Annotated in this window: 35 protein-coding genes, 1 tRNA gene and 1 pseudogene; 22 read left to right on the forward strand and 15 right to left on the reverse strand. The window is 61.1% G+C overall.

Annotated features, from left to right (window positions below):
* Positions 1-277: 277 nt before the first annotated feature.
* Both GGQ90_RS21675 and GGQ90_RS21680 read right to left on the reverse strand, forming a co-directional pair.
* Positions 278-469 (reverse strand): helix-turn-helix domain-containing protein, encoded by a 192-nt coding sequence (locus tag GGQ90_RS21675; RefSeq protein WP_188083959.1) that lies wholly within the window; start codon positions 467-469, stop codon positions 278-280.
* Positions 466-675: a helix-turn-helix transcriptional regulator gene (locus GGQ90_RS21680; RefSeq protein WP_010338119.1), complete on the reverse strand. Its 210-nt coding sequence runs from the start codon at positions 673-675 to the stop codon at positions 466-468. The genes GGQ90_RS21675 and GGQ90_RS21680 overlap by 4 nt, the downstream gene beginning before the upstream one ends.
* A 291-nt stretch (positions 676-966) precedes the next feature.
* Here GGQ90_RS21680 and GGQ90_RS21685 point away from each other — a divergent pair, with 291 nt between their 5' ends.
* Genes GGQ90_RS21685 through GGQ90_RS21695 form a run of 3 tightly spaced genes read left to right on the forward strand, consistent with a single transcriptional unit; the run spans position 967 to position 3,521 of the window.
* Positions 967-1,326, forward strand: coding sequence for a hypothetical protein (locus GGQ90_RS21685; RefSeq protein ID WP_188083960.1), 360 nt, complete (start codon positions 967-969; stop codon positions 1,324-1,326).
* A 51-nt stretch (positions 1,327-1,377) separates the two neighbouring features.
* On the forward strand, positions 1,378-2,013 hold the full coding sequence (locus tag GGQ90_RS21690; RefSeq protein ID WP_188083961.1) for a hypothetical protein: 636 nt from the start codon (positions 1,378-1,380) through the stop codon (positions 2,011-2,013).
* Complete coding sequence (locus tag GGQ90_RS21695) at positions 2,010-3,521, forward strand: HEPN domain-containing protein (protein WP_188083962.1); 1,512 nt, start codon at positions 2,010-2,012, stop codon at positions 3,519-3,521. Before GGQ90_RS21690 ends, GGQ90_RS21695 begins: the two co-directional genes overlap by 4 nt.
* Here GGQ90_RS21695 and GGQ90_RS21700 read toward each other — a convergent pair.
* Both GGQ90_RS21700 and GGQ90_RS21705 read right to left on the reverse strand, forming a co-directional pair.
* Positions 3,506-3,742 carry a conjugal transfer protein TraD gene (locus GGQ90_RS21700; protein ID WP_188083963.1) on the reverse strand — a complete coding sequence of 79 codons (237 nt, stop codon included), beginning with the start codon at positions 3,740-3,742 and terminating at the stop codon, positions 3,506-3,508. The genes GGQ90_RS21695 and GGQ90_RS21700 overlap by 16 nt on opposite strands.
* A gap of 22 nt (positions 3,743-3,764) precedes the next feature.
* A complete protein-coding gene (locus GGQ90_RS21705; protein ID WP_188083964.1) occupies positions 3,765-4,070 on the reverse strand; it encodes a conjugal transfer protein TraD in 306 nt (101 codons plus the stop codon).
* A gap of 173 nt (positions 4,071-4,243) precedes the next feature.
* Between GGQ90_RS21705 and traA the strand changes: the two genes are divergently transcribed.
* From traA to GGQ90_RS21730, 5 genes are all read left to right on the forward strand, one after another.
* Positions 4,244-7,258 (forward strand): Ti-type conjugative transfer relaxase TraA, encoded by a 3,015-nt coding sequence (gene traA, locus GGQ90_RS21710; RefSeq protein ID WP_188083965.1) that lies wholly within the window; start codon positions 4,244-4,246, stop codon positions 7,256-7,258.
* Between the two features lie 17 nt (positions 7,259-7,275).
* The gene (locus GGQ90_RS21715) at positions 7,276-8,088 is read left to right on the forward strand and encodes a DUF6118 family protein (protein ID WP_223178392.1); all 813 of its coding nucleotides are present in this window, start codon (positions 7,276-7,278) and stop codon (positions 8,086-8,088) included.
* Between the two features lie 376 nt (positions 8,089-8,464).
* On the forward strand, positions 8,465-8,812 hold the full coding sequence (locus GGQ90_RS21720) for a hypothetical protein (protein WP_188083966.1): 348 nt from the start codon (positions 8,465-8,467) through the stop codon (positions 8,810-8,812).
* 41 nt (positions 8,813-8,853) lie between these two features.
* Positions 8,854-9,153, forward strand: a complete 300-nt coding sequence (locus GGQ90_RS21725; RefSeq protein WP_188083967.1) for a hypothetical protein — start codon at positions 8,854-8,856, stop codon at positions 9,151-9,153.
* A complete protein-coding gene (locus GGQ90_RS21730; RefSeq protein ID WP_188083968.1) occupies positions 9,150-13,589 on the forward strand; it encodes an RHS repeat domain-containing protein in 4,440 nt (1,479 codons plus the stop codon). Before GGQ90_RS21725 ends, GGQ90_RS21730 begins: the two co-directional genes overlap by 4 nt.
* Before the next feature lie 752 nt (positions 13,590-14,341).
* On the opposite strand, the gene GGQ90_RS21735 is transcribed toward GGQ90_RS21730, so the two are convergent.
* Complete coding sequence (locus GGQ90_RS21735; protein WP_223178393.1) at positions 14,342-14,791, reverse strand: helix-turn-helix domain-containing protein; 450 nt, start codon at positions 14,789-14,791, stop codon at positions 14,342-14,344.
* 112 nt (positions 14,792-14,903) lie between these two features.
* Here GGQ90_RS21735 and GGQ90_RS21740 point away from each other — a divergent pair, with 112 nt between their 5' ends.
* Together GGQ90_RS21740 and xerC (GGQ90_RS21745) are read left to right on the forward strand one after the other, a co-directional pair.
* Complete coding sequence (locus tag GGQ90_RS21740; protein ID WP_188083969.1) at positions 14,904-17,999, forward strand: CHC2 zinc finger domain-containing protein; 3,096 nt, start codon at positions 14,904-14,906, stop codon at positions 17,997-17,999.
* Positions 18,000-18,011: 12 nt separating this feature from the next.
* Complete coding sequence (gene xerC, locus GGQ90_RS21745) at positions 18,012-19,082, forward strand: site-specific tyrosine recombinase XerC (RefSeq protein WP_188083970.1); 1,071 nt, start codon at positions 18,012-18,014, stop codon at positions 19,080-19,082.
* 1,619 nt (positions 19,083-20,701) lie between these two features.
* Here xerC (GGQ90_RS21745) and GGQ90_RS21750 read toward each other — a convergent pair.
* Complete coding sequence (locus GGQ90_RS21750; protein WP_223178393.1) at positions 20,702-21,151, reverse strand: helix-turn-helix domain-containing protein; 450 nt, start codon at positions 21,149-21,151, stop codon at positions 20,702-20,704.
* 112 nt (positions 21,152-21,263) lie between these two features.
* Here GGQ90_RS21750 and GGQ90_RS21755 point away from each other — a divergent pair, with 112 nt between their 5' ends.
* The 3 genes from GGQ90_RS21755 to GGQ90_RS21765 all read left to right on the forward strand — a co-directional run bounded on the left by GGQ90_RS21755 (position 21,264) and on the right by GGQ90_RS21765 (position 26,662).
* Entirely contained in the window at positions 21,264-24,359 is a 3,096-nt protein-coding gene (locus GGQ90_RS21755) for a CHC2 zinc finger domain-containing protein (protein ID WP_188083969.1), read from the forward strand.
* Between the two features lie 12 nt (positions 24,360-24,371).
* Positions 24,372-25,442, forward strand: a complete 1,071-nt coding sequence (gene xerC / locus GGQ90_RS21760; protein ID WP_188083970.1) for a site-specific tyrosine recombinase XerC — start codon at positions 24,372-24,374, stop codon at positions 25,440-25,442.
* Between the two features lie 875 nt (positions 25,443-26,317).
* Positions 26,318-26,662: a hypothetical protein gene (locus tag GGQ90_RS21765; protein WP_188083971.1), complete on the forward strand. Its 345-nt coding sequence runs from the start codon at positions 26,318-26,320 to the stop codon at positions 26,660-26,662.
* A gap of 2,095 nt (positions 26,663-28,757) precedes the next feature.
* Here the strand turns inward: GGQ90_RS21765 and GGQ90_RS21770 are convergent.
* From GGQ90_RS21770 to GGQ90_RS21780, 3 genes are all read right to left on the reverse strand, one after another.
* Positions 28,758-28,832, reverse strand: a tRNA-Glu gene (locus GGQ90_RS21770).
* A 310-nt stretch (positions 28,833-29,142) separates the two neighbouring features.
* On the reverse strand, positions 29,143-29,931 hold the full coding sequence (locus tag GGQ90_RS21775; RefSeq protein ID WP_188083972.1) for a SapC family protein: 789 nt from the start codon (positions 29,929-29,931) through the stop codon (positions 29,143-29,145).
* A 116-nt stretch (positions 29,932-30,047) separates the two neighbouring features.
* Positions 30,048-31,502, reverse strand: a complete 1,455-nt coding sequence (locus GGQ90_RS21780) for an FAD-binding oxidoreductase (protein WP_188083973.1) — start codon at positions 31,500-31,502, stop codon at positions 30,048-30,050.
* Between the two features lie 77 nt (positions 31,503-31,579).
* On the opposite strand from GGQ90_RS21780, the gene GGQ90_RS21785 reads away from it, so the two are divergent.
* From GGQ90_RS21785 to GGQ90_RS21795, 3 genes are all read left to right on the forward strand, one after another.
* Positions 31,580-32,011: a hypothetical protein gene (locus tag GGQ90_RS21785; protein WP_188083974.1), complete on the forward strand. Its 432-nt coding sequence runs from the start codon at positions 31,580-31,582 to the stop codon at positions 32,009-32,011.
* A 135-nt stretch (positions 32,012-32,146) separates the two neighbouring features.
* Positions 32,147-33,538, forward strand: a complete 1,392-nt coding sequence (locus GGQ90_RS21790) for a DEAD/DEAH box helicase (protein WP_188083975.1) — start codon at positions 32,147-32,149, stop codon at positions 33,536-33,538.
* A gap of 99 nt (positions 33,539-33,637) precedes the next feature.
* Positions 33,638-34,018, forward strand: coding sequence for a VOC family protein (locus GGQ90_RS21795; protein ID WP_188083976.1), 381 nt, complete (start codon positions 33,638-33,640; stop codon positions 34,016-34,018).
* A 2-nt stretch (positions 34,019-34,020) separates the two neighbouring features.
* Here the strand turns inward: GGQ90_RS21795 and GGQ90_RS21800 are convergent.
* The 6 genes and pseudogenes from GGQ90_RS21800 to GGQ90_RS21825 all read right to left on the reverse strand — a co-directional run.
* Positions 34,021-34,185: pseudogene (locus GGQ90_RS21800) on the reverse strand (JAB domain-containing protein); the annotation flags it as partial.
* A 103-nt stretch (positions 34,186-34,288) separates the two neighbouring features.
* Complete coding sequence (locus GGQ90_RS21805; RefSeq protein ID WP_069611992.1) at positions 34,289-34,519, reverse strand: helix-turn-helix transcriptional regulator; 231 nt, start codon at positions 34,517-34,519, stop codon at positions 34,289-34,291.
* 958 nt (positions 34,520-35,477) lie between these two features.
* A complete protein-coding gene (hisI, locus tag GGQ90_RS21810) occupies positions 35,478-35,870 on the reverse strand; it encodes a phosphoribosyl-AMP cyclohydrolase (RefSeq protein ID WP_141720047.1) in 393 nt (130 codons plus the stop codon).
* A 144-nt stretch (positions 35,871-36,014) separates the two neighbouring features.
* Positions 36,015-36,329: a hypothetical protein gene (locus GGQ90_RS21815; protein WP_069611995.1), complete on the reverse strand. Its 315-nt coding sequence runs from the start codon at positions 36,327-36,329 to the stop codon at positions 36,015-36,017.
* 306 nt (positions 36,330-36,635) lie between these two features.
* The gene (locus tag GGQ90_RS21820; RefSeq protein WP_069611996.1) at positions 36,636-37,982 is read right to left on the reverse strand and encodes a dihydrolipoyl dehydrogenase family protein; all 1,347 of its coding nucleotides are present in this window, start codon (positions 37,980-37,982) and stop codon (positions 36,636-36,638) included.
* 52 nt (positions 37,983-38,034) lie between these two features.
* Complete coding sequence (locus GGQ90_RS21825) at positions 38,035-38,505, reverse strand: MerR family transcriptional regulator (protein ID WP_069611997.1); 471 nt, start codon at positions 38,503-38,505, stop codon at positions 38,035-38,037.
* A gap of 91 nt (positions 38,506-38,596) precedes the next feature.
* Here GGQ90_RS21825 and GGQ90_RS21830 point away from each other — a divergent pair, with 91 nt between their 5' ends.
* The 6 genes from GGQ90_RS21830 to GGQ90_RS21855 all read left to right on the forward strand — a co-directional run bounded on the left by GGQ90_RS21830 (position 38,597) and on the right by GGQ90_RS21855 (position 42,909).
* Positions 38,597-38,893, forward strand: coding sequence for a mercuric transporter MerT family protein (locus GGQ90_RS21830; RefSeq protein ID WP_245300419.1), 297 nt, complete (start codon positions 38,597-38,599; stop codon positions 38,891-38,893).
* A 139-nt stretch (positions 38,894-39,032) separates the two neighbouring features.
* On the forward strand, positions 39,033-39,854 hold the full coding sequence (locus GGQ90_RS21835) for a hypothetical protein (RefSeq protein ID WP_069611999.1): 822 nt from the start codon (positions 39,033-39,035) through the stop codon (positions 39,852-39,854).
* Positions 39,851-40,417: a sigma-70 family RNA polymerase sigma factor gene (locus tag GGQ90_RS21840; RefSeq protein ID WP_069612000.1), complete on the forward strand. Its 567-nt coding sequence runs from the start codon at positions 39,851-39,853 to the stop codon at positions 40,415-40,417. Before GGQ90_RS21835 ends, GGQ90_RS21840 begins: the two co-directional genes overlap by 4 nt.
* Positions 40,404-41,045: an NrsF family protein gene (locus GGQ90_RS21845; protein WP_069612001.1), complete on the forward strand. Its 642-nt coding sequence runs from the start codon at positions 40,404-40,406 to the stop codon at positions 41,043-41,045. The genes GGQ90_RS21840 and GGQ90_RS21845 overlap by 14 nt, the downstream gene beginning before the upstream one ends.
* A 145-nt stretch (positions 41,046-41,190) precedes the next feature.
* Complete coding sequence (locus GGQ90_RS21850) at positions 41,191-41,865, forward strand: tRNA-dependent cyclodipeptide synthase (protein WP_069612002.1); 675 nt, start codon at positions 41,191-41,193, stop codon at positions 41,863-41,865.
* 345 nt (positions 41,866-42,210) lie between these two features.
* Complete coding sequence (locus GGQ90_RS21855; protein ID WP_069612003.1) at positions 42,211-42,909, forward strand: hypothetical protein; 699 nt, start codon at positions 42,211-42,213, stop codon at positions 42,907-42,909.
* Positions 42,910-43,073: the final 164 nt, after the last annotated feature.

A 43,073-nucleotide genomic window follows, 5' to 3' on the forward strand; every position in this document is an offset into this window, starting at 1 on the left:
GCATGTCCGGTTCGATGAGCAGGGAGTGGAAACGGACCGTCTGGCAAGCCCCACAGGCGCGCCGCACGACACCGCGCCACTTCCTGACTCTACCGGCAGCCGACTCCGCGTGAGGGTCCGCTATCCCCGCCACCCGGCTCCGATCCGGACATTCGCCTAACGGCCAGTGCGCGACAGGGAGGGTTAGCGGAAAGCGTCTCCTTCTTCGGCAAATCGGAGAGGGAGACGCTCCATAGCCTTACTGAGTTGGAAATGCCTGGCGGAAGATAGCGCCGGTTCACGTGGCTCTTCGTCGCTCGATCAGTTCGTACAGGCTAGCTGTCGTGATGCGGGTAGCCTTGCCCAACCTTACGGTGTCGATCTCTCCGGCCGCAATTAGCGCATAGAGCTTGGTGCGCCCAACACCGATCATCCGCGCCGCGTCATTGACGCGCACGCAGATGGGATCAGGGGAAGGAGGATTGCTCATTTCGGATCACCCACCGACGCTCGGTAGGTGACGGGATCGGCAAGCCAATGATTGATTGCAGACTCCCGCCATCCCGCACCATGCACACTGATTTTGATCTGGGCGGGAAAGGTGCCGTCCGCAATCTTGCGATAGAGGGTCGAACGAGAAAGCCCAGTGCGGGCGAGAACGGTTTTCATTCGAATGATACGATCGGAACTGTTCATGGGGCAGTGTCCTCATTTCATGACGTTGCATACGCCCCCTCCGATCAACATCAGACGGCCGGAGCCGCCCTGCAAGAGGGTGGGACTAGGCGTCACGGACCGAAAAGCGCGCAAAGCGTGGACGTCTGGAGACTTCTGAAAACAATTGGGAACGGCTGTGGATGATGGCGTAGCCAAGTAAAGGCTTGGCGATCAGCGCAGATTTTTTCCCATATCGTCCCAATGGATGAGCATCCGGACGTTACGGATCGCCAAATTGGCGATCTACATTCGATTTAGGTCGAGTCGTTCATGGCGATCTCCAACAAAATGGAGGTCTGCCCGCCATCAACGAGCATGCTGGAATTGTTCTCCGGATACAACAGGCAGGGGCTCCGTCTTTCAGGCCTTACCCTGTTCCTTTTCCATCCGCTCGACTTCGCGTTCGAGAACCTCGCGAATGAAGCCTGCCCGCCGCTTGGTTCCAACCAGCTTATCAATCCGCTCGCCCAATCCTTCGGGCAAACGCACATTGGTCGATCTGAGGTTAAGCGGCGGTCTTCCCATGCTTTCGTCGTAACTGCCCGCGAACCCCATTCAACAGGAAGAAGAATAAGCGGCACCGCTTATTGCAATATTGTGCGTTTTGCCGTTATAAGCGATGCCGGTTAATCCGTCTGCGAGACTGAACCGACCTCCAGACGGCTGAATGGAGTGAATGCGATGAGCATCAACGACATGTTCGCCAACGAATCAGTGGGCCGCACGTCTCGGCGTGAGCTCCTGCGAAGTTTCGCAATTGCAGGAGCGGGGAGCGCGATCGTTATTGCTCCTTGGAGTGAAGCGTTGACTGCACTGCAGAGGCAATATGCAGACGCGCCGGTGACCTTGCGCCGCAGCCGCGAAAGCCGGGACCTGAGCCGAGACCGTTTTCAGAGCGCCGAGATCGCCTTTGCCGGGACCGAGGCCGGCTTTTTCAGGCGGCATGTCCGCACGACGCTTCATCAGGCCGGCGCGGTCGCAAAACTGGCGCTGTGCGCATATCTGCTCGACGTCGGCTTCTCCGACGCGTGGAATGCCGAGCATATCCGCCAGGATATTGCCAAGGCGCTGGCCTATGCCAACGCGACCGGTTTTGGTCTTGATTGCCCCGACATGGCGCGGCTGGCGGTCATTCTCACGCCTTATTGGAAATGGGGCTATCCCCATTTGATCGGCGATCCGCCGATGGATGATGGCGGCTTTTCCCCCGACCAAGTTTGCCTGCTGATCCGTGCCTTGCTGGATCGCGTGCATGACGTCACCGGTCATGCCCGTCTCGCGACGGCAGACCAGCGGAACACGACGATAGCATCATGACGCTGCGCACCGACTTCGGCCATCTTCCAGCCTCGATCCAGCATGAGCTTGAGCAGGTGACATGGATGGTCTTCGAGACCTTCGCGGAATGCTGCAAAGGCAGGCTGTCGCAGCAGTATCGCGAGGGGCGTATCCTGGCAGTCATTCTGCACGGCCCGCACGCTGAGCAGGCATGGGAGGACGTTCCGCCGGGCGCGGCGTTCCGGCTGATGCTGATCGTTAACCATGTGCGCCTAGCGCGCAGCGATCAGGATTGGCGATTAATGCGAGAGCGATTGCGCCGCGCATGGGAGCATGGCGAGATCGCCCGGCCGGTCCGGATGTCAGTGGAAAGCCTGGACCGGATCAACAGTGCTCTTGTCGATGCCGTGCCCCATTTCGTCACGATCGCGGAACAGGGGGTAGCGCTGTATCAGGCGGAAGGATTGCGCCTCAAAGCGCCGCGCCATTTGCCCGAGGAAGAGAGAGCCAGAAGGGCCGGAGCAGAATTCGCGCGCTGGCATAAAAATGGCTGCGACTTTCTGGCTGGTGCAGCCTTTTATCGCGACAGGGGGAATATGCGGATGGCCGCATTGCTTCTGCACCAGTCCTGCGAGCATCTCTATCAGAGCATATTATGGTCCTTCACGCTCCATGGACCACGCACCCATGCACTGGATGAATTGCGCGAAGCGGCCGAGGCGCTGGCGCCCGATCTCCGCGCCGCGTGGCCGCGCGAAGATCGGCACCAGCGACGCGCCTTCGGATGCATTCGCAGAGCCTATGTGGAGGCCCGTTATGAACGGTCCTATCGCATCACGCCGGCCGAACTGGTCTGGGCGCTGGAACGAGGCGAGGCGCTCAAGCAATTGGCAGCACAATGTTGGCGCGAGCATGACGCATCGCTTGCCAATCAGCATCAACTGACAGCATCGGAGCCTCCTCCACCTCCGCCATCGCTGATCCTGGCGCAGAATTCTCGCCGACTGCCGCCGCTGTTACCCGCAGCCGTAGGTGCGCGCCGATACCGGTCGCCCTTGGTTCGGCTGCGCGGCCTTTTACATGCCGCAGGACGCAGCAATGCCATCAGGCGCTGGGTAAAGCGAACCTCTCTGTTTTCCGCTGGCCTCTGCCTGTTCTTCGCCGGGGCTGAGGCGATGCATTGGCGTTTGCGCGCAGGTCCAGTTATTCCATCTGAGCCGGCCAAGCTGACCGCCATTCTCGATTTCGATATTCACGCCGAAACCGTGTTGCAGGCGGTTGGCGCAGTCGCCAATCGAGCCGGCTATCGGATCGCAGCCAATGAGGACATCTGGACCGTCCGCTGGACCGGAACCTATCGCGCCAAGGCGACGACCTTCGACGCGCTTGCCGACATTCTCTACGGCTCAGGGCTTTGCCCGACCATCAGGGATGATCTGATCACCATACGCTTCTGCGATCCATCCGGCCGCTTTGTCATCGCCAGCACGGACGAAATCGTGCGGCCAGGCGAGCGGGCAAGCACGACAATCTATCGCTCGCGCTGATCGCTTTCAGCCTCGAACGCACGCTTGCCCTTGCGTTGCCATAGTGCCAGCGCCTGTTGCCGATCCTCTCCGCGCAGCCTGTCCGCGACGGCAAGAAAGGCGCCATAGAGGGTGGCACGATCGTCATCGGCCAAATCGACCAGGCCGGCCTTGATGACGAGGCCACCCAATTCGATCAGATGACGGGTGCGTTCCCGGCGTTTGACGGCCCAGTCTCGCATGTCGGTTCTTGCCTTCTGTGCCTCAAGCCGATGCCGAGCCACCGTCGAGCGGGAGAGTGCCGCTCTGGAGGCGATCAGGTCCGCCCGCAGGCTGGCGCTTGTCGCCGCGAAAGAAGGCGGCGCCCGCCTTGCGCCACGCCTCCTTGGCTGTCGCATCCTTGCTGCGCGCTGCATGAAGGAGCACACCGGCCAGCATATCGGCGTCGAGCCCATCCGCGCCGGTTGCCGCGACCAGTTCGCCCAACTGGCGTACGCGCCGTTCCTTCAGCTGCTTTGCCTTGTCAGCCAGCGCCTTCAGTTCCGAATCAAAATCGCGGGGTTTGCGCATGATCAAGTCTCCGTTGAATGATGATGCGCTCATGATAGAAGAAGGGTCTGTGGCATGCAGTAGAGTCGCCGGGACCGCCTGACACCGCCTAGTTCCTTCCAGGAAAAATTCGAGAAGGGCGCGCTTATACGTCGTTCCGACGTGCGGCTCAGCATAGTAAATGGATAATCGTTATGGCGATCTTCCATTTTTCCGTTCAGGTCATCAGTCGCGCAGTGGGTCGCTCTGCCGTATCGGCTGCTGCCTATCGTGCAGGCGAGCGACTGCATGATGAGCGCCTGGATCGCGACCATGACTTCACGAGCAAGGCAGGCGTCGTCCATTCGGAAATCCTCCTGCCCGAAGGCGCGCCCGAACGCTTCTCGGATCGCGCCACCCTCTGGAACGAAGTTGAGGGATGCGAGAAGCGCAAGGACGCGCAGCTAGCGCGCGAAGTCGAGTTCGCCATTCCGCGCGAAATGAATCAGCAGCAGGGCATCGCGCTCGCGCAGGATTTCGTGCGGACCGAGTTTGTCGAGCGCGGCATGATCGCAGACTTGAATGTGCATTGGGATATGGGCGCGGACAAGTTGGCGAAGCCCCACGCCCATGTCATGCTCACCATGCGCGAAGTCGGCGAAGACGGGTTCGGCGCAAAGGCCCGCGACTGGAACCGCACCGAGCTTGTGGAGCAATGGCGCGAGCGCTGGGCCGATCACGTCAACGCCCGTCTTGCCGCACTCGATATAGACGCGCGCATAGATCACCGCAGCCTTGAGGCGCAGGGCATCGACCTTGAGCCGCAAGACAAGATCGGCCCCGCCGCCTCGCGCATGGGTGAACGCGGCCTTGAGTCAGAGCGGATCGAGGATCACCGCGCCGTCGCGCAACGCAACGGCGATCGGATCATCGCCGATCCGTCCGTGGCGCTGAGCGCCATCACTCACCATCAGGCGACGTTCACCACGCGCGACCTTGCCATGTTCATCCACCGGCACAGCGACGGCAAGGAGCAGTATGACCGCGCGATGAGCGCGGTTCGTGCCTCGCCCGACCTGATCGCGCTGGGCAAAGACGGGCGCGAAGAGGAACGCTTTACCTCGCGCGACATGATCGAAACCGAGCAGCGCTTGCAGCGCGCGTCCGAACTCATGGCTGAGCGGGAGCGGCACCGCACGGACGAGAATTCGCGGGAGGCGGCATTGGTCAGCGCGGAGGGGCGCGGATTGTTGCTGTCGGGCGAGCAGCGCGCGGCGTTCAAGCATGTGACCGGCGATCGGGATTTGAGCATCGTCGTTGGCTACGCAGGCACCGGCAAGAGCGCGATGCTGGGCGTGGCGCGGGAGGCGTGGGAGCGGTCGGGATTCGAGGTGCGTGGCGTGGCGCTGTCGGGCATCGCAGCGGAGGGGCTGGAGAATGGTTCCGGCATTGCCTCGCGGACCATCGCAAGCATGGAATATGGCTGGGCCAACGGGCGCGATTTTCTGACTGCCCGCGACGTGTTGGTGATCGACGAGGCGGGCATGGTCGGCACGCGCCAGATGGAGCGTGTCCTATCCCATGCCGAAGCGGCGGGCGCGAAGGTTGTGCTGGTCGGTGACGCCGAGCAGTTGCAGGCGATCGAGGCGGGCGCGGCGTTCCGCGCCATCCATGAGCGCCATGGCGGCGTCGAGATCACCGAAATCCGCCGCCAGCATGAAGACTGGCAGAAGGATGCCACCCGCCATCTGGCGACCGGCCGAACCGGCGAGGCGATCCGGGCCTATGCGGATCGCGGCATGGTCCATGCCGCCAAGACGCGCGAGCAGGCGCGTGACGATCTGATCGATCGTTGGGACACGGCGCGGCAGGCCGAACCCGACAAGACGCGTATGATCTTCACCCACACCAATGACGAGGTGCGGAACCTCAACGACATGGCGCGCGACAAGCGCCGCGAGGCGGGCGAACTGGGCGACGATGCGCGGGTGAAGACCGCCAATGGCGACCGGGATTTCGCATCCGGGGATCGCGTCATGTTTCGGCGCAACGAACGCAGCATGGACGTGAAGAACGGCACGCTGGGGACCATCGAGCGGGTCAACGAGCAGAGCATGACCGTACGGACCGATGACGGGCGCTCCGTGTCGTTCGATTTGAAAGATTATCGCGACCTCGACCATGGCTATGCCGCCACGATCCACAAAACGCAGGCGGTCAGCGTCGATCGCACCCATGCGCTGGCCACGCCGGGGATGGACCGACACGGAACCTATGTCGTCCTTACCCGCCACCGGGAGGGCGTGGACTTCCATTATGGGCGGGATGATTTCAAGGACGACTCCCGGCTTGTCCGCACCCTGTCCCGCGAGCGCGCCAAGGACATGGCAAGCGACTACCGCCAGGTCGATCCCGCCAGGGAATTTGCCGAGCGACGCGGTATCAGCTTTGGCGAGCGCGTCGCGGAAACCGTCAGCCCGATCGCGGAGAAGGCGCGCGGGATCTTCGACGGGTTGCGCCTCTCGCTCCCCGGTCAGGATCGCGCGGCATCGCCTACGCCCGCACCCGAGGGCGGCATGTTCGGCGGCCTCGATCTTGGCCATTTCGTTTCCGCGCCCGTTCACGATCCCGCCCGCCAGCAGCAGCGCGACCACGCCCCTCAGCAGATGCGCGCAGGCGGATTGCGCGGCGCTGTCGAGCGATACGCCAAGGCGGTGGATGCGATCCGGCAGATCCGCGCGCAGGGCATCGGCGCCATGCCCCACCAGCGCGAGGCGCTGGCCAAGGCCCGCGACGCCCTCGACGCGATCCGGCCCGAAGGCTCGACAGATTTGAACAGTGCGTTTCGGGCTGGCCCGGAACTGATCCGCGAGGCAGCGGAAGGGTGCGGCCATGACGCTGTGCGTGCGATGCAGGCGGAGGCGGAAATCCGGATCGACCCCTTCCAGCGCGCCGACAGGTTCGTGGAGGGCTGGCAGCAATTGCAGCGTCAGCATCAGGAACTTGTGCGAGACGGCAATTTCCGGGCGGCGAAGACCACCGCGCAGCACATGGCCGACTTGGCGAAAAGCCTTGAGCGTGACGCCCAACTTGAATCGGTGCTGGGCCTGCGCAGCGGGGAGCTTGGCCTTGAAATCGGTCAGGACATGGATCGCAGCATCGGCCGCGACCTCGCCGCTTCCATTCCCTTCGATCATGGCCGCGGCATGAGCCGCGGCATGGAACGCTAGCCCAAGGAGACATGACTATGGACGACCAATCCCTGTCGAACGAGCCGGAACCCCAGCCACCGACCGGCACGGCGGCGGAGGCATTCGCGAAACTGGCGGCGCGCGTGGAGGCGATGGAGCAGCGGCTTGACGGACGCTTGGCGGTAATCGCCCGCGCCCTTGAGCATATCGCGGTCGAGAAGCAGAGCATCGAGATTCCCGATTACAGTCCGACGCTCGCCAAGATCAATGCCGCCTTGGCCGAGGTTGCCAGGCACATGAAAGTGCTGTCCCAGTCCGAAGCGCTCAACATGACCCCAGAGAGCATGGCGCGACGAATTATCGTGTCAGCGCAAGCTGCGCGAGAGGAGGACAAGGCCTCCATCAAGCAGGCGCAGGCGCTCCTGCGTGAGGCCCATGCTGGCCAGATGCGTTGCATAGGCGCGATCCGCAGCAAGGGTCTGCAACGCCGGCACAACCTTTATACCGGTATTGGCACGGCGCTGGTGATATCGCTCCTGTGGCTGTTCTATCCGGGATGGGCGGCGAGCCTTGCACCCACTGGCTGGCACTGGCCCGAACGGGTTGCAAAGCGCACCATGGGGGAGCCGACGCTATGGGATGCAGGTATCCGCCTGATGCAGGCCGGAAATGCGAAAGAATGGCAGGCTGTCGTGGATGCCACTGATCTGGTGCGCAACAACCGCAGACCCATAGCTGCTTGCGCGACGACGGCGAGAAAAGCAGAAGGGCCGGTACGGTGTGAGATAACGATTGGTGGCCACCTACTTGGGCAGAATCCCGGACTCTCCCGCTTGCGAACGAAACAGCGGCAACTTTGTAACCGCTGACCGCCTCAGGAGACCAAATAATCTGACATATTAACTGAACAATATAATTATTAATATTATTACGTATTTTTCAACTAAACTATGACAGAATACCATTCTGATAGTATGAAATATTCAAATTCATCGGATAAGAAATTTGTTTAATTGTAGATAAATACTATTTGATAGATTTAAAAATCTGCAGTTATGCTCACGATTATAATTTTATTTAATTTGCACATTTTTAACTTAATAAATTTCACAAATTGCCTCTTGCAATGTTGAATTTTGGATGCAACATTTCAAATGTTGAATCTGGAATCGGCGTATATTTCATGGATAATGCAATAGGTCGCCGCCAGCGTCATTGAATAAATTTCTATAGTGAGGGGCTGTCATGAGTGGATTAAAATTGTTCGCGGCTTTTGCATCCCCATTCCTTATATTGGCAAGTCCGGCGCAGGCAGTTGGCGATGCTGGAACATTTTATGTGTTAGAGGTGTCTGTCGAGGGCAATGAGCCTATCGTCTATGTAAAGGCGACAGGCATTAACAACCCAGATGGATGCTCCAGTACAAGCGCCATTTCGCTGACTGCTGTTAGCGAGGATGTGCAAGATCGAATGTTGGCGACTGCGCTCACGGCCAAGGCCAGCGGCAAGCGATTAGGTGGATGGCTGAACGGCTGCGTCTCATCGCCTTGGGGGACGATTCCCAAGGCTATTAACGTGAGCCTAAAAGACTGAAAATCAGCGCCCTGAATGGGAAGGTCAACAGGAGGATGAGCATGCCCAGCGCTATCCGCAGGCGAAGATTTATCCGTTGGAAGAGCACGGTCCTCGCAGTTTTGGGTTCGGCCTTTTGCACCGCAGCTGCGCATGCTGCCAGCACGACGACTTACACTTACGATGCGCTCGGCAGGCTGGTGCAAGCCAGTACGACAGGAACGATCAACAACGGTGCGCAAATGACCACCACCTATGATGCGGTAGATAACCGCACGACCTATCAGGTCAATGGATCAGCTTCCAAGGTAGTGGTCGTGCCGCTCAATGGCCTGACGGTCATTCCTTTGCAGGATAATTGATCGGGTATTCGGCCTTAACGCTGCTTGAATTGCAAAATTGGAACGTGGGGGCAGCCATGACTATAACGACGCTGATTAAAAAGCGTGGCTTGCGATCAGCAATGTCGTCACTGGCGTTTTTCGCCGCCACCAGTCTTGCTACACCTGCTCTCTCGCAGATTCCGCAAGATCCTGACGGGCGCTACGATACGAAATTTCGAGGTGTCGATCTCAATCTCGGCCATTTCGCGGAAACCGCGACTGACATTTCAATCGGCGCGAACGGTGACACGTTGGAATTCTCCCGCATGTACCGAAGCGGACGACGGGCCGACGTCCAGGCCGTTAATGTGGGCGAATCTCATGGATCGCAATCTATCTTCATCCAGTGCTGGGGAGCTAATTACAGCGATCAGCCAGGCACGGGATATCCGCTTTGCCGAGGGCAAGGCATGTCCGTGCTCATTGCCGGTGAATGGTATCCGTTCAATAGAGTGTCCGGTACATTTGTGCCGTTCTACACGGACGGTTCCACTCTTACAGAAAGCGATACTGGTCTAGTCTTTTCGACCGCTAATGGCGTCACGTATAATTTCACGAAGGCATCGTCAAACTGGTGCGGCATGGGAACTTGCCTGCTCGTTTCGAGCATCAAGCGGCCTAACGGCAACATAATATCCTATAGCTACGAAGTCGCCTTCAATCGGTCAGGTGGCTGGCCTGCCCAAAGGCGGCTGACACAGGTCATAGACAGCTACGGCAATGGCTTGAACTTCTCCTACGTTTCTCCAGCAGGAGGAACGGCAGGCAGCACCCCGACGCTGGCATTCACCAAAAAGGTTACGATTGCATCCGTCGCCGCTTTCAACAGCGCTTGTAATGGCAATGCAAGCGAAGGCTGCACGACCGGCACGCTCCCGTCCGTCAATTACGCCTATACGGACATGTCAGATTCGCAGCCGCTGCGATTGGATTCGGTTTCCAAGGGCGGCCTGACTTTCAATCTCACATGGTCCGGGCAGAGCCTGGTTTCTACAGCGCTTTCCGGGCAGTCGCCCGCCTATACCAATACCTATGTCAGCGGCCGGGTTACCGAGCAACTGGATCAAGGCGGCCGAAAGTGGCTCTTCACCAGAAGCTTCTCTGGATCGGCTACCACAAAAACAGAAGTCTCTGATCCTGCCAATAACAAGACGACATTCAATTATATTACGACCCGGCTTAGCCCTTCATCGGTGCAGGATGCAGCAGACAAAATCACATCATATGAGTATTTCGATACAGGGCTTGTCAAGAAGGTCACATTCCCCGAACAAAATTCGCTCGAATTTACCTATGACGCCCGAGGCAACCTGACAAAGCGGCAAGCAATATCGAAAACACCGGGAACTCCTGCCAATATCGTCACCGAGTGGGATTTTGAGGATACATGCACGTCGATCGTAAAATGCAACAAGCCGATCTGGTCGAAGGATGCGAACTTACAGCAAACGGACTATGAATATGATGGCGTAACGGGTCAGATAAAAAGTGTAACCCTGCCTGAGCCTGCAAGCGGCGCTGGGCGTCCGCAAACTCGGTACGGCTATACGAACTATCAGGCATATTGGAATGTAGGTGGAACGATATCTCCATCGGGCAAGCCTGTCAGCATGCTCACTTCCATCTCCTCCTGTTCAACCGGGAGCGCTCCCTCTTGCGTTGGAAGCGCGAGTGAGAGCAGGACGACCATGAACTATGGTCCTCAGACCGTTGGAACCGCCAATAATCTGGCGTTGGTTTCCGCAACCTCACTGGCAGGCGATAGCAGCATCTCGGCATCCACCAGCTATGTTTATGACATTGCGGGCAACATAATGAAGGTGGATGGGCCCTTAAGCGGTAGTGCCGACACAGTCCGTTTTTTTTACGACATCGCGCAACGGCAGACAGGTGAAATCGGACCGGACCCCGATGGTGCGGGCGCACTTCTCAATCGTGCGGTGCGATACACCTATGGCACCAACGGATTGGTATCCACTATCGAAAGCGGTACCACAACAGGCCAAACAGCAACTGCTTGGGCTGGCTTCGCACCGTTGAACACGGTGACATTGAATTACAATAGCGGTGCCGACCTCATCAAGCAGACCTATACCGCCGGAGGCCAGCGATATTCCGTTCAGCAGTTCAGCTATGACAATGTTGGGCGCCTGGAATGCACCGCTTCTCGAATGACCAGTAGCGCCTGGGATTCGCTGCCTACCTCCACTTCAGCCGCTTGCCAGCAACCGACGACACCCCCCTCCACACCAGATCGAATTTTGCGTACCCAATATGATGCAGTCGGGCGCGTTTCCGTGCAGCAAAGCGCTTATGGTGTCACCACGGCGAACGGGTTTCCCGCAACCTTGCAGCGCAATGAGGCGACGAACACTTATACTGACAACGGTCGACTAGCGTCCGTCTCCGACGCGAAAGGCAACAAAACCACCTATCAATATGATGGCTATGATCGGCTCCTGAAAACCTGCTACCCGGCGGCCGGGATAACAGGGTGCACCTCTGCCACCGACTATGTGCAATCCAGCTATGACCCCAATGGCAATGTCACAAATCTGAGATTGCGCGACGGCCAGAATATCGCCTTTAGCTACGACAACCTGAATCGTCTGACATTCAAGAACCTGCCCGGAAGCGAGCCTGATGTCACCTATGGATACGACCTGCTTGGTCGAATGACCTCGGCGAGCCAGAGCGGCAACGTTCTGTCTTTCACCTATGACGCGCTTAATCGGAACCGGAAGCAGATCGGCCCTCAGGGCGAAATGAAATATGATTATGACGCCGCAAATCGGCGGACGCGCATGGAATGGCCCGATGGCTTCTATGTAAATTACGACTGGGATTTGACAAATGCGGTGACGGCGGTTCGCGAAAACGGTGCGACCAGCGGAGTTGGCCTTCTTGCAACCTACGGCTATGATAATTTGGGCAGGCGTACGAGCGTCAGCCGTGGCAATGGCACGTCGACCAGTTATGGCTATAATCCCGGCTCACAACTGACCTCATTGGCGCAAAATCTTGCGGGAACGGCGAATGACCAGACATTGGGCTTTTCCTACAATGTGGCCAGCCAGATAATTTCGCGCACGTCTTCCAACGACGGCTATGCATTTACACAGCAATATAACGCCAACCGCACCTACGCGGCGAACATTCTGAATCAATACACCACTGCCGGCAATGCGTCGCCCACCTATGACGGGCGGGGAAATTTGATCGCCAACCAGGGCAAGAGCTACAGCTACAGTTCGGAAAACTACATGCTGACGGCCCCCGGCGTCACGATGAGCTACGATCCGCTTGGTCGCCTTTATCAAAGCACAGGCAGCTCGACATTGCGCCGGGCTTATGATGGGATCGCACTGGCTGCTGAGTATAACACGTCCAATGCGATGCAGCGCCGATATGTTTCAGCGCCGGGTTTGGATGAGCCTTTGGTCTGGTATGAAGGAAGCGGCACGACGGATCGGCGTTGGTATCATGCAGATGAGCGCGGCAGCATCATAGCGATCTCGAACGGTTCTGGCGCAACCATCGCGACCAACCGTTATGACGAATGGGGTAACCCGCAGACGAGTAATGTTGGTGCATTCCAGTATACCGGTCAAATCTGGTTTTCGGACCTCAATTTATATTACTATAAAGCGCGGATGTATGATGCTCGGCTTGGACGGTTCATGCAGACCGATCCTATCGGATATGCAGACAGTATGAACCTCTATGCCTATGTCGCAAACGATCCGCTGAACTGGGCCGATCCACTTGGTTTGCAGGGATGCCCAGCGAATGATCCATATTGTGTCGATACCACCGTTGAGATTCCGGGTTCCAATGGTGGGTCGAACAGTAATGGTAATTACGGAGGATATTATGGCCCATCGCCGGGCCAGCAGGATTTTGGTGGCGGAGCTGCATTGACCGCCATTCTTCGCAACTTGCGGCGCCCTCCTGCAAATCTGGCGAAAGGTCCTATTTTTGGTGAAACGCCGCAAAAGATGGAGCCTTGCAGCGGTGCCCAGAAAGCAGGTCAATGGCTTGGTGACAATGTCGGAAAGGTCGGCTCTCTTGCTACCAACCTTGGGTTGACGGCTACAACTGCGGGGGGCGGGCTTTTCCTGGCAGGGATGGGTCAGATTGGACGCGGAAACTTCGTGGGTGGGCTTAGAACCGGCATGTTGGGGTTCATAGCCATGGAGAAGGGCGCAGAGTTGACGGGCGTCGGTGGCCTGATAACTGCGGGGGGCGGCGTCATTTCCGCTGTGAGTGGATCGGGTAAGCCAGCCACTGTTGAGGGGCTTACCCGCTTGTCCACCTCTCTACTTCCGTCAGGGCCGATCAAGGATTTTGCGTCCGAAGCCATATCCAAAGGTCTGGATGCGGTTATCCCCGATATAAGGTCTTGCGCACCATGAAGAATATGCTGATCTACTTCATAATGGCATTCGGAGTATTTCTGACATGCTGTATAATAATGGCGTTCTTTGGTTCCGAGTTAAACAATAGATTTGCCATCATAATGTTCATGGTGATCTGGGGTGTGTCAGCGTTGCTTTGGCCGGTGTTCGGGATGCGCGCTTTCAAAGAGTGGGCTACCAAGTTGACCAAGTGAGCGGCAGTTCGGCTCCGTAGGCCACATGCGGGCGAACGCAAGATTAAAGGATTAGCTCCCCTTGTGGGGTTAAGCTGTTGTCTGCACATCGTTTTTTGACGGGACAGGATGGCGCTATCGGGAGACCGATGGCGCCATGCTCGTATCAAGCCGTTGATCCTGTTGGTGGAATGCGGGCGCCATGAATCTCGCGCGCCCTTTGGAGGCCGCCCTCATTGCTGGCGCGGGGTCGCACTCGCATGCTCGCGCGGGTGTTGGACGCACGCCGTTGGCGCAGGAAGTGTAATGCACCGTACGCACGGGTGCTGCGGCCTGAAAGTCACGTATTATCAATGGGATATGTCTGTCCTACGCGTCAGACACCGGCGTCGTATTTTGTCTGACGCGTAGGACAAGCGCGGGTTGGTGGCAACCAAGCCTTTGTAATCCCCTGTCATTATCTGTCTGACGCGTATGACAGAGCTGCAAAACGCCTCCATCGTGGGGCGCGGTATGGATGCCGTCCCCTGATGCGCTCTGTCGCCGCCATGCCGCCAGTCAGCGGCCGATGAAGAATCAGGGGGCAGCAACCTCCTGACCCGTCACGGTCGCGTGCTGGGCGAGCATGGCGTCAAGCACCTGGCTGACGGCCTTCTGGCTTGCCTTGGGCAGCTTGGCGATGGCGTCGAGCTGCTGTTCGATCCGGGATGGCGGGCCGCGCCGGGTGCGGCGCTCGGCGGGCGCGGCCAGCGCGGCGCTGGCGTCGTCGCCGATCAGCGCGTCGATCGTGGTCTTGAAGATGCGGGCGAGCCTGGGGAGCATGGACACCGGCACGCGGCGACGGCCGACCTCGTAGGAGGCGTATTGCGGCTGCGGGATGCCGATGCTGTCGGCGACCTGCTGCTGGGTCAGGGATGCGGCCTGGCGGGTCTGGGCAATACGCTTGCCGAGCTGCTCGAAAAAATGGCGTTCATCGGGAGACATGGTGAGATCGAGGGCCAGTTGTCTGTTGGTGCGCTGTCTCATGTCTAACCCCGGTTTTTGCGAACGGCCTTGACTCTATGCCATAATGACATAACAACTGTCGAGTTGTTAGTGCATTTTACGCTTGACAGGGTTTTGGCGGGAGTCGGTTTTTATGGCACGAATCGCGGATAGCGAGATCGAGCGGCTGAAGGCCGAGGTGAGCCTTGTGCGGCTGATCGGGTCGACGGGCGTGAAGCTGGCGCGGCGCGGCAAGGACGAGCTGCTGGGCTGCTGCCCGTTCCATGAGGACGGCACGCCGTCGCTGTCGGTGAGCGTGGGCAAGAACCTGTTCCACTGCTTCGGCTGCCAGGCATCGGGCGGTCCGATCGACTGGGTGATGAAACGCGAGGGCGTGAGCTTCCGCCATGCGGTCGAGCTGCTGCGCGACGGGGCGGCGCTGGAGCCGCCATCGTCATCGCCGGTGCGGGCGACCGTGCGCCGCCTCGCGCCTCCGGTCAGTATGGACGCCGACGATGCGGCGCTGCTGGATCAGGTGATCGGCTATTATCACGAGACGCTCAAACAGTCGCCCGAAGCCCTGGCCTATCTGGCGGCGCGTGGCCTGTCGCACCCGGAGCTGATCGAGCGGTTCCGCCTGGGCTATGCCGACCGCACGCTGGGACTGCGCTTGCCGGAGAAGAACCGCAAGGCGGGCGCGGACATACGGGGCCGTCTCGAACGGATCGGCATCTACCGGGCAAGTGGCCACGAGCATCTGACCGGCAGCATTGTGGTGCCGGTGATCGACGCGCAGGGCGTCGTCACCGAGGTCTATGGCCGCAAGATCAGGAACAATCTGCGGGCGGGCACGCCGATGCACCTCTACCTTCCCGGCCCCCATCGCGGCGTGTGGAATCTGGACGGCATCATGGGGTCCGGCGGCGAGGTGATCCTGGCCGAGGCACTGATCGACGCGATGACCTTCTGGGTAGCCGGGTTCCGCAACGTGACCGCCGCCTATGGCACGGGGGGCTTTACCGACGATCATCTGGCCGCGTTCCGGGCTGCGGGGGTGGAGCGCGTGCTGATCGCGTTCGACCGCGACGAGGCGGGCGACAAGGGCGCTGCCGTCGTGGCCGAGCGGCTGATGGCGGCGGGCATCGCGGTGTTCCGCATCCTGTTCCCCAGGGGGACGGACGCCAATGCCTATGCGCTCAGTGTCACGCCCGCCTCGCGCTCGCTGGGCCTGCTGATCCGCAAGGCGGAATGGCTGGGCAATGGGCGAGCTCCCGCCATCACCAGCGCGCACGATGAGCTTGCCGCCGCCCTGGGCGCTGGCGTGGAGGATCGGGCGGAGCCATCCCCACCCCCTGTCTCAGCCGCTGAACCCGACCTTGCCGCTAGCATCGCGCCCGAACCGGAACCCGCACCGTTGCCGGAGCCGTCGATCGCCACACCGCTGCCGGAAGCGCCCATCGCCGACGCGGCCGAGATGCGCGGCGACGGCGAGATCGCCCTGCTGCTGGGCGACCGCCGTTATCGGGTGCGAGGCTGGAAGAAGCCGCTGAACCCGGAGAGCCTCAAGGTCAATCTGCTGGTCCACCGCCCCGCCGACCCGGAGGGCCGGTTCCATGTGGACACGCTGGACCTCTATGCCGCCAAGGCCCGTGCCGCGTTCGTGCGCGCCGCCGGTCTTGAGCTGGGCGAATCCGAGGATGTGTTGAAACACGACCTTGGCCGCGTTCTCCTGAAACTGGAGGAAGCGCAGGAAGCCGAGATCGCGACCGCGCTCGCCCCGGAGGACCGCCCCGGCATGAGCGCGGCCGAGCGGGCGGAGGCGATGGCGCTCTTGACCGCGCCGGACCTGATGGAGCGCATCCTCACCGACTTCGCCCTGTGCGGCGTGGTGGGCGAAGCGGTCAATATCCAGACCGGCTATCTGGCCTGCGTGTCGCGGCTGCTCGATCGGCCGCTCGCGGTCATCATCCAGTCCAGTAGCGCGGCGGGCAAGAGCGCGATGATGGACGCGGTGCTGGCGATGATGCCGGGGGATGCCCAGGTGCGCTACAGCGCCATGACCGGGCAGAGCCTGTTCTACATGGGCGAGACCAACCTCAAGCATCGCATCCTCGCCATCGCCGAGGAGGAAGGGGCATCGACCGCCAGCTATGCGCTCAAGCTGCTCCAGTCCGATGGCGAGGTGACGATCGCCAGCACCGGCAAGGATGCATCGACCGGCAACCTGGTGACGCAGCAATATAGGGTCGAGGGTCCGGTGATGCTGTTCCTGACCACCACGGCGATCGACATAGACGAGGAGCTGATGAACCGCTGCCTGGTGCTGACGGTCGATGAAAGCCGCGAGCAGACCCGCGCCATCCATGCCTTGCAGCGCCGCCGCCAGACCCTCGAAGGGCTGCTGGCCGACGAGGACCGCACGGCCGTGCTGGCGCTTCATCGCAACGCGCAGACGCTGCTGGAGAGCGTGGCGGTGGTGAACCCGTTCGCCGACACGCTGACGTTCCTCGATGACAAGACCCGCACCCGGCGCGACCATATGAAATACCTCACCCTGATCCGCGCCATCGCGCTGCTGCACCAGTATCAGCGGCCTGTGCGGACGGTCGATCACCGCGGGCGTCAGCTTCGCTATATCGAGGTGACGGAGGGTGACATCGCGCGCGCCAATGCCCTTGCCCATGAGGTGCTGGGGCGCACACTGGACGAGCTGCCGCCGCAGACCCGCGCGCTGCTCTCCCGCATCCATCGCTGGGTGGCGGCCGAGTGCGAACGGCTTGCCATGCGGCGTGCCGATCTGCGGTTCACGCGCCGCCAGATACGGGAGGTCACGGGCTGGGGCGACACCCAGCTCAAGGTCCATCTCGGCCGCCTTGCCGAGCTGGAATATGTGCTGGTCCACCGCATGAAGGTGGGCCAGGGCCATGATTATGAGCTGCTCTATGACGGCGAAGGGGAAACGGGTGAGCGGTTCCTGATGGGGCTGTCCGGCCCCGGACTCCATGCCCCCAACGAGGGTGCCGCGCGTGGTTATGATGCTCCCCGGTCGGGGGGCAGGGAAACGCGGTCGGTCCCCGGTCGGGGCGTGGACGGGGTGCGGTCGGCGGGTGGTCGCAGGGGCGAAATGGCGGCAAGCCCGCGCCCCGCAAGGCGTTCCGGCGATGGCGTGTCCGTTCCCCCCGAAACGCACATCACGCCCCTCAACGGCAGCGGCGCATCATACCCGCATCCGCTCGCCGCGTCGGCCTGATCCGGCATCGCCATGCCGCGCAAGGGCCAGACCAGAGCGAAGCCGCCGGTGGGCGATACGCGCGATCCTGACAGCCTGTATCATCACATGCTTCGGTTCAGCCAATGGCAGCGGGAGAAGGCCTACTCAGAGCGCACGGTGGAGAACCGGGAGGACGCGCTGCGCCTGTTCATAGGCTGGGCGCATGAACGTGGCCTCACCCGCCCGCAGGAGATCAGCAAACCGATACTGGAGCGATACCAGCGTCACCTGTTCCTCTACCGCAAGGCCAATGGCGAACCGCTATCGGTGCGCAGCCAGCATGTGCGGACCACGCCGATCCGCGCGCTGTTCAAGTGGCTCGCGCGGGGCAATCACATCCTCTACAACCCGGCGTCGGACCTGGAGCTGCCGCGCATGGAAAAGCGCCTGCCCCGCCATGTGCTGAACATCCGCGAGGTGGAGACGGTGCTGGCCATGCCCGACCTCGCCACCCCGATCGGCATCCGCGACCGCGCCATGCTGGAGACCTTCTACTCCACCGGCATCCGGCGCATGGAGCTGATCGGGCTGCACCTGGCCGACATCGACGCCGACAGGGGCACGCTGATGGTGCGCCAGGGCAAGGGCAGGAAGGACCGCATGATCCCGATCGGCGAGCGTGCCCTGGCCTGGATCGGCAAATATCGCGACGACGTGCGCCACACGTTCGCGTGCGGGGTCGATGACGGCACGCTGTTCCTCACCACGCTGGGCGAGGCGTTCGTGCCCAACCGCATGACCCAGCTCGTGCGCGACTATGTGAACGCGGCCGCCATCGGCAAGAGCGGGTCGTGCCATCTGTTCCGCCATACGATGGCAACGCTCATGCTGGAGAACGGGGCCGACATCCGGTTCATCCAGGCCATGCTGGGCCATGCCGAACTGTCCACCACGCAGATCTACACCCAGGTCAGCATCCGCATGTTGAAGCAGATCCACAGCGCCACCCATCCGGGGCGGCCGATCGCCGCCGCGCGCCGTCAGCATGACGGCGGCGACGGTGCTGGCGACGGCCGTGAAACCCTGCTTGCCGCGCTCGATGCCGAGGCTGACGATGAATGAGGAAGCGCAGGCCATCCGGGGATGGCCGAGAACCGAATGGATGAGAGTGCGATCCGTACCCTCGCGCAATGGCGGAAAACCGCCGATCCGACTCCCACGCATCCCATGAGGGTGCGGATCGCACTCTCGGAAAACGGCAGAAAAGCGTCATGCACCCGTGCGTGAGGTGTGTATCCTGATTACTGGCTCGATGCGTAGCATCGCAGCCCTTCTGTGCTGGCCAGTCACACGGCATCCCGCTAGGCTGCATCCATGACAATCCGCAGCGGACTCGATGTGCAACCGCGCCTCATGGCGCTGCCCTCTCCGGGCCGGAAAACCGCCTCTGGGGGTCTGCAACCCTGGGCGCGCCGCCGCGTCAGGCGGATCGGCTCGCAACCCACGGTCGCGTCTGGGGAAAACCGCCCGCGCTACGACGTTGCGCGTCGGGGTGCTGTGTTGCCGCAAAAGATGGAGCCTTGCAGCGGTGCCCAGAAAGCAGGTCAATGGCTTGGTGACAATGTCGGAAAGGTCGGCTCTCTTGCTACCAACCTTGGGTTGACGGCTACAACTGCGGGGGGCGGGCTTTTCCTGGCAGGGATGGGTCAGATTGGACGCGGAAACTTCGTGGGTGGGCTTAGAACCGGCATGTTGGGGTTCATAGCCATGGAGAAGGGCGCAGAGTTGACGGGCGTCGGTGGCCTGATAACTGCGGGGGGCGGCGTCATTTCCGCTGTGAGTGGATCGGGTAAGCCAGCCACTGTTGAGGGGCTTACCCGCTTGTCCACCTCTCTACTTCCGTCAGGGCCGATCAAGGATTTTGCGTCCGAAGCCATATCCAAAGGTCTGGATGCGGTTATCCCCGATATAAGGTCTTGCGCACCATGAAGAATATGCTGATCTACTTCATAATGGCATTCGGAGTATTTCTGACATGCTGTATAATAATGGCGTTCTTTGGTTCCGAGTTAAACAATAGATTTGCCATCATAATGTTCATGGTGATCTGGGGTGTGTCAGCGTTGCTTTGGCCGGTGTTCGGGATGCGCGCTTTCAAAGAGTGGGCTACCAAGTTGACCAAGTGAGCGGCAGTTCGGCTCCGTAGGCCACATGCGGGCGAACGCAAGATTAAAGGATTAGCTCCCCTTGTGGGGTTAAGCTGTTGTCTGCACATCGTTTTTTGACGGGACAGGATGGCGCTATCGGGAGACCGATGGCGCCATGCTCGTATCAAGCCGTTGATCCTGTTGGTGGAATGCGGGCGCCATGAATCTCGCGCGCCCTTTGGAGGCCGCCCTCATTGCTGGCGCGGGGTCGCACTCGCATGCTCGCGCGGGTGTTGGACGCACGCCGTTGGCGCAGGAAGTGTAATGCACCGTACGCACGGGTGCTGCGGCCTGAAAGTCACGTATTATCAATGGGATATGTCTGTCCTACGCGTCAGACACCGGCGTCGTATTTTGTCTGACGCGTAGGACAAGCGCGGGTTGGTGGCAACCAAGCCTTTGTAATCCCCTGTCATTATCTGTCTGACGCGTATGACAGAGCTGCAAAACGCCTCCATCGTGGGGCGCGGTATGGATGCCGTCCCCTGATGCGCTCTGTCGCCGCCATGCCGCCAGTCAGCGGCCGATGAAGAATCAGGGGGCAGCAACCTCCTGACCCGTCACGGTCGCGTGCTGGGCGAGCATGGCGTCAAGCACCTGGCTGACGGCCTTCTGGCTTGCCTTGGGCAGCTTGGCGATGGCGTCGAGCTGCTGTTCGATCCGGGATGGCGGGCCGCGCCGGGTGCGGCGCTCGGCGGGCGCGGCCAGCGCGGCGCTGGCGTCGTCGCCGATCAGCGCGTCGATCGTGGTCTTGAAGATGCGGGCGAGCCTGGGGAGCATGGACACCGGCACGCGGCGACGGCCGACCTCGTAGGAGGCGTATTGCGGCTGCGGGATGCCGATGCTGTCGGCGACCTGCTGCTGGGTCAGGGATGCGGCCTGGCGGGTCTGGGCAATACGCTTGCCGAGCTGCTCGAAAAAATGGCGTTCATCGGGAGACATGGTGAGATCGAGGGCCAGTTGTCTGTTGGTGCGCTGTCTCATGTCTAACCCCGGTTTTTGCGAACGGCCTTGACTCTATGCCATAATGACATAACAACTGTCGAGTTGTTAGTGCATTTTACGCTTGACAGGGTTTTGGCGGGAGTCGGTTTTTATGGCACGAATCGCGGATAGCGAGATCGAGCGGCTGAAGGCCGAGGTGAGCCTTGTGCGGCTGATCGGGTCGACGGGCGTGAAGCTGGCGCGGCGCGGCAAGGACGAGCTGCTGGGCTGCTGCCCGTTCCATGAGGACGGCACGCCGTCGCTGTCGGTGAGCGTGGGCAAGAACCTGTTCCACTGCTTCGGCTGCCAGGCATCGGGCGGTCCGATCGACTGGGTGATGAAACGCGAGGGCGTGAGCTTCCGCCATGCGGTCGAGCTGCTGCGCGACGGGGCGGCGCTGGAGCCGCCATCGTCATCGCCGGTGCGGGCGACCGTGCGCCGCCTCGCGCCTCCGGTCAGTATGGACGCCGACGATGCGGCGCTGCTGGATCAGGTGATCGGCTATTATCACGAGACGCTCAAACAGTCGCCCGAAGCCCTGGCCTATCTGGCGGCGCGTGGCCTGTCGCACCCGGAGCTGATCGAGCGGTTCCGCCTGGGCTATGCCGACCGCACGCTGGGACTGCGCTTGCCGGAGAAGAACCGCAAGGCGGGCGCGGACATACGGGGCCGTCTCGAACGGATCGGCATCTACCGGGCAAGTGGCCACGAGCATCTGACCGGCAGCATTGTGGTGCCGGTGATCGACGCGCAGGGCGTCGTCACCGAGGTCTATGGCCGCAAGATCAGGAACAATCTGCGGGCGGGCACGCCGATGCACCTCTACCTTCCCGGCCCCCATCGCGGCGTGTGGAATCTGGACGGCATCATGGGGTCCGGCGGCGAGGTGATCCTGGCCGAGGCACTGATCGACGCGATGACCTTCTGGGTAGCCGGGTTCCGCAACGTGACCGCCGCCTATGGCACGGGGGGCTTTACCGACGATCATCTGGCCGCGTTCCGGGCTGCGGGGGTGGAGCGCGTGCTGATCGCGTTCGACCGCGACGAGGCGGGCGACAAGGGCGCTGCCGTCGTGGCCGAGCGGCTGATGGCGGCGGGCATCGCGGTGTTCCGCATCCTGTTCCCCAGGGGGACGGACGCCAATGCCTATGCGCTCAGTGTCACGCCCGCCTCGCGCTCGCTGGGCCTGCTGATCCGCAAGGCGGAATGGCTGGGCAATGGGCGAGCTCCCGCCATCACCAGCGCGCACGATGAGCTTGCCGCCGCCCTGGGCGCTGGCGTGGAGGATCGGGCGGAGCCATCCCCACCCCCTGTCTCAGCCGCTGAACCCGACCTTGCCGCTAGCATCGCGCCCGAACCGGAACCCGCACCGTTGCCGGAGCCGTCGATCGCCACACCGCTGCCGGAAGCGCCCATCGCCGACGCGGCCGAGATGCGCGGCGACGGCGAGATCGCCCTGCTGCTGGGCGACCGCCGTTATCGGGTGCGAGGCTGGAAGAAGCCGCTGAACCCGGAGAGCCTCAAGGTCAATCTGCTGGTCCACCGCCCCGCCGACCCGGAGGGCCGGTTCCATGTGGACACGCTGGACCTCTATGCCGCCAAGGCCCGTGCCGCGTTCGTGCGCGCCGCCGGTCTTGAGCTGGGCGAATCCGAGGATGTGTTGAAACACGACCTTGGCCGCGTTCTCCTGAAACTGGAGGAAGCGCAGGAAGCCGAGATCGCGACCGCGCTCGCCCCGGAGGACCGCCCCGGCATGAGCGCGGCCGAGCGGGCGGAGGCGATGGCGCTCTTGACCGCGCCGGACCTGATGGAGCGCATCCTCACCGACTTCGCCCTGTGCGGCGTGGTGGGCGAAGCGGTCAATATCCAGACCGGCTATCTGGCCTGCGTGTCGCGGCTGCTCGATCGGCCGCTCGCGGTCATCATCCAGTCCAGTAGCGCGGCGGGCAAGAGCGCGATGATGGACGCGGTGCTGGCGATGATGCCGGGGGATGCCCAGGTGCGCTACAGCGCCATGACCGGGCAGAGCCTGTTCTACATGGGCGAGACCAACCTCAAGCATCGCATCCTCGCCATCGCCGAGGAGGAAGGGGCATCGACCGCCAGCTATGCGCTCAAGCTGCTCCAGTCCGATGGCGAGGTGACGATCGCCAGCACCGGCAAGGATGCATCGACCGGCAACCTGGTGACGCAGCAATATAGGGTCGAGGGTCCGGTGATGCTGTTCCTGACCACCACGGCGATCGACATAGACGAGGAGCTGATGAACCGCTGCCTGGTGCTGACGGTCGATGAAAGCCGCGAGCAGACCCGCGCCATCCATGCCTTGCAGCGCCGCCGCCAGACCCTCGAAGGGCTGCTGGCCGACGAGGACCGCACGGCCGTGCTGGCGCTTCATCGCAACGCGCAGACGCTGCTGGAGAGCGTGGCGGTGGTGAACCCGTTCGCCGACACGCTGACGTTCCTCGATGACAAGACCCGCACCCGGCGCGACCATATGAAATACCTCACCCTGATCCGCGCCATCGCGCTGCTGCACCAGTATCAGCGGCCTGTGCGGACGGTCGATCACCGCGGGCGTCAGCTTCGCTATATCGAGGTGACGGAGGGTGACATCGCGCGCGCCAATGCCCTTGCCCATGAGGTGCTGGGGCGCACACTGGACGAGCTGCCGCCGCAGACCCGCGCGCTGCTCTCCCGCATCCATCGCTGGGTGGCGGCCGAGTGCGAACGGCTTGCCATGCGGCGTGCCGATCTGCGGTTCACGCGCCGCCAGATACGGGAGGTCACGGGCTGGGGCGACACCCAGCTCAAGGTCCATCTCGGCCGCCTTGCCGAGCTGGAATATGTGCTGGTCCACCGCATGAAGGTGGGCCAGGGCCATGATTATGAGCTGCTCTATGACGGCGAAGGGGAAACGGGTGAGCGGTTCCTGATGGGGCTGTCCGGCCCCGGACTCCATGCCCCCAACGAGGGTGCCGCGCGTGGTTATGATGCTCCCCGGTCGGGGGGCAGGGAAACGCGGTCGGTCCCCGGTCGGGGCGTGGACGGGGTGCGGTCGGCGGGTGGTCGCAGGGGCGAAATGGCGGCAAGCCCGCGCCCCGCAAGGCGTTCCGGCGATGGCGTGTCCGTTCCCCCCGAAACGCACATCACGCCCCTCAACGGCAGCGGCGCATCATACCCGCATCCGCTCGCCGCGTCGGCCTGATCCGGCATCGCCATGCCGCGCAAGGGCCAGACCAGAGCGAAGCCGCCGGTGGGCGATACGCGCGATCCTGACAGCCTGTATCATCACATGCTTCGGTTCAGCCAATGGCAGCGGGAGAAGGCCTACTCAGAGCGCACGGTGGAGAACCGGGAGGACGCGCTGCGCCTGTTCATAGGCTGGGCGCATGAACGTGGCCTCACCCGCCCGCAGGAGATCAGCAAACCGATACTGGAGCGATACCAGCGTCACCTGTTCCTCTACCGCAAGGCCAATGGCGAACCGCTATCGGTGCGCAGCCAGCATGTGCGGACCACGCCGATCCGCGCGCTGTTCAAGTGGCTCGCGCGGGGCAATCACATCCTCTACAACCCGGCGTCGGACCTGGAGCTGCCGCGCATGGAAAAGCGCCTGCCCCGCCATGTGCTGAACATCCGCGAGGTGGAGACGGTGCTGGCCATGCCCGACCTCGCCACCCCGATCGGCATCCGCGACCGCGCCATGCTGGAGACCTTCTACTCCACCGGCATCCGGCGCATGGAGCTGATCGGGCTGCACCTGGCCGACATCGACGCCGACAGGGGCACGCTGATGGTGCGCCAGGGCAAGGGCAGGAAGGACCGCATGATCCCGATCGGCGAGCGTGCCCTGGCCTGGATCGGCAAATATCGCGACGACGTGCGCCACACGTTCGCGTGCGGGGTCGATGACGGCACGCTGTTCCTCACCACGCTGGGCGAGGCGTTCGTGCCCAACCGCATGACCCAGCTCGTGCGCGACTATGTGAACGCGGCCGCCATCGGCAAGAGCGGGTCGTGCCATCTGTTCCGCCATACGATGGCAACGCTCATGCTGGAGAACGGGGCCGACATCCGGTTCATCCAGGCCATGCTGGGCCATGCCGAACTGTCCACCACGCAGATCTACACCCAGGTCAGCATCCGCATGTTGAAGCAGATCCACAGCGCCACCCATCCGGGGCGGCCGATCGCCGCCGCGCGCCGTCAGCATGACGGCGGCGACGGTGCTGGCGACGGCCGTGAAACCCTGCTTGCCGCGCTCGATGCCGAGGCTGACGATGAATGAGGAAGCGCAGGCCATCCGGGGATGGCCGAGAACCGAATGGATGAGAGTGCGATCCGTACCCTCGCGCAATGGCGGAAAACCGCCGATCCGACTCCCACGCATCCCATGAGGGTGCGGATCGCACTCTCGGAAAACGGCAGAAAAGCGTCATGCACCCGTGCGTGAGGTGTGTATCCTGATTACTGGCTCGATGCGTAGCATCGCAGCCCTTCTGTGCTGGCCAGTCACACGGCATCCCGCTAGGCTGCATCCATGACAATCCGCAGCGGACTCGATGTGCAACCGCGCCTCATGGCGCTGCCCTCTCCGGGCCGGAAAACCGCCTCTGGGGGTCTGCAACCCTGGGCGCGCCGCCGCGTCAGGCGGATCGGCTCGCAACCCACGGTCGCGTCTGGGGAAAACCGCCCGCGCTACGACGTTGCGCGTCGGGGTGCTGTGTTGCCGCAAAAGAATCCTTGCGACGCTCCGCTGGATACCGGTGTCGGTTCAGCTAGGGCAGTGCTGGAAACTTTTGCGACAGGACTTGATGTTGCTACTGTGGGCTTGGCTGCTGGCGGAGTAACAGGGCCGTTAGCGCTAGGAACCAAGGCGCTCGGATATATTGCGGAAGCAGGCATCGGCGCAGTCAACGGGTATGACGCCTATGCGAATGGCAACTGGCAGCCGCTAGCTGCTCAAGGCGCCAGTCTGGGTGCTCGCCTTATCCCTGGCGGTAGAACTCTCCAGAACGGACTGAAGGCTGTCCGTGGTCCTACGGGATTGCTGAGGAACTCCGCAGGCCAGTTCCGCTCTTCCTATTTGAATAATCCCGCCATCAAGGAAGTTGGAGATTTGGCCACCCAGAAGACAGCAGGCGGCTTAGTTGAGGGCGTGGTATGCAGGCCATGATGAGGGAAATTATACTGATCGTCGCCATGGTCGGCATTGGGCTGCTAATATTGGCGAAGGGCGATAAGCAGATTGTCCACATATTGGAAGGAAAGCTGTTCCACCGAGATATGGATATGGAACAGGCCGCTGTTGTGTATAGAAAGCACAAGCGCTTCCTATCTATCATATTGGTGACACTCGGCTTTGCTGCTATCGGTTTATCGATCATCTTGCTTACCAATGGCAGTCGGATGTTCCCCATTTCGGCTATCATTAGCCTCGTTCTAGTCGGCTTAGGTGCCTGGGACAGATTGCGATCATTTCGTGCCGCTGACCGCGAACTATCCTGAACCTTTGCCGCAAAGTGGCCCATTGCTCGACGGATACAAGCAATGCACGGCCCCGTTCCTCTGTAAAATCCCGAAACCGGACTACTGTTCGAACACCGATTTCAAGGTAGCCAAGGGTGCAGACACCGCTGGTAAGGCTCTAACCGCTGCCGGTGCCGTAGCAAACTTCATTCCTCACCCTGCTGCGAAAGTGGCTGGACGGGTTGCTGCTGGTGTCGGGGGTGCATTGTCGCTCGGTTCCAATGTATACTTGGCTCGCAACTATCCTGACGTCTCTCGCACCTCGTCCATTGCTGCTTCGATGACAGCGGGCGCGCTGATTGATCGAGCGGGAGCGGGGCCTGTGACGTCGATTGTTGGAGGGCAAGTAGCAGATACGGCTCTTGGAGCAGCGGGGCTTAGTGATCCATGCGACTAAATGCGAGCGCCCTTGGCGCATACTTTCGACTGTTGATCGTAGTGATTGTCTCTGCGGCGCTAACTTATAATGCTCTTCCAGGCAGGCCAGGCGTATTGTCGATCATATCGATCACGCTATCTGCATTGTTCGTGTTAGTATCAGAGGTGTATATAGCGAGGAGGTTGGACACCTCATATAGCAATGTTACCCGGTGGTTGTTTCACGTCAGTGTGATAAGCATAACTGCTTTGCTGTTATGCCTTTCTCCTTTATTTGAAGATGCTTGGCCGCTGGCTTACAAACCGTCGCTTGCGTTTCTCATAGCCTTCTCAATAGTCGCGTTGATACCCTTGATGTTCATAGCCGCCAAGCGCAGTGTATATTGATCTGACATGCCCGTGGTTGGATGGCCTGTTGCCGCAAAATGATGAAAATCAGGGCGAGCCAATCGCCGTAGCGGCTCAAAAAATCGCTATGTCTGGGAATGGGCCTTATACGCCTATTGATCCCAGACGTTACTTGGATGGAGACTATCCCCGTGTTGAGGGATGCATCAGGCTTGGCCATGAGTGTTTGGCGCAACCCTCAACCATTACACCAAATGGAAGGAGTCGGTGCATAGGGTTTGAGAAGTTGTGTCAAGCCGAATCTTTTTGGCGTCGCAGCCGAGCAAATGACAATCCGAATATGCAGAATATGGCCCTCTGCCATAACTATTCTTGTGTGAGAATTGGGCCTAATGGCAATGTGGTATTCTACGACAAGAGGTTTACCAATTAGGATTTGAAAATATTTGATTGGTCTTTCGAGTTTCCAAGGTCGGATGAGGTTGCGCTAGTTGACCAAGCATTTGGCAACGAAGCTGCACATTCATTCGCTCCAAGAATGGAGATTCTGGGGTATATTCTCAAAGAGCCCTCAGTGACGACCTGGAAGAACATTAAGATTGTGCGGATCGACGTTTATGATCCGTCATCCGAAAAGGTTGTGGGGCGCGCCATTAGATTGGACTATGGCAACAAAGTAGACGACGCAATTCAGATCAATGATAGCGAATAGGCATGTGCCTGTTCAGTGAGTTGAGCGTCTCATAGGCCCGTGAGTATCTGATCCCGGCCCCTGTTGCGCAGGGGTGTATCATTGAACCGCCATTGCGGTGAGTGAGACGGTGTGCCGCAGGTCCTGGGGTCACTACTGCACCTAAAGGGTAAGACCGTATGTCCGCTGCGCGACTGAGGGCGACTCTGCGCTTACACTGTGTTGGCGAGGGCGGCGCAGGTGCTGAGCCCTCGCTATCGCGGAGATGGTGTCATGGATGAGCTACGAGAGGCGTTCGTCGGCATTGACGTTGCAAAGCTATGCAACGCCAAACACGGCCACCGCCATGATTGCCACGATCGTAGCCATGGGGCCGAGAAGCAAATTCTGGAACCAGGACGTGGCTGTCATGAGGGCATTGGACGGCATGAAAGGATGCTAGCCAAAACTATCCCTCTGAGCCAGTAGAGCTCGGCGCATGGATAAGTTTTCGCAATGCTCTGGTTGAGAGGTTAAGAGGCACGTAGCCGAGAGAATCGCTTCAGCCTGCTTCATGCGATCTCATCACGTTCGACCCAAAATGTGGGTTCTAACGTGGGATCGATCTTCAGAAACTTTCGATTCTTCACACAGTCTCAAGGCGTTAAAGCGCTTGACTGGTGACCCCTACGGGAATCGAACCCGTGTTTCAGCCGTGAGAGGGCCGCGTCCTAACCGCTAGACGAAGGGGCCAAATGTCGCATCGGCGACAGGCAGGGGCGAGCCTTTAGGCAGGGGCGGCGATGGCGTCAAGCGAAAGTGGCGAAAAGTTTCTGCCGGGGATGTTGCGCGGGCTATAGCCCATAAAAAACCACCCCATGCGATGCACGGGGTGGCCAGGTTCAGGGAGGAGACGCCTCCAAGGGGAGGCGCCCTATACGACACACCCGAAAGGGGGGCAGGTGCATCGCATGCAACAGAAATAGAACAGGGCGAGGCTGCTTTCAAGAGCAAGCCCCGCCCTGTGCCGATATATTTGCGATTAACGGAGTTAATCTTTCTTTCAGGCGTCTGCCGACGCCAGCGCGGCCGGCACGGTGATCGGACCCTTGCCCTGGCTGACCTGGCCTTCGAAGATCTCGCGCATCAGCTGCAGCGAGAAGAGATGCGCATGGATCAGCGGCAGCAGGCCGTTCTGGTTGATCTTGCGCAGCTGGTCGCCGCGCAGGTCGCGCAGCTTTTCCTCGTTCACCATGCGGAAACCGCGATAGACGAAGGGCTGTTCGTTGTTGGGCGTCTGGATCGCGACTTCGCCGTCCATCAGCAGGTCCATTTCGGCCAGATCCTTCATGAACTGGCCGGTGCGGGCGGCAGCCTGCTCGAAATCCTCGCAGAATTTCAGGATGCCCTTGGTCACGTCGGTCGGCTGGCCATTTTCGAACAGGACCGGGCCGTCGCCTTCGGTACCGATCGCCTTGCTGGTCGGATCGAAGCAGAGCGAGAGTTCATCGCTGTCGGGGCGCAGCTTGGCCAGCATCCAGGGATAGCGACGGACATAGGCCGGAACATAGGCGGGGCCGCGCAGCTTGCCTTCGTCGTCGACGAAGACGTTAACGCCTTCATTGAGGCCCATCAGCGCGAGCGGAACCGAATCCTGGCCGGCCGAGAAGATGATCGGTACGAAGCGCTGGGCCGAGACGAATTCGTCGATCGTCAGCGGCACGGCATGCTGGGTCACCAGGAACGGGGCGGCGTCGACCGGCTGGGTGCGATAATCCGCATGATCGACGGTGCTGAGCGGGATCAGGTCGTTATAGAAGATGGGGAGGCTGTTCGCGGGCGCGCTGGCCATGATGTTGTTCCGTCCTGTTAGAGAGCGCGCAAGGCTTGCGTCGCTGATCCGAATATGGGCCTGACGGGATAATCGGAGCTATCCCGCTAGGCAATCGCTTTGTGGATGGGTTGCGCTCAACCCTCGTCGGGGCGGGGGATGAGCTTGTCGGGGTTCATGATGCCGTCGGGGTCGAAGGCCGCCTTGATCGCGCGCAACGCGTGGATGCGCGCGGGACTGGCAAGTCGGCCGAGTTCGGCGCGCTTCATCTGGCCGATGCCATGTTCGGCCGAGATCGAACCGCCGGCGGCGACCACGGCGTCATGGACGAAGGCGTTGATCGCCTGGCCCTGTGCGGTGATCCAGGCCGGTCCGTCGCTGGTGCCCCTGGGCGCGCGGACGTGGAAATGGACATTGCCGTCGCCCAGATGGCCGAAGGAGGAGGCGGAGGTGCCGGGGAAGGCGACTTCCGCCGCCGCTGCTGCCTCCGTCATGAAGGCCGGCATGCGCGGAACTGGCACGCTGATATCATATTGCAGGGCTGGTCCCTGCGCCTTTTCCGATTCCGACAAGGATTCGCGGATGCGCCAGAAGGCGTCTGCCTGCGCCTCGCTGGCGGCGATGGCGGCGTCGATCGCGATACCGCGCTCCAGCGCCAGGCCGAGTGCCCCTTCCAGCCGCTCGGTTGGACCGGGTTCGCGCATGTCGCCATGGTCGACCTCGACCAGCACATGCCAGGGGGTGCGGGTCTCGATCGGGGAGCGCGTGCCGGGGATATGGGACAGGACATGACCCAGGCCATCGTCGGCAATCACCTCGAACCCCTCGACGCTGTCGCCAAGTTCGCTTTCGACCAGGCGCAGCAGGGCGAGGGCGTCGGCCGGCGTCTGAACACCGATCCAGCCGACCGCGCGAGCGGCGATGGCCGGAACGAGCCGAAGGGTAGCTGCGGTAATGACGCCCAGCGTACCCTCCGCTCCGATCAGCAACTGTTTGATATCATAGCCGCGATTATCCTTTTTGAGTGCGTCGAGTCCGTCGAAGATGCTGCCGTCGGGCAGCACAGCCTCTATGCCTTCGACGAGTGCGCGCATCGTGCCGTGACGCAGCACCTGGGTGCCGCCGGCATTGGTCGAGACCAGGCCGCCGATCGTTGCCGATCCCTTGGCGCCCAGGCTTAGCGGAAAGCGGCGACCGGCCGCTTCGGCGGCATCATGCAGGTTGGCGAGGATGACGCCTGCCTCGCACACCGCCAGATTGTCGTCGGTCGACAGGCTGCGGATCTGGTTCATGCGGCGGAGTGAAAGGATCAACGCTGATCCGTCGGCCGGTGGGGTCGCCCCGCCGACCATCGAGGTGTTGCCGCCCTGTGGTACGAGTGCAATGCGCAGTTCCGCCGCCAGCGCGACGCAGTCGGCCACTTCGCGCGTTGTGGCGGGCGACAGGATCGCGCGCGCGGCGCCATGATAGCGCCCGCGCCAGTCGCTCACCCACGGTGAGATATCGTCGGGATCGGTCATGATCCCCTTGGGACCGAGTATGGCGGCAAAGCGTTGGATGGCATCCTGCTCGATTGTGGCTTGTTCTGTCATGGGACATGCTATGCCTCGGAATTCATCGACGGTTCAACCGTTGGCCGATAGCTTGCCACTCCCAAAAGGGGTTCCGCTTGGTTCATACCATCCTGATGCTGCTTGCAGCGCCTGCTGCCGACCCGGTGCAATGGGCGCAGTTGACGATCGAGCAGCGCGTGATCATTCGTGTTCCGATGGCCAAGGGGCGTGCGCCGACGCGAGTCGTGCCCAAGAATGACGAGCGCTGGGAAGAGAAGAAGGGGCCACGCTGCGTGGCGTTGCGGTCGATTCGCGGGGCCAGCATCGTGGTATCAAATGGTATCGATCTGGTCCTGGCGGACAGGCATCGTTATCGGGCCAGGCTGGAGCGGGGGTGCGACTCCGCCAGCTTTTACTCGGGCTTCTATGTCGAACCGGACGAGGATGGGTCGCTCTGTTCAGGCCGGGACGAGCTGCAGGCCCGCAGCGGCGCAAGCTGCGCGATCGACAGCTTCAAGCGGCTGGTGGAAGCCGAACCTGAAGATTGAGCACGCAAAAAAGCATATGCCCAATGGGCGAATTTGCGCGATTTCCTTGACAAGGTGCTGATATTTCCGCAAGGCGCGCGCGATTTCTGTCTCGTCTTTGCGGCGACCAGAGCACCTCCTGTCCCGGACATTTGAATGACTTTTGCCGATCTCGGCCTTTCCGACGAATTGCTCAAGGCCGTAACCGAGGCCGGTTACGACACGCCCACGCCGATCCAGGCGCAGGCGATCCCGCCGGTGTTGATGATGAAGGACATCATCGGCATCGCTCAGACGGGCACGGGCAAGACGGCGAGCTTCGTGCTGCCGATGATCGACATTCTGGCCCATGGTCGGGCGCGTGCACTGATGCCGCGCAGCCTGATCCTGGAACCGACCCGCGAACTCGCCGCGCAGGTTGCCGAGAATTTCGAAAAATACGGCAAATATCACAAGCTCTCCATGGCGCTGCTGATCGGCGGCGTGCAGATGGGCGACCAGATCAAGGCGCTGGAAAAGGGCGTCGACGTGCTGATCGCGACGCCGGGTCGGTTGATGGACCTGTTCCAGCGCGGCAAGATATTGCTCAACGGTTGCAGCATGCTGGTCATAGACGAAGCCGACCGCATGCTCGACATGGGCTTCATCCCGGATATCGAGGAAATCTGCACCAAGCTGCCCGCGCAACGGCAGACTTTGTTGTTCTCTGCAACGATGCCGCCGGTCATCAAGAAGCTGGCAGACCGTTTCCTCGACAATCCCAAGTCGATCGAAGTGGCGCGCCCGGCAACGGCGTCGACCAACATCACCCAGCGACTGGTGAAGGTTGATTCGCGCAAGAAGCGCGAGGCGCTGCGCGCAATGCTGGAGGCCGAAGAGGTCCAGAGCGCGGTGATCTTCTGCAACCGCAAGACGACCGTGCGCGAACTCAACAAGAGTCTGCAGCGCTACGGTTTCAAGTCGGGCGAAATTCATGGCGACATCGACCAGGCATCGCGCATCGCTGAACTGGAGCGGTTCCGTGACGGTACCGTCAATATCCTGGTCGCGTCGGACGTGGCCGCACGTGGCCTGGACATCAAGGGTGTCAGCCACGTCTTCAACTTCGATGCGCCCTGGCATCCCGATGACTATGTCCACCGCATCGGTCGGACCGGTCGCGCGGGGGCCAAGGGTGTCGCTTATACATTCGTTGCGGCCGAGGACGCCGAGGCGATCGATAACATCCAGAAGCTGATCGGCACCAAGATCGACTATGTCGAGACGCCGACGGCCGCTGCCCCGGCTCCGCGCGCGAAGGAAGAGCCGCGGAAGGCCGAGCGGGAGGAACGTGACGATGACCGCGAAGGCGGCCGTGAAACGCGCCGCAAGCCTGAGCGCAAGGATGATCGGCGCAAGGAAAAGCGCGATGATCGACGCGACGACCGCCGGGATGCACCGGCAGCGCGCCCTGCACCGCAGTCGCGCCGGCAGGAGCAGGACGATGGCCCGGACGATGGCTGGAATGGTCCGGTTCCCGAATTCCTGAATTTCGGCTTTAGCGGCTGAGTCCGGCAGCAACGATCCAGAAGAGCTCCTGTCATGCTGACGCCTGACGGGGGCTTTTTTGTTGCATAGCGGCAGGCGTGGAATCGAAAGGCGTGTTTTATGTCCGAAAATCCGAGCGTAGGGGCCTTCGCCATCGTGCCCAGCAATGACGTTGCAATCGCCCTGGCCTTCTGGGAAAGGCTGGGCTTCATGCGGGTCGGTGGCGATCACCATTATCACATCATGGAAGGATGGGGATGCGAGGTGCATCTGACCCAGGCTGGCGCACCGCCCTGGGATGTGCCGGCGCATAATCCCTTTGGCGTCTATCTCCGCACGCCTGATGTGGCTGCGATTGCGGCGCGGGTCGATGATCTGGTCATCCGGCCGGGCGGCGTTTTGCGCCATCGCGAATGGGGGCTGTACGAGGTCGGGATCAATGGGCCGGATGGATTGCTGGTGCGGATCGGCTGGCCGTCCGAACTGATCGAGCGCGCCTGATCCTATAGCAATCCCTGGGCACGAAGGCTGCTATGCCCCTGCGCGCCGATGATGATATGGTCATGGACGCCGATGCCCAGCCGCTTGCCGGCCTCGACGATCTGGCGGGTGATTTCGATATCCTGCTTGCTGGGCGATGGGTCGCCTGACGGGTGGTTATGGACCACGCCAGCGGGCTTTCCAAGTTGCTGATTTTGTGCCATTATTCTGGAAGTTGGGAAATGATGGTGCCGCGCATTGGGATCGGTTGTTCGTGCCCGATCATGATAATCACGCCTGATCACCGGAGTGTTCGGCGAGTCGTTTGGAAGCACGGCACTGCACTTTATTCTTATCGTCCCATTCATCAAGCTCGTCGATGGGATAGAGCACCGCCTTACCAACTTTGACGAACGACGGACCAAGACGCATGGCGCGCCAATTTCGGAGGGTCCCAACGGAAATGCCACCGCGGTAGCGCTCAGCCACCTCTTCTGGAGTAAGGAATTTGCTTTCTGCCATTTCTGCCTCCATCCGCCGCAACGACTAGGGTCGTGTCGCCGATTCTAGGTTGACGATCGCGTGTAGGCGATGTGTCCGAAGAGCGTCCCTTCGGATCACCACTTTCATCACCCAGGCCCGGGCGCTCACGCTTCTGCACTGACATCAATGCTGCGCAATTTTCCTCCGCAAAAGCGCTTTCAGGTGAGTGTCGGGAAAATGGATACAGGCGACGCCACATCGGCGGGGTTGCGCTCTTTGCCAAGTGACCACAGCAGAGGTCAGGCGCGGCATAGGTGTTGCCACGTCGGTGAATGAGGCGATTTTTCGAGGTCACTGCGGGCAGATGCGGGCGAAGGGGAAGACACGACTCCCTTTAAAATCCAGTTCCGAGAGGAGTGCCGGTTCGACCCCGGCCACCCGCACCACCTTCTCATTCGGCAAAATCTGAGTCCCTAAGTTCGGCTTTGGTTATGGCCGCCTAGATTCTCATGCGCATCCCTGAAAGAGATCGGTGGTGCGCGATGTCGACGCCCTCTCGGGCCAGGTCGACGCGCTCGTCGGTCAGGCTGAGGTCGCCTCCGATGTTGGGGTAGCGGCCCTGAAAGGCGAAGATCAGCCGGCTGATGTGCCGTGCAGGAGATCCGGATCGTGCCGGCCGGCACGCCGCGCGCCCCGCGCGCCTCATCGCCGGCCTGCTCGACCAGCCGCAGGATCTGGACGCTGTCTTAGCGGCTGCACGCCCTCGACCATCACATCTCGTGCAGGAGCGCAGGTTTGGAGTGCTGAGGAGAGTGGTTGCGGGAGCTCGCAACACCCGATTCTTGCGATTGGTCGAACATCATAATCTCTGTGACGAGGTACTAGATGCCGCACAGGTGCGTGGATCACAGAAAGCAGGATTTGCTGAAGCCCCTGTGCACAAACATGTTCTCAACGGGCATGTACAGCTTATTGCCTCATTTTCTGAGGCGGCCTTTCAGCGCGACAATGGCCGAGCGTGGGATAGCCGTTGGAGCGTCGGACCCTCCGACCCGGTCACGATTCGGCGATAGAAACAACTGGTTCGGCCGGTGTGACAACAGCCGCCGTCGCCCGCGACGCGCACCTTGAGCCAGACCGTGTCCTGATCACAGTCGATGCGCAGTTTTTCGACCTGTTGGATCTGCCCGCTTGTCGCGCCCTTATGCCAGAGACGCTGGCGGGACCGGCTCCAGTACCAGGCCTGGCCGGTCTCGATCGTCTTGTTCAACGCCTCCGCATTCATCCACGCCAGCATCAGCACCACTCCACTCGCGACGTCTGTCGCGACAGCGGGAATGAGCCCGACCTCATTGAACCCTGGCAACAAGGCCGAGCATTCTTCGATCATCTCCGCAGGGTCCGCTCTTAATGGGTCAGGTCGCTGATCTTCCAGTGGCATTGGCATTCCTTGATTGGCACGTACCAGTTCTATGGATGATCGTCCGGCCTGAGCGATCGCACCGTGCGCTCCGGACCGCCCGAATCGTTGCGATTAACGGGTCCGCCGTTCGTTCGCAGGCTTGACGATATCAAGCTCGACGTCCTGCCGCGCTTCAGATACATCGCATGCGCAAGTCGGGCCGGCATCCACTCGATTGGATGAAGCCCTGCGCCAACGCATCACGGCGTAGCCGATGGCTGCGGCCAAGAATGCCAGCACGGCGGTCAATGCAAGACCCTGTCCGCTAAGCCAGCCCACGACACCACCTACTGCCGAGCCAATAAAAAGCGGCCCAAGGCAGCAAAGCGCGACCAGTGGCGCGACGACAATCGCCGTCATAAGCCCGGCTGCTGGCTTTTCGTTCATGAAACCTCACTTTCCGCGCTAGTGGCGCTGCCAAGCCATCTGTGCTGCGCTGCTCGTTAGTTCACATTGACGATCGTCACATTAGAACTGCTACACCCTGTACTAAGTACAGGGTCAATACCGAATTTTCATCCGATTGGCTGGTCGACTAGCTTCACCATGTCTGCGCCCGCGCTCCTGGGTTGGCGCATCGCCGACGAAGCGATTAGCTACGTCGAAGCTCTGCGCGTGCCAGTTCGGCGTCCTTCAACGAGTAATAGAGCCAGATGCGTCCGTCCTCGATGATTACAGAAGACGCAAAGGCATTCAGAGCATGTAGCCGATATCCGAGGCGCCGGTGGGATACGCGAACATCGTCGTCTTCAAATTGTCGGCCGTTAGGTCGTGGCGGATCGCCAGGGCAAACAGATTAATCACTTCATCGGCATGTGGTCCGACGAGATGTGCGCCTAGGATACGCCCGGTGTCGTCCTCCACCATCACCTTGAAGCCATAGGTCTTCTCTGCGGCCTGGCGGGCAGTAAACCAGTCGGACGCCTTCTGGGACTTGGTCTGGAATTTCAGGCCCTGCTGACGTGCTTCGTCCTCGCTCAGTCCGACAGCAGCGATCGGCGGGACCGTGAAGGCCACGCTCGGCACACCGCGATAGTCGGGTGTATGCCGATTGCCCTCCAGAAGGTTAGCGGCGACCACCTTGCCGTCATGGCTTGAGACCGGAGTGAGCGGCGGGCCCTTCTGTGCCGCATCGCCGGCGGCGTACACGGCCGGGTTAGAGACGCTCTGGAGGTGCTCATTCAGTTTGAGCCGGCCGTTCTCCGTCGCGATGCCGCCGGTTTCAAGATCAAGCGCGTCGAGCGCGGGCGCCCGACCGGCCGCATGCACAACAAGGTCGGCTTCAAACGTCGTGTCGCCGCTTTCTGACGAGGCGCGAACCACAAAGCCCGCACCCTTCTTCTCGATTGCCTGTACTGTGGTCCGCAGGCGCACATCGACCCCGATCTCGCCGAATTTGTCCATGAGCCAGCCGACAAGGTCAGGCTCAAAGTGCGTAAGCATCCGCTCGCCACGTTGAAGGATAGTCACTTGCGCGCCCGCGCGGGCCGCGATGTGGGAAAATTCCGACGCTATATAGCCACCACCGACCAGCACGATCCGTTCTGGCAGTCGCTCCATGGCCAGGAAGTCCTCATTGGTAGCGAAATACTCTTCACCCGGAATGTGCAGCTTTATCGGCTCGGCGCCCGCAGCGATCAAAACGTGACGGGCTTCAAGACTCTCGCTGTCCACCGTCAGACTGTTCCGACCTGCGAAGCGTGCATGGCCGTGATAGGTATGAATGCCCTTTTCTTCGTAGCGGTGTTCGTGCTTTTCGGGGACCGGGTCGGTGAAGGTGCGCTTGAAGGCAATCAATTCTGGCCAGTCGATATGGACGTCGCCGGCAACGCCATTGCCACTCATGCGCCGGACATGGTCGAGAGCCGAGGCGCCGCCGACAAGCATCTTTTTCGGGTCGCAGCCCCGCAGTGCGCAGGTGCCCCCGAAAGGCCGGTAGTCGATGACCGCCACGCTCCAACCGGCGGCGCGCACGCGCATTGCGGCGACCATGGCCGCTGTGCCGGTTCCTATGATTACAAGGTCGTATTGGTTTGCCATCTCTCTCTCTCTCTCTCTCTCTCTGTCGCCACCGCACTGCTGCTGTGCGTGCTTAGTCACCCGGACTTCTCGCTGATTTCGTGCGTGGCTTTGCCGATCTGGCCGTAGGTTCGCGGAACAAGGTCTCGATGAGCGGGCATTCCGGCTGCGTGCCGTCTCCGCATTGAACGACGACGTTTTTGAGCACGCCCTCCATGCGCTTCAAATCGGCGATCTTCGTCCTCACGTCCTGAAGGTGGGTGGCTGCTACGGTGCTAGCTTCGGCGCATGGTCGGTCGCGCTCTTCGGCCAACCGCAGAAGCTCACGGATCTCTTCCAGGGAAAAGCCAAGTTCGCGAGCTCGCATAACGAAGCGAAGGCGCCGTTCGTGCGTCGAGCTGTAGGCACGATGGCCACCCGAGGTGCGCGGCGGCTCCGGCAAGAGGCCGATCTTTTCGTAGTAGCGCACGGTCTCGATATTGCAGCCCGTCCGTTCGGCAAGCTCTCCCCTCTGGAGGCTTTTTACTGCTGCGTGACCGCTCATCGAATTTCCTTCTTGAACCTGTAGTGACTACAGCCCGTATCATACGATTCGAATCGAATTTCGGCAACGGGAGTAAGGTCTGACTTGGTGAATGCATCGCACCCCGCACCGGCGGCGACAACGCCTGTCACCGCGGATTTGCACGCGTCGCAACACGTCGCTGTGGAGCGGCGGCGCTTGGTTGCCGTCGGCGGTATTCCTCGGTGCGGTGGCCACCTCGTCCTGCGGTATCGGACCGCAGATCATCTTCAGCCTCGGCATCGGAGCGGGGCCATGGATCGCCAACCTGACGGCGCTCGCGCCCTACACGCCGCTGTCAGTGGCAGGAACGGCCGGGTTCCTCGACTACCACTTCTTCCTTGGTCTGCTGGAAGCTCAGCGGGCTTGAGTCGAAGAAGCTTGCGCGCGGCCTCCCCCCGACGGCGTCGTGAAGTTTTAGCCGGGCTCAATGCCACTCAAACCCAAGGCGACGGCGTGTTTCAGCCGCGCGGCGCGGCCCGACCGCTGATCACAGGGGAGATTTGAATATGGCCGCCGCTACTGCCAATTTCGACGGCTCGATTTTCGATGGCTTTCGACAGGGGCGAACGTCCAGGGACTTCTGGCTGCCGCGCATCCTGGCGCTTGCGGCGTGCGTGATCGGGCCTCTTCCCTTGATCCTTGACCTGAAATGGGGGGTGCCGATGTCGACCATCGGACCCATCTTCTGGCTGGCTTCGATCCTGCTCACCATCGCCTCCGTCGCACTGGCCAGACGGACCGGTTACCAACGCTTCATCCGGACAGTCATCGTGGCTCTTCTGGCGGGCTATATGGCAACCGCCACCTACGACGCCAGCAGGGTGGCGGGGATGAGCGCCGGCGTCATCGCCATGGACGAGGCGCTCGACTTTGGGCGACGCCTCACAGGGCAAGTTGCGCCCGGGGGCCATGGGTCCATGCATGCCGACGAACACGGGACCGGTCCCATGCGCGAGCAAGCCGCGCCGCCTGCTTCGAGCCCGACTGATCCACACGGCTCGGCAGCCCTGCACGAGGACCATCAACCAGGGGCGGGGCCCACCGCAGAGCATGAGCGGGTTTCCTCTCTTAGCCGAGGAGCGACCGTCGCCCTGGGCTACGCTTGGCATTATTGGAGCGGGATCATGTTCAGCCTCTCGTTCCTGATGCTGTTTGGCGGACGGGGATGGAAATGGGCGACACCCTACCTCGTGCTGGTGATTTATCCCGGCATGGTCTTCGCAATGGGGTCCCACACCGTTGCGAATTTCATCTGGGAAGCCGTCGGACACGCGGGCTTCGGTCTTACTTTAGGCATTGTAAGCAGTGCGCTCCTGAGCCGGGGATGAAACGTCAGGAAGGCGCCCTCAGGCTGATGATGGAACAAGCCCAGCTCGGAGATGCGACGGCTTACCGAACTCTCCTGGAACAGCTGAGTTCGCTGCTTCGCGCCTATATGAGGAGGAAGCTGACCCAAATGGGACGGAACGTCGCCGATGCTGAGGACGTCGTCCAGGAAGTGCTATTGGCGGTGCACACCCGACGAGATACCTATGATCCCTCCGAGCCCTTCACGCCATGGCTGTACGCGATCGCACGCTACAAGCTTATCGACCATCTCCGCCGGAGCAAGATGGCTCATGCCGAGGGGCCGCTCGACGCGGCCGAGGCAATGTTGGACGGGTTCGACCATATGGCGGTGGAGTCCGGAATCGATATGGAAAAACTGCTTGCGACCATCCCCCAACATAGCCAGCGTGTCATTCGCGACGTCAAACTCGACGGACGAAGCGTCGCCGAAGCCGCCGCTCGTGAAGGCATTACTGAGGCGGCCGCGAAAGTCCGCATCCATCGGGGACTCAAGGCGATGACTGTTGCCATCGGCGGGAGGTTGTGGCGTGAAGACCGCTGATCTGATCAACCGGTTGACGGTCGATCTCAAACCCGTTGACTATCGTCGCGCCTCACGCGCCTTAGGCCTCGCATTCGCAGCGGGAAGCCTAGCGGCTGTCGCCGCGATCTGCCTGACTCTCGGCCTGCGGCCCGACCTTCGAGAACCCCACGCTCTTGGCTTTCTCATGCTGAAGCTTGTATTTGCGGCCGGAGTGGCGGCCACCGCCTTCCTGTTGCTGCTCCGGTTCGCCAGGCCGGGGCAAGCACGACGGTCGTCGAACCTTGTGGCGGCGCTACCTTTCGTCGGAATCGTGTTGCTGGCGGCGCTGGACCTTTACGTAACACCCGGCGCACAATGGGCAGCTTTGATTGCTGGTCATGCGTGGCCGAAGTGCCTGGTGATCATCCCGGTTATGGCCGCGGTGCCCTACGCCTTGATGGTGCTGGCGCTGCGCTGGGGCGCGCCCACAGAACTCTGGCGCACGGGCGCACTCGCAGGGCTGCTAGCCGGCGGCGTCAGCGCTAGCGCCTATGCCCTCGCTTGCGGCGACGATTCTCTGCCCTTCGTCGCTTGCTGGTACAGCAGCGCCATCCTGATGTGCGGCTTGATCGGCGGCATGCTCGGACAACGGCTTCTGCGCTGGTAGTTCATCGCGAGGTTTCTGTCCCCGCGGAGAAATCGCCTGCACCTTCCGCTCGAAACCGACATTCGATGTAACCGATCGAGCCGCGCTTGCGAACTTATGTTCGTAGGGCGCCAGTTGGGCGTGCTTCTAGCCTTTTGGAATTTGCATGCTCGCCAATCCCGTAACTTTGCGTTGTTCCGAGCTGTTTGACAGCCGAACCCATGCTGTCATCGGCATCAGCCCCTTCAACAGCTACTTCTCAGAGATGCGAATTTCTGAGCTTGCCCGGTGGGCGCGCCGAAACTTTACAGCCTTTCACTTCTATGTGCCTGACAGACCCGCTGCGCTCACGCTCGAGGCGCTAGGGTATTCTCCCGCACGCGCAGAGAAGAAGGCGCGACGACAAGCGAATTACCTCGAGAACAAGATCGCTCGCGCGCTTTCGACCGTAGAAGCAGAAGACGAGCTCAGCACCATATTGCTGAACGGTCGCGTTCTCGATGAACATAACAACTATTCAGCCGGGCACGCTCGTTATCAAGACCTCTTCGCCTCCGATCCCGAGTTCCGAGAAGGTTGTCTTGAGAGTGCAGCATGGGTGCTTGAGAAGCACCCAGATCGAAAGGGCCCCTTGACGCCCACAGCGATTGAGATGGGCGCCCGCTACTTCCTCGCCGAAGTGCCATTCTTTCTGGACACGCCGTATATTTTGGGCGTGCAGCATTCGGTGTTTTGTTACCATCAGTGCCCCGCTTTTCTGCGCAAGCTACTTGAGACACAACGGGGGGCGATAGCCAGCCCTAACCAGGGCTTTATCGAGGTCACCCCAGTGTCCGGCTAGCGCCATGGGACGTGTTCGAAATTCACTGAGTGAGGCGGGCCGCAGAGAGTCGCCTGTCTTGCTCAGGCGGACCACCGTTGGGCAGCGCCATCCTGCTGCGCGGTGGCATCGCGCCATGCTCGAGCGGCGGCTTCGTCGCTGGCGGTCGGTGGCTCAAGATCTCACGCTCAAGTTCGCGCGACCCAATCACATTCGATGTAACCGATCGAGCCGCGCTTGCGAACTTATGTTCGTAGGGCGCCTGCAGCGCGAGCCGAAGACCTCGCTCGCAACCGTTACAGCATGTCGGCAAAAAATGACGTCGGTGGAAGTTCCAATGGAACCTTCGAGAGAAAGGAACAATAGATGAGAAAAACCTTCATCGCCTTGGCCTGTGCGGTGGTTAGCGTCCTGTGGACGACGGCCAGCTTTGCCGACGAGGGCAGGTCGAGGGTTCAACCCGAGACTATAAGCTTGTTCCAAGTCCCCTGGCAGTGCCCCGCGGCTCCGGAGATCGCATGCGGCGGGCTCGCCAAACCGGTTCTCCTCGAACTCGAGCAAAATACGGGAATTGCTGAGGCCTGGATAAACCGGGCCGGGACCGTGCTCGCCGTGGTGGGATCAGACCGGAACCGCGAGGCGCGCACGAAAACCGTTCGCACGCTCCTGCGGGAAATATTCGAGAAGGATGTCGCGACAGAGCTCCAAGGCGAAGCACGGACAACGGAGCTGGCCAGCTTCCGGTCGGACGCTCCTTGGTATCGAGGGGCTCAGGTGGACGCCCTCAGCATCGAGGAGGCCGATATCATCGCCGCCCGGCTCGTGCACCGAATCGAGGCGAAGGTGGCGCTCTCCGAAGACAAGACACGGTTGCTGACGGTGAGCTTCGCCGACATCCTCAAGGCACGTTTCATCCGCAGTTCCGATGCGCCCCGCACAGGCGATCAAAAGCCCCGCGATGAGCAACTTCGAGACATAGCGCGAGCACAGCTCGGCACAGCTGGAGTGTCAGCATTCGACGAGGCGCTTGCGAAGGGAGAGCGCCCCGCGCCCGGTGAAAAATAAGACGCTTAGCTCGTGTTGGACCACGCGCGAGCATTCTGGTCCAGATCGCACCTGCCGCCGGTTCACCCTCAGAGAAGCAAAGCAGCTTTCGCGCTGTGCATCCCAAGGAAATAGCTATGAAACATACACGCTACATCACCGAAATTGCTGAAAGTCTGGCGCCA

Origin of the sequence: Sphingobium scionense (assembly GCF_014197035.1) — a bacterium.
Taxonomy (GTDB): Bacteria; Pseudomonadota; Alphaproteobacteria; order Sphingomonadales; family Sphingomonadaceae; genus Sphingobium; species Sphingobium scionense.

What these genes read in the sequence shown, in the direction of transcription:
- GGQ90_RS21700 (WP_188083963.1), bottom strand. Translation starts at nt 3,742, where the DNA reads ATGCGAGACTGGGCCGTCAAACGCCGGGAACGCACCCGTCATCTGATC.
- GGQ90_RS21685 (WP_188083960.1), top strand. Translation starts at nt 967, where the DNA reads ATGGCGATCTCCAACAAAATGGAGGTCTGCCCGCCATCAACGAGCATG.
- GGQ90_RS21715 (WP_223178392.1), top strand. Translation starts at nt 7,276, where the DNA reads ATGGACGACCAATCCCTGTCGAACGAGCCGGAACCCCAGCCACCGACC.
- GGQ90_RS21705 (WP_188083964.1), bottom strand. Translation starts at nt 4,070, where the DNA reads ATGCGCAAACCCCGCGATTTTGATTCGGAACTGAAGGCGCTGGCTGAC.
- hisI (WP_141720047.1), bottom strand. Translation starts at nt 35,870, where the DNA reads ATGATCGAAGAATGCTCGGCCTTGTTGCCAGGGTTCAATGAGGTCGGG.
- GGQ90_RS21720 (WP_188083966.1), top strand. Translation starts at nt 8,465, where the DNA reads ATGAGTGGATTAAAATTGTTCGCGGCTTTTGCATCCCCATTCCTTATA.
- traA (WP_188083965.1), top strand. Translation starts at nt 4,244, where the DNA reads ATGGCGATCTTCCATTTTTCCGTTCAGGTCATCAGTCGCGCAGTGGGT.
- xerC (WP_188083970.1), top strand. Translation starts at nt 24,372, where the DNA reads ATGCCGCGCAAGGGCCAGACCAGAGCGAAGCCGCCGGTGGGCGATACG.
- GGQ90_RS21750 (WP_223178393.1), bottom strand. Translation starts at nt 21,151, where the DNA reads ATGAGACAGCGCACCAACAGACAACTGGCCCTCGATCTCACCATGTCT.
- GGQ90_RS21775 (WP_188083972.1), bottom strand. Translation starts at nt 29,931, where the DNA reads ATGGCCAGCGCGCCCGCGAACAGCCTCCCCATCTTCTATAACGACCTG.
- GGQ90_RS21835 (WP_069611999.1), top strand. Translation starts at nt 39,033, where the DNA reads ATGGCCGCCGCTACTGCCAATTTCGACGGCTCGATTTTCGATGGCTTT.
- GGQ90_RS21850 (WP_069612002.1), top strand. Translation starts at nt 41,191, where the DNA reads ATGCTCGCCAATCCCGTAACTTTGCGTTGTTCCGAGCTGTTTGACAGC.
- GGQ90_RS21825 (WP_069611997.1), bottom strand. Translation starts at nt 38,505, where the DNA reads ATGAGCGGTCACGCAGCAGTAAAAAGCCTCCAGAGGGGAGAGCTTGCC.
- GGQ90_RS21815 (WP_069611995.1), bottom strand. Translation starts at nt 36,329, where the DNA reads ATGAACGAAAAGCCAGCAGCCGGGCTTATGACGGCGATTGTCGTCGCG.
- GGQ90_RS21690 (WP_188083961.1), top strand. Translation starts at nt 1,378, where the DNA reads ATGAGCATCAACGACATGTTCGCCAACGAATCAGTGGGCCGCACGTCT.
- GGQ90_RS21755 (WP_188083969.1), top strand. Translation starts at nt 21,264, where the DNA reads ATGGCACGAATCGCGGATAGCGAGATCGAGCGGCTGAAGGCCGAGGTG.
- GGQ90_RS21740 (WP_188083969.1), top strand. Translation starts at nt 14,904, where the DNA reads ATGGCACGAATCGCGGATAGCGAGATCGAGCGGCTGAAGGCCGAGGTG.
- GGQ90_RS21805 (WP_069611992.1), bottom strand. Translation starts at nt 34,519, where the DNA reads ATGGCAGAAAGCAAATTCCTTACTCCAGAAGAGGTGGCTGAGCGCTAC.
- GGQ90_RS21830 (WP_245300419.1), top strand. Translation starts at nt 38,597, where the DNA reads ATGCATCGCACCCCGCACCGGCGGCGACAACGCCTGTCACCGCGGATT.
- GGQ90_RS21680 (WP_010338119.1), bottom strand. Translation starts at nt 675, where the DNA reads ATGAACAGTTCCGATCGTATCATTCGAATGAAAACCGTTCTCGCCCGC.
- GGQ90_RS21795 (WP_188083976.1), top strand. Translation starts at nt 33,638, where the DNA reads ATGTCCGAAAATCCGAGCGTAGGGGCCTTCGCCATCGTGCCCAGCAAT.
- xerC (WP_188083970.1), top strand. Translation starts at nt 18,012, where the DNA reads ATGCCGCGCAAGGGCCAGACCAGAGCGAAGCCGCCGGTGGGCGATACG.
- GGQ90_RS21675 (WP_188083959.1), bottom strand. Translation starts at nt 469, where the DNA reads ATGAGCAATCCTCCTTCCCCTGATCCCATCTGCGTGCGCGTCAATGAC.
- GGQ90_RS21695 (WP_188083962.1), top strand. Translation starts at nt 2,010, where the DNA reads ATGACGCTGCGCACCGACTTCGGCCATCTTCCAGCCTCGATCCAGCAT.
- GGQ90_RS21780 (WP_188083973.1), bottom strand. Translation starts at nt 31,502, where the DNA reads ATGACAGAACAAGCCACAATCGAGCAGGATGCCATCCAACGCTTTGCC.
- GGQ90_RS21820 (WP_069611996.1), bottom strand. Translation starts at nt 37,982, where the DNA reads ATGGCAAACCAATACGACCTTGTAATCATAGGAACCGGCACAGCGGCC.
- GGQ90_RS21855 (WP_069612003.1), top strand. Translation starts at nt 42,211, where the DNA reads ATGAGAAAAACCTTCATCGCCTTGGCCTGTGCGGTGGTTAGCGTCCTG.
- GGQ90_RS21790 (WP_188083975.1), top strand. Translation starts at nt 32,147, where the DNA reads ATGACTTTTGCCGATCTCGGCCTTTCCGACGAATTGCTCAAGGCCGTA.
- GGQ90_RS21765 (WP_188083971.1), top strand. Translation starts at nt 26,318, where the DNA reads ATGCAGGCCATGATGAGGGAAATTATACTGATCGTCGCCATGGTCGGC.
- GGQ90_RS21735 (WP_223178393.1), bottom strand. Translation starts at nt 14,791, where the DNA reads ATGAGACAGCGCACCAACAGACAACTGGCCCTCGATCTCACCATGTCT.
- GGQ90_RS21840 (WP_069612000.1), top strand. Translation starts at nt 39,851, where the DNA reads ATGAAACGTCAGGAAGGCGCCCTCAGGCTGATGATGGAACAAGCCCAG.
- GGQ90_RS21725 (WP_188083967.1), top strand. Translation starts at nt 8,854, where the DNA reads ATGCCCAGCGCTATCCGCAGGCGAAGATTTATCCGTTGGAAGAGCACG.